This is a genomic window from Stenotrophomonas sp. YJH_SMC_138 (assembly GCF_059369855.1).
This window is the reverse complement of record NZ_JCAFTB010000007.1, coordinates 168308-224260: the sequence shown is the minus strand read 5'-3', so window position 1 is coordinate 224260 and position 55953 is coordinate 168308. Positions and strand designations below refer to the sequence as shown.

57 protein-coding genes and 1 pseudogene (2 of these 58 only partly in view) are annotated in these 55953 nt (G+C 65.4%); 41 read left to right on the top strand and 17 right to left on the bottom strand.

What is annotated here, in order from left to right:
• The 4 genes from AC5P7I_RS15980 to AC5P7I_RS15965 all read right to left on the bottom strand — a co-directional run.
• On the bottom strand, nt 1-189 hold the 5' portion of the coding sequence (locus AC5P7I_RS15980) for a hypothetical protein (RefSeq protein WP_032957423.1). The gene continues 57 nt to the left of window position 1, outside the view; only the first 189 of its 246 coding nucleotides appear in the window; the start codon lies at nt 187-189; its stop codon lies off the left edge, out of view.
• A gap of 125 nt (nt 190-314) precedes the next feature.
• Nucleotides 315-584 carry a hypothetical protein gene (locus tag AC5P7I_RS15975; protein ID WP_014647587.1) on the bottom strand — a complete coding sequence of 90 codons (270 nt, stop codon included), beginning with the start codon at nt 582-584 and terminating at the stop codon, nt 315-317.
• Between the two features lie 103 nt (nt 585-687).
• On the bottom strand, nt 688-1164 hold the full coding sequence (locus AC5P7I_RS15970; RefSeq protein ID WP_262087000.1) for a hypothetical protein: 477 nt from the start codon (nt 1162-1164) through the stop codon (nt 688-690).
• A 92-nt stretch (nt 1165-1256) separates the two neighbouring features.
• Entirely contained in the window at nt 1257-2495 is a 1239-nt protein-coding gene (locus tag AC5P7I_RS15965; protein WP_014647585.1) for an NADH:flavin oxidoreductase/NADH oxidase family protein, read from the bottom strand.
• 89 nt (nt 2496-2584) lie between these two features.
• On the opposite strand from AC5P7I_RS15965, the gene AC5P7I_RS15960 reads away from it, so the two are divergent.
• Nucleotides 2585-3064 carry a MerR family transcriptional regulator gene (locus tag AC5P7I_RS15960; RefSeq protein WP_014647584.1) on the top strand — a complete coding sequence of 160 codons (480 nt, stop codon included), beginning with the start codon at nt 2585-2587 and terminating at the stop codon, nt 3062-3064.
• Between the two features lie 16 nt (nt 3065-3080).
• On the opposite strand, the gene AC5P7I_RS15955 is transcribed toward AC5P7I_RS15960, so the two are convergent.
• Both AC5P7I_RS15955 and AC5P7I_RS15950 read right to left on the bottom strand, forming a co-directional pair.
• Nucleotides 3081-4292 carry an MFS transporter gene (locus tag AC5P7I_RS15955; protein ID WP_014647583.1) on the bottom strand — a complete coding sequence of 404 codons (1212 nt, stop codon included), beginning with the start codon at nt 4290-4292 and terminating at the stop codon, nt 3081-3083.
• A 127-nt stretch (nt 4293-4419) separates the two neighbouring features.
• Nucleotides 4420-4839: an HD domain-containing protein gene (locus tag AC5P7I_RS15950; RefSeq protein WP_014647582.1), complete on the bottom strand. Its 420-nt coding sequence runs from the start codon at nt 4837-4839 to the stop codon at nt 4420-4422.
• Between the two features lie 130 nt (nt 4840-4969).
• Here AC5P7I_RS15950 and AC5P7I_RS15945 point away from each other — a divergent pair, with 130 nt between their 5' ends.
• From AC5P7I_RS15945 to AC5P7I_RS15855, 19 genes and pseudogenes are all read left to right on the top strand, one after another.
• On the top strand, nt 4970-5227 hold the full coding sequence (locus AC5P7I_RS15945; RefSeq protein WP_014647581.1) for a hypothetical protein: 258 nt from the start codon (nt 4970-4972) through the stop codon (nt 5225-5227).
• 35 nt (nt 5228-5262) lie between these two features.
• A complete protein-coding gene (locus tag AC5P7I_RS15940) occupies nt 5263-6942 on the top strand; it encodes a type IV secretory system conjugative DNA transfer family protein (protein WP_014647580.1) in 1680 nt (559 codons plus the stop codon).
• Nucleotides 6943-7366: 424 nt separating this feature from the next.
• A complete protein-coding gene (locus AC5P7I_RS15935) occupies nt 7367-7813 on the top strand; it encodes a hypothetical protein (protein WP_032957008.1) in 447 nt (148 codons plus the stop codon).
• Nucleotides 7814-7902: 89 nt separating this feature from the next.
• Complete coding sequence (locus AC5P7I_RS15930) at nt 7903-8958, top strand: VirB8 family type IV secretion system protein (protein WP_049408147.1); 1056 nt, start codon at nt 7903-7905, stop codon at nt 8956-8958.
• On the top strand, nt 8955-9734 hold the full coding sequence (locus AC5P7I_RS15925; protein WP_014037652.1) for a TrbG/VirB9 family P-type conjugative transfer protein: 780 nt from the start codon (nt 8955-8957) through the stop codon (nt 9732-9734). The genes AC5P7I_RS15930 and AC5P7I_RS15925 overlap by 4 nt, the downstream gene beginning before the upstream one ends.
• Nucleotides 9731-11002, top strand: a complete 1272-nt coding sequence (locus AC5P7I_RS15920) for a TrbI/VirB10 family protein (RefSeq protein WP_049442499.1) — start codon at nt 9731-9733, stop codon at nt 11000-11002. Before AC5P7I_RS15925 ends, AC5P7I_RS15920 begins: the two co-directional genes overlap by 4 nt.
• Nucleotides 11003-11016: 14 nt before the next feature.
• Nucleotides 11017-12060 carry a P-type DNA transfer ATPase VirB11 gene (gene virB11, locus AC5P7I_RS15915; RefSeq protein WP_049408142.1) on the top strand — a complete coding sequence of 348 codons (1044 nt, stop codon included), beginning with the start codon at nt 11017-11019 and terminating at the stop codon, nt 12058-12060.
• Nucleotides 12061-12063: 3 nt separating this feature from the next.
• The gene (locus AC5P7I_RS15910) at nt 12064-13047 is read left to right on the top strand and encodes a lytic transglycosylase domain-containing protein (protein WP_262086994.1); all 984 of its coding nucleotides are present in this window, start codon (nt 12064-12066) and stop codon (nt 13045-13047) included.
• 73 nt (nt 13048-13120) lie between these two features.
• Nucleotides 13121-13528, top strand: a complete 408-nt coding sequence (locus AC5P7I_RS15905; RefSeq protein WP_046431329.1) for a TrbC/VirB2 family protein — start codon at nt 13121-13123, stop codon at nt 13526-13528.
• A complete protein-coding gene (locus tag AC5P7I_RS15900; protein ID WP_019660289.1) occupies nt 13521-13829 on the top strand; it encodes a VirB3 family type IV secretion system protein in 309 nt (102 codons plus the stop codon). Before AC5P7I_RS15905 ends, AC5P7I_RS15900 begins: the two co-directional genes overlap by 8 nt.
• Nucleotides 13830-13910: 81 nt before the next feature.
• Nucleotides 13911-16358, top strand: a complete 2448-nt coding sequence (locus tag AC5P7I_RS15895; RefSeq protein WP_262086992.1) for a VirB4 family type IV secretion/conjugal transfer ATPase — start codon at nt 13911-13913, stop codon at nt 16356-16358.
• Nucleotides 16288-17226: a hypothetical protein gene (locus AC5P7I_RS15890; protein ID WP_153643637.1), complete on the top strand. Its 939-nt coding sequence runs from the start codon at nt 16288-16290 to the stop codon at nt 17224-17226. Before AC5P7I_RS15895 ends, AC5P7I_RS15890 begins: the two co-directional genes overlap by 71 nt.
• Nucleotides 17227-17309: 83 nt before the next feature.
• Nucleotides 17310-18467, top strand: a complete 1158-nt coding sequence (locus AC5P7I_RS15885; RefSeq protein WP_164110958.1) for a TrbL/VirB6 family protein — start codon at nt 17310-17312, stop codon at nt 18465-18467.
• Nucleotides 18468-18506: 39 nt separating this feature from the next.
• Nucleotides 18507-19025: a DUF4189 domain-containing protein gene (locus AC5P7I_RS15880; RefSeq protein ID WP_425604938.1), complete on the top strand. Its 519-nt coding sequence runs from the start codon at nt 18507-18509 to the stop codon at nt 19023-19025.
• A gap of 189 nt (nt 19026-19214) precedes the next feature.
• Nucleotides 19215-20161: pseudogene (locus AC5P7I_RS15875) on the top strand (TrbL/VirB6 family protein); the annotation flags it as partial.
• Between the two features lie 76 nt (nt 20162-20237).
• Nucleotides 20238-20711: a DUF4189 domain-containing protein gene (locus AC5P7I_RS15870; RefSeq protein ID WP_080376402.1), complete on the top strand. Its 474-nt coding sequence runs from the start codon at nt 20238-20240 to the stop codon at nt 20709-20711.
• 778 nt (nt 20712-21489) lie between these two features.
• Entirely contained in the window at nt 21490-22026 is a 537-nt protein-coding gene (locus AC5P7I_RS15865; RefSeq protein ID WP_197556830.1) for a hypothetical protein, read from the top strand.
• Nucleotides 22027-22083: 57 nt separating this feature from the next.
• The gene (locus tag AC5P7I_RS15860; RefSeq protein WP_197556811.1) at nt 22084-23091 is read left to right on the top strand and encodes an XVIPCD domain-containing protein; all 1008 of its coding nucleotides are present in this window, start codon (nt 22084-22086) and stop codon (nt 23089-23091) included.
• A gap of 97 nt (nt 23092-23188) precedes the next feature.
• Nucleotides 23189-24457 (top strand): hypothetical protein, encoded by a 1269-nt coding sequence (locus tag AC5P7I_RS15855; RefSeq protein ID WP_425604937.1) that lies wholly within the window; start codon nt 23189-23191, stop codon nt 24455-24457.
• A gap of 53 nt (nt 24458-24510) precedes the next feature.
• Here AC5P7I_RS15855 and AC5P7I_RS15850 read toward each other — a convergent pair whose 3' ends face one another.
• The 3 genes from AC5P7I_RS15850 to AC5P7I_RS15840 are packed head-to-tail and all read right to left on the bottom strand — an operon-like array spanning nt 24511 to nt 27189.
• Nucleotides 24511-25839, bottom strand: a complete 1329-nt coding sequence (locus AC5P7I_RS15850; protein WP_262086983.1) for an XVIPCD domain-containing protein — start codon at nt 25837-25839, stop codon at nt 24511-24513.
• Complete coding sequence (locus tag AC5P7I_RS15845) at nt 25836-26489, bottom strand: hypothetical protein (protein ID WP_014647564.1); 654 nt, start codon at nt 26487-26489, stop codon at nt 25836-25838. Before AC5P7I_RS15845 ends, AC5P7I_RS15850 begins: the two co-directional genes overlap by 4 nt.
• 43 nt (nt 26490-26532) lie before the next feature.
• Nucleotides 26533-27189: a hypothetical protein gene (locus AC5P7I_RS15840; protein WP_262086981.1), complete on the bottom strand. Its 657-nt coding sequence runs from the start codon at nt 27187-27189 to the stop codon at nt 26533-26535.
• Between the two features lie 260 nt (nt 27190-27449).
• On the opposite strand from AC5P7I_RS15840, the gene AC5P7I_RS15835 reads away from it, so the two are divergent.
• Nucleotides 27450-27956 carry a GNAT family N-acetyltransferase gene (locus tag AC5P7I_RS15835; protein WP_262086979.1) on the top strand — a complete coding sequence of 169 codons (507 nt, stop codon included), beginning with the start codon at nt 27450-27452 and terminating at the stop codon, nt 27954-27956.
• A gap of 33 nt (nt 27957-27989) precedes the next feature.
• On the opposite strand, the gene AC5P7I_RS15830 is transcribed toward AC5P7I_RS15835, so the two are convergent.
• Together AC5P7I_RS15830 and AC5P7I_RS15825 are read right to left on the bottom strand one after the other, a co-directional pair.
• The gene (locus AC5P7I_RS15830; RefSeq protein WP_262086977.1) at nt 27990-28427 is read right to left on the bottom strand and encodes an acetyltransferase; all 438 of its coding nucleotides are present in this window, start codon (nt 28425-28427) and stop codon (nt 27990-27992) included.
• Nucleotides 28428-28495: 68 nt separating this feature from the next.
• Nucleotides 28496-29263 (bottom strand): NAD(P)H-dependent oxidoreductase, encoded by a 768-nt coding sequence (locus tag AC5P7I_RS15825; RefSeq protein ID WP_069118271.1) that lies wholly within the window; start codon nt 29261-29263, stop codon nt 28496-28498.
• Nucleotides 29264-29341: 78 nt separating this feature from the next.
• On the opposite strand from AC5P7I_RS15825, the gene AC5P7I_RS15820 reads away from it, so the two are divergent.
• The 5 genes from AC5P7I_RS15820 (at nt 29342) to AC5P7I_RS15800 (ending at nt 33317) form a co-directional block, all read left to right on the top strand.
• A complete protein-coding gene (locus AC5P7I_RS15820) occupies nt 29342-29701 on the top strand; it encodes a winged helix-turn-helix transcriptional regulator (protein WP_032961582.1) in 360 nt (119 codons plus the stop codon).
• 75 nt (nt 29702-29776) lie between these two features.
• Nucleotides 29777-30301, top strand: a complete 525-nt coding sequence (gene tadA / locus AC5P7I_RS15815; RefSeq protein ID WP_014647558.1) for a tRNA adenosine(34) deaminase TadA — start codon at nt 29777-29779, stop codon at nt 30299-30301.
• Nucleotides 30302-30376: 75 nt separating this feature from the next.
• A complete protein-coding gene (orn, locus tag AC5P7I_RS15810) occupies nt 30377-30949 on the top strand; it encodes an oligoribonuclease (RefSeq protein WP_014647557.1) in 573 nt (190 codons plus the stop codon).
• Nucleotides 30950-31119: 170 nt separating this feature from the next.
• Nucleotides 31120-31992: an EcsC family protein gene (locus tag AC5P7I_RS15805; protein WP_049441668.1), complete on the top strand. Its 873-nt coding sequence runs from the start codon at nt 31120-31122 to the stop codon at nt 31990-31992.
• Nucleotides 31993-32201: 209 nt separating this feature from the next.
• Nucleotides 32202-33317 carry an alkene reductase gene (locus AC5P7I_RS15800; protein ID WP_014647555.1) on the top strand — a complete coding sequence of 372 codons (1116 nt, stop codon included), beginning with the start codon at nt 32202-32204 and terminating at the stop codon, nt 33315-33317.
• A 129-nt stretch (nt 33318-33446) separates the two neighbouring features.
• Here the strand turns inward: AC5P7I_RS15800 and AC5P7I_RS15795 are convergent, their stop codons facing one another.
• Together AC5P7I_RS15795 and ppsA are read right to left on the bottom strand one after the other, a co-directional pair.
• Nucleotides 33447-34340 carry a mechanosensitive ion channel family protein gene (locus AC5P7I_RS15795; RefSeq protein ID WP_049408109.1) on the bottom strand — a complete coding sequence of 298 codons (894 nt, stop codon included), beginning with the start codon at nt 34338-34340 and terminating at the stop codon, nt 33447-33449.
• A gap of 148 nt (nt 34341-34488) precedes the next feature.
• Complete coding sequence (ppsA, locus tag AC5P7I_RS15790) at nt 34489-36867, bottom strand: phosphoenolpyruvate synthase (protein ID WP_262086974.1); 2379 nt, start codon at nt 36865-36867, stop codon at nt 34489-34491.
• Nucleotides 36868-37011: 144 nt separating this feature from the next.
• Between ppsA and ppsR the strand changes: the two genes are divergently transcribed.
• The 14 genes from ppsR (at nt 37012) to AC5P7I_RS15720 (ending at nt 51663) form a co-directional block, all read left to right on the top strand.
• Nucleotides 37012-37833 (top strand): posphoenolpyruvate synthetase regulatory kinase/phosphorylase PpsR, encoded by an 822-nt coding sequence (ppsR, locus tag AC5P7I_RS15785; RefSeq protein WP_014647552.1) that lies wholly within the window; start codon nt 37012-37014, stop codon nt 37831-37833.
• Nucleotides 37834-38011: 178 nt separating this feature from the next.
• Complete coding sequence (locus AC5P7I_RS15780) at nt 38012-38521, top strand: DUF1249 domain-containing protein (RefSeq protein WP_032956108.1); 510 nt, start codon at nt 38012-38014, stop codon at nt 38519-38521.
• A 41-nt stretch (nt 38522-38562) separates the two neighbouring features.
• Nucleotides 38563-39051 (top strand): NUDIX hydrolase, encoded by a 489-nt coding sequence (locus AC5P7I_RS15775; RefSeq protein ID WP_014647550.1) that lies wholly within the window; start codon nt 38563-38565, stop codon nt 39049-39051.
• Between the two features lie 124 nt (nt 39052-39175).
• Nucleotides 39176-39793 (top strand): DUF2239 family protein, encoded by a 618-nt coding sequence (locus AC5P7I_RS15770; RefSeq protein ID WP_014647549.1) that lies wholly within the window; start codon nt 39176-39178, stop codon nt 39791-39793.
• 118 nt (nt 39794-39911) lie between these two features.
• Complete coding sequence (locus AC5P7I_RS15765) at nt 39912-41273, top strand: MATE family efflux transporter (RefSeq protein ID WP_262086971.1); 1362 nt, start codon at nt 39912-39914, stop codon at nt 41271-41273.
• Nucleotides 41274-41725: 452 nt separating this feature from the next.
• Nucleotides 41726-42340: a CDP-alcohol phosphatidyltransferase family protein gene (locus tag AC5P7I_RS15760; protein ID WP_014647547.1), complete on the top strand. Its 615-nt coding sequence runs from the start codon at nt 41726-41728 to the stop codon at nt 42338-42340.
• A gap of 22 nt (nt 42341-42362) precedes the next feature.
• The gene (phaE, locus tag AC5P7I_RS15755) at nt 42363-43442 is read left to right on the top strand and encodes a class III poly(R)-hydroxyalkanoic acid synthase subunit PhaE (protein WP_014647546.1); all 1080 of its coding nucleotides are present in this window, start codon (nt 42363-42365) and stop codon (nt 43440-43442) included.
• Nucleotides 43439-44506 (top strand): class III poly(R)-hydroxyalkanoic acid synthase subunit PhaC, encoded by a 1068-nt coding sequence (phaC, locus tag AC5P7I_RS15750; RefSeq protein WP_262086968.1) that lies wholly within the window; start codon nt 43439-43441, stop codon nt 44504-44506. The genes phaE and phaC overlap by 4 nt, the downstream gene beginning before the upstream one ends.
• 33 nt (nt 44507-44539) lie before the next feature.
• On the top strand, nt 44540-44908 hold the full coding sequence (locus AC5P7I_RS15745) for a YfeK family protein (RefSeq protein WP_262086966.1): 369 nt from the start codon (nt 44540-44542) through the stop codon (nt 44906-44908).
• A 64-nt stretch (nt 44909-44972) separates the two neighbouring features.
• Nucleotides 44973-45176 (top strand): PspC domain-containing protein, encoded by a 204-nt coding sequence (locus AC5P7I_RS15740; RefSeq protein ID WP_014647543.1) that lies wholly within the window; start codon nt 44973-44975, stop codon nt 45174-45176.
• Nucleotides 45173-45625 carry a hypothetical protein gene (locus AC5P7I_RS15735; protein ID WP_049408098.1) on the top strand — a complete coding sequence of 151 codons (453 nt, stop codon included), beginning with the start codon at nt 45173-45175 and terminating at the stop codon, nt 45623-45625. The genes AC5P7I_RS15740 and AC5P7I_RS15735 overlap by 4 nt, the downstream gene beginning before the upstream one ends.
• An 830-nt stretch (nt 45626-46455) precedes the next feature.
• Complete coding sequence (locus tag AC5P7I_RS15730; RefSeq protein WP_005410085.1) at nt 46456-46671, top strand: hypothetical protein; 216 nt, start codon at nt 46456-46458, stop codon at nt 46669-46671.
• A 207-nt stretch (nt 46672-46878) separates the two neighbouring features.
• Nucleotides 46879-49266 carry a Tex-like N-terminal domain-containing protein gene (locus tag AC5P7I_RS15725; RefSeq protein WP_164077343.1) on the top strand — a complete coding sequence of 796 codons (2388 nt, stop codon included), beginning with the start codon at nt 46879-46881 and terminating at the stop codon, nt 49264-49266.
• Between the two features lie 207 nt (nt 49267-49473).
• Nucleotides 49474-51663 (top strand): PAS domain S-box protein, encoded by a 2190-nt coding sequence (locus AC5P7I_RS15720; RefSeq protein ID WP_262086962.1) that lies wholly within the window; start codon nt 49474-49476, stop codon nt 51661-51663.
• Nucleotides 51664-51803: 140 nt separating this feature from the next.
• Here AC5P7I_RS15720 and AC5P7I_RS15715 read toward each other — a convergent pair whose 3' ends face one another.
• The 3 genes from AC5P7I_RS15715 to AC5P7I_RS15705 all read right to left on the bottom strand — a co-directional run bounded on the left by AC5P7I_RS15715 (nt 51804) and on the right by AC5P7I_RS15705 (nt 53411).
• The gene (locus AC5P7I_RS15715) at nt 51804-51950 is read right to left on the bottom strand and encodes a hypothetical protein (RefSeq protein ID WP_154582529.1); all 147 of its coding nucleotides are present in this window, start codon (nt 51948-51950) and stop codon (nt 51804-51806) included.
• Nucleotides 51951-51969: 19 nt separating this feature from the next.
• A complete protein-coding gene (locus tag AC5P7I_RS15710; protein WP_014647538.1) occupies nt 51970-52260 on the bottom strand; it encodes a putative quinol monooxygenase in 291 nt (96 codons plus the stop codon).
• A gap of 62 nt (nt 52261-52322) precedes the next feature.
• Nucleotides 52323-53411, bottom strand: coding sequence for a DUF5694 domain-containing protein (locus AC5P7I_RS15705; protein ID WP_014647537.1), 1089 nt, complete (start codon nt 53409-53411; stop codon nt 52323-52325).
• A 579-nt stretch (nt 53412-53990) separates the two neighbouring features.
• Here AC5P7I_RS15705 and AC5P7I_RS15700 point away from each other — a divergent pair.
• A complete protein-coding gene (locus tag AC5P7I_RS15700) occupies nt 53991-55817 on the top strand; it encodes a methyl-accepting chemotaxis protein (protein WP_126412529.1) in 1827 nt (608 codons plus the stop codon).
• On the opposite strand, the gene AC5P7I_RS15695 is transcribed toward AC5P7I_RS15700, so the two are convergent.
• Nucleotides 55814-55953 carry the end of a GGDEF domain-containing protein gene (locus AC5P7I_RS15695; RefSeq protein WP_197621453.1) on the bottom strand. Its footprint extends 1300 nt past the window's final position, so the window shows 140 of its 1440 coding nt (coding positions 1301-1440); the start codon falls outside the window, past its right edge — the gene reads right to left on this strand; the stop codon is at nt 55814-55816. The genes AC5P7I_RS15700 and AC5P7I_RS15695 overlap by 4 nt on opposite strands.

Genomic DNA, 55953 nt, shown 5'->3' with positions numbered 1-55953 from the left:
GCTCGACCACACTTCCATGCCCTTGTTGCAGCGGCTCTCGCGGGCAGCGACCTCGGGCGGCAGGTCCTTCAGGTGCGGCGACTCCTGGCAGGCTTGATGCATGTTGCTGTCGTCATAGGTGGCGCAGGCGCTGAGCGATGCGAGGGCGATGGCAATGAGGGTCACGCGGAGCGGGGGCTGCAGGTTCATGGGGGGGCCTCGGGTGATGCCGGGATGGCCATGGAATTCAAATCCGTGACACCGGGCATGCACAATCGGACCAACCGCACTTGTTATCCTATAACAGATGCGCGATAGTCCGGCCCCTGCCGGCGTCAGGCGATGCAGATCACCAGTACCGTGCACAGCACCAGCATCAGCACGAACACGCGCCGGCTCAGTGCCAGGCAGGCCAGATAGGCTGCGAGCGCCCACGCTGCCAGCAGCGCGCAGGCCATCACCCATAGCCCGATACCCATCATCGAACCCGTCGCCAACGCAGACAGTGCGATGGCCTTGAACAGCGCCACGCCCAACACGCTGCCCAGCATGCCGGCCTGCAAGGCGATGGCATCATGGCGGGCAGGTGCGCGATGGGGGGGCATTGCGGGTCCGGTACGGGCCGAGAGCGCGGCGTCGGCTGCACTGTGCCCAAATGCACATCCACGAAATGTGTTCATCGCGCGCGAAGACCGCGATGAAGCCCGTTCAGTCGAACTCACCCTCGGCCGATTCCAGACGCTGCCGGTACGCCGCGCGATGCTGGTACAGCCGCTGGCACTCGGCCGACCTGTGGATGCGGCTGCCGGGTTCATTGGCCACCGAGTCGCACATCCGCGCGATGTGATTGTTGTCCGCCAGTTCGGTGACGAAGAACACGGCAGTGATGCCGGTGCCAAGCAGCCCGACATACAGCAGACGGCTGAGCCAGCGTGACAATTTCCGCTCGAAGTGCTGCTGGATGGTCAGGTCGAAGCGGATGATGCTGAGCACGATCCAGACGATGGCGACCAGGAAGCAGAGCGTGGGCAGCAGGTCGCGCCAGATGCCTGCTTCGTAGACCGACTCGCTGTAATGGACCGCAGCTCCGGCACCTGCGATGGCAATGGCCAGCGCCCAGTTGCGGCCCAGTGAGAGCAGGTCATCGAGCAGCTTTTCGTGGTTCCTGGTTGGTCCTGCTGCCACGAGGGTTCCTTCTGCGTGTTGCGACCGGCGACGGGCTGCCGCCGATCATGCAGATGGTGAAGCATCGATTCGGTGATGAGAAGCCTGCCCGCTCAGTATCCTCCTGCGCGTGCACCGATCCAGCGCCGGTAGCGGCGGGTCCGGCACTTTGCGGCCGCCTGTGCCAGCAGCAGTGCCCAGACGGGCGAAACACCCGGCGCCGTGGGCCGGAGCCTGCTCAGCCGCGCCAACTGGTACTTCACTGCGGCCATGTGTGCGCTGGCGGCCAACGGTTTGTTGCGCCAGTCGATGGTGCGCAGTGTCGGCACCGGGTCGCGGCCCTGCTGCCAGCGGTGGGGCAGATCCGGCTCGATCGCCAGCGCGGTGGCGATGCCGACCATGGCCACACCGCTGTCAAGTACCTGATCGGCCACGGCGCGACGGCGGATGCCACCGGTGACCATCAGCGGCATGGTTGCCACCGTGGCGATCTCACGCGCGAACTCAAGGAAGTAGGCCTCGCGGGCCAGGCTGCGCTGGTCGCGCGCGGCACCGGTCATGGCCGGTGCTTCGTAGCTGCCACCGGACAGTTCGACCAGGTCCACGCCGAGCGGCGCCAGCATTTCCACCACTGCGCGCGCATCCTCGGGCGAGAAGCCACCGCGCTGGAAATCGGCGGAATTGAGCTTCACGGCCACCGCGAACGTGGGCGACACGGTGGCGCGCACCCCCTGCACGATCTCCAGCAGCGGGCGCGCACGGTTGTGCAGGCTGCCGCCCCAGCGGTCGTCGCGGCGATTGGACAGCGGCGACAGGAACTGGCTGAGCAGGTAACCGTGCGCGGCATGGATCTGCACGCCACTGAACCCGGCGCGCTCGGCCAGCTCGGCGCTGCGGATGAAGCGGGCGATCACCTCTTCGATGTCCGCCTCGGTCATCGCCCGCGGCGGTGCGAACTGCCTGGACAGCGCGCCCATCTCCAGGGCGACGGCTGACGGCGCGAGTGCCGGTTGGCCGAGTGCGGCCGGCATCTGCCGCCCGGGATGGTTGATCTGCATCCACATCTGCGCGCCCCGTGAGCGTGCCGTTTCGGCCCAGGCGATGAAGCGGTCAAGGTGGCGGTCGTCTTCCAGCACCACGCCGCCGGGGCCGGTCATGGCGCGGCCATCGACCATCACGTTGCCGGTGATGATCAGTCCTGCGCCGCCATCGGCCCAACGCTGGTAGAGCTGCAGCAGTGCAGCGGACGGCGCGTGGTCGGCGTCGGCCATGTTTTCCTCCATCGCGGCCTTGGCAATGCGGTTGCGGATGATGGCACCGGAGGGTAGTGCCAGGGGCGAGAACAGCGACATCGGACAGCTCCAGGACAGGGGAATGGCGCTACGCTAACCTTCAAGTTTTATTGAAGGTCAACAGACTCCCATGGCGAGGATTCAGGCAGATGAAGATCGGTGAGCTGGCCCGCCTCACGGGCCTCGCGGCGTCGCGCATTCGCTTCTATGAAGACGCGGGGCTGCTGGTGGCGCAGCGCCAGGCCAATGGCTACCGCGACTATCCGGAACAGGCGGTGCTGTTGCTGGAGTTGATCACGGGCGCGCAGCGTGCAGGCTTCAGCCTGGAAGAGATCCGCGCCCTGCTGCCACCGGACATGGGCCAGTGGCAGCATGAGGCGTTGATCACGATGCTGCAGCAGAAGGTGGCTGACATCGAAGCGTTGCAGCTGCGGCTGGCAGAGAGCCGGGCGCATCTGCTGGCCCTGATCGAGGACATCCAGGCGCGGCCGGACGGCATCGACTGTGCAGCCAATTCGCGGCGGGTGCTGGACCGTGTGAAGCGCGGTGAGCTGGCGCGGCCGACCCTGGTGGCCGGCGATACAGCGTTGCTGCGACCGGATCGCCGTCGCCGCAGAGGCAGCAACTGACGATCCGGCGCAATGTTCAGTGGCTGCCGACGACGGCGGTGCTGCGCTTCTTGTCCAGCATCACCGCCACGCACCACAGCAGCAGGCCGCCGATCGCGGTAGCCGCGCCGACATAGCCGGTACTGGCCGGGCTGAAGCCGGCGCTGATTGCCATGCCGCCCAGCCACGGGCCGAGTGCGTTGGCAGTATTGAAAGCGGCGTGGTTGGAGGCCGCCGCCAGCGTCTGCGCCTCACCGGCCACGTCCATCAGGCGGGTCTGCAGCACCGCCGCCAGTGCGCCCATGGTGCCGACAGTGATGATCATCGGGCCGATGGTCCACACCGACTGTGCGGCCAGCGGATACAGCAGCAGCATCACGATCGACCACAGCAGCACCACGGCGGCGGCCTTGAAGTGGAACTTGTCCACCAGCCAGCCACCGGCGATGTTGCCGATGATCGCGCCGATGCCGAACACGCCCACCGCCAGTGGCATCCACGATTCGGCCACGCCGGTGACCTGCACCAGGGTCGGTGCCAGGTAGGTGAACACGCAGAACATGCCGGCGAAGCCGACCGCGCCGATCGCCAGCGCCAGCCACACCTGGGACGTGTTGAAGGCGCGCAGCTCGCGCATCGGCGAGGTGCGTACTTCATCCGGGTCCGGCAGCAGGAAGCGCGCGATCATCGCCACGGTGGCGATGGCCAGCACGCTGACCAGGGCAAAGGCGGTGCGCCAGCTCAGCTGCTGACCCAGCCAGGTCGTCAGCGGGTTGCCGACCAGGATCGCGATCGACAGGCCCAGCAGCACGCGTGACATCGCCTGGCCGCGCTGGCCTGCGGGACTGATCGCCGCGGCCACCAGCATCGCCACGCCGAAGTAGGCGCCATGCGGCAGGCCGGCAACGAAGCGCGCCACCAGCATCGTGCCGTAGTTCGGTGCCAGCGCGCTGGCCAGGTTGCCGACCGCGTAGAAGCCCATCAGTGCCAGCAGCAGCTTGCGGCGCGGGAAGCTGGCGCCGACGAAGGCGAGGATCGGGGCGCCGACCACCACGCCGATGGCATAGGCGCTGATCAGATGCCCGACCTGGGTTTCGGAAATCGACAGGCCGCGGCTGATCTCCAGCATCAGGCCCATGCTGGCGAACTCGCTGGTGCCGATGGCGAAGCCACCCAGTGAAAGGGCGAGGATGATCAGGGTGCGCTGGCGGGGCGTCAGCCGCGCAGCCAGGGAAGAGTTGGGGCTCATGCGGGGGCGCGATGGGGGGCGGGAGCCGCCCATTGTACTGCTGCACTGCAGCAGGAGCAGCAGCACTCAGGGTAAATCAGCGTTTGATCGGTGACACGCCGGCCCGCCGCGCCTCGTCGCGTCCGGCTCAGATGCCCAGCGCCGCCCGGGCATGAGCGTACTTTCCGTGCAGGCGCGCGGCCGTCGCCGCATCGAGCATTGCCAGCCGCTGCGGATCGGCGTTGTCATCCAGATCGGCGCGCTTCACTTTCAGTGCCAGCGGGTGGGCGGCAATGCGCGCGTAGTAGCTGTCCGCGTCGGGTGCTGCATCGCGGTTGAGCAGTTGCACCGCCTCGCGCAGCGGTGCGGGAAATACCTCGATCCGCGCGTCAAACGCCGGGCAGTCCTCGGCCACGTCATGCAGCCAGGCCACCACTTCGGCGTCATCGTCGCCGCACACCGCAGCCGCCACCCGCGCCACATGGCCGATGTAAGGCTGGCCGGCCTTGTCGATCTGCCCCGCGTGGGCCTCGGTGGCCAGCGTACGGGCAAGTGCTACCCAGTCCATTGCGGTCTCCTTGGATATCCGCGCACAGTTTCGCGCAGAAGCCGCAGCGGTTGTGGATGCGCCCATGACGCTGCCACCGGCATGATGGCGGGGCAGGGGGCGCAGTGTTGCCCCGACAAGGAGGAGTGCGATGCAGGAATTCAGGCATGTGCTGGAAACCCGTGGCCGCTACCAGCTGGTAGCGGTGTCCCACGAGCCGGTGTACGCTCCCGGCGATGTGGTCGGCCATGCGGTCGTCGCCGACGATGGGGATCGTCTGACCGACCTGATATCACTGGCCGAAGCGCGCCAACGCTTGCTGCAACTGGTGCGTGAAGAGGGCGAGGAGCCCGGGCTGGAAAACGAGAACCACCTGCGGAAGAAGGCGTCGCGCTGGCGCCACCGCTAGGCCGTCGCGCCGCGTGCGCATCATGGAGGATTCGGGTGTTGCCCAGTAAGAAGTATCTGCTCATCGCCATCATCACGCTGGCGACCCTGTTGCTTGGTTTCGTGTTCTCCGGCTACTTGACCTTGCTGTTCCTGGGGCTGGACACCCAGCTGTTCACCTGGAACACCTACTACCAGTACGTCCACGCCATCGGCCAACCGCAGGTCGCGCCTTTCGTGGGCAAGATCAAATGGGCGGGCTACGTAGGCTTCGGCCTGCCCCTGCTGGTGCTGCTGGTGGCCGGCCTGGTGCTGCTGCTGAAGAAGGACAAGCGCTCGCTGCACGGCGACGCGCGCTTCGCCACCGGTGCCGACCTGGCCAAGCACGGCATGTTCAAGAAGACCGGCCAGAGCATCGTGGTCGGCAGCCATGGCGGCAAGCTGGTGCGCCTGGATGGCCAGCAGTTCGTGATCCTGGCCGCGCCCACCCGCTCGGGCAAGGGCGTGGGCGTGGTCATCCCGAACCTGCTGGAGTACGGCGAATCGCTGGTGGTGCTGGACATCAAGCAGGAGAACTTCGACCTGACCAGCGGCTGGCGCGCCAGCCAGGGCCAGGAGATCTACCTGTTCAACCCCTTCGCCGAGGACCGGCGCACGCACCGCTGGAACCCGCTCAGCTACGTCTCCGACGATCCGGCCTTCCGGGTGTCGGACCTGATGAGCATCGCCGCGATGCTGTACCCAGACGGGGCCGAGGACCAGAAGTTCTGGGTCAGCCAGGCACGCAATGCGTTCATGGCCTTTACCCTGTACCTGTTCGAGAACTGGGACGACGAGCGCAGCAGCGGTTTCCCGGGCGGCGCCGGCACGCCCACGCTCGGTGCGGTGTACCGTCTGTCCTCCGGCGACGGCACCGACCTGAAGAAGTACCTCAAGACCCTGTCGGAGCGACCGTTCCTCAGTGCCAATGCCCGTTCGGCGTTCGCCAACATGCTGTCGCAGGCCGATGAGACCTTCGCCTCGATCCTGGGCACCTTCAAGGAGCCGCTCAATCCCTGGATCAACCCGGTGCTGGACAAGGCCACCAGCAGCAACGACTTCCTGCTGACCGACGTCCGCAAGAAGAAGATGACCATCTACATCGGCATCCAGCCGAACAAGCTGGCCGAGAGCCGGCTGATCATCAACCTGTTCTTCAGCCAGCTGATCAACCTCAACACCAAGGAACTGCCCAAGTCCAACCCGGACCTGAAGTACCAGTGCCTGCTGCTGATGGACGAATTCACCTCGATCGGCAAAGTGGAGATCATCGCCTCGGCGGTCTCCTACATGGCCGGCTACAACATCCGCCTGCTGCCGATCATCCAGAGCATGTCCCAACTCGACGCCACCTACGGCCGGGAAGTCTCTCGCACGATCATCACCAACCACGCGCTGCAGATCCTGTACGCGCCGCGCGAACAGCAGGATGCCAACGACTACTCGGACATGCTGGGCTACACCACGGTGCGCAGGAAGAACGTCACCCATGCCCGCGAGAAGACCCACAACTTCACCGAGGAACGGCGCGCGCTGATGCTGCCGCAGGAGCTGAAGGCGATGGGGCCGGACATGGAGGTGTTCCTGTACGAGGGGATACCTCACCCGGTGAAGTGCGACAAGATCCGGTACTACAAGGATCGCTACTTCACCTCGAGGTTGCTGCCGAAGGTGGACGTTCCGATGCTGAACGTCTAATTCACGTCGCTGAATTTGTGATCACCATTCGTAGTTAAGAATGTGAATTCGTGATTTCGGTCAAGAATTTGGCATTTGTTCATGGATTTTCAGACTTGTCTGACATGGAATTGACGCGTGGTTGTGCGACCCTGTGCATGTCGTTCAGAAATGTGTGATGGATGGCAGATGTTGTAGAGCAGGGTGGCCAGGAGTTTGTGCCATGAAACAAGGATGGTTTCGACGTTGGTGAGGTATGCGGGTGTGTCGTCGGCAGTGTCTGGCGGCCCCGCGACTTGGTTGGCAGCCGTTGGCTGCAGGGGAGCCGGAGCAGGTGTGCTGCCAGTCAGTGCGTCGCTCCGATTCCGGCGTGCGCGACGCAGCGCCGGACGACCAGGGGGCCAATGCTCGGGACTGCTTTTTCGTACGTCAAAGTGAAGCCCGTATGAATCAGGCGTTTATCGCGAAAATGTCCATCGCCGCAGTGGCGGCGTTGATGGTGGCCGGTTGCGCCACCAAGTCCGCTCCCGATTTCGGAGGCCGCTGGAAGCCGGTCAACCGCTTTGCTGCGGCACCCACCGAGATCCCGCTGTACTCCAGCTACGTCTACCAGGCCTCGCCGATGGATGGCACGCTCAAAGCCATGCTCGAGCGCTGGGCCAAGGATTCCGGACGCACGCTGGATTACCGCCTGAGCTCGGACTTCACCCTGTACGGCGCGGTCTCCAGCATCGACACCACCAACGCTCAGCAGGCCGTGATCGATCTGACGGCGGCCTATGCAGCGCAGGGCATCTCCGTCTCCATCGTTGGCAACCAGATCGTTGTGCAGAGCGCTGGCTCGACGCCGACCGCGTCGGCACAGGGCGCTGATTCCAACAGCGGCACCTGAGTCCACCTCGAAATCATCGAACGTGCCGCTCCCCGCGCCTGTCGCAGGGGCGCCACGCCCATTGATGTTTCAGCAGTACGGAAGAATCCATGTTCCGCAAGAAGGATCCCGGCAATAGTCCCAAGGTCGAGCAGTCGGTCGCCAAGGCGGTCAGCTACGAGATCACCGTGGCCGACATGGCGCGCCGCAGCGAGCGGCGTGCGTGGTGGGTCGCCACAGGCTCGTTGCTGATGTCGCTCGCACTGGCGGGCGGCTACTACTACATGCTGCCGCTGAAGGAAAAGGTGCCGTTCCTGGTCATGGCCGATGCCTACACGGGTACGGCGACCGTCGCGCGGTTGAGTGGCACGTTCCAGGGCGAGACGATCACCACCAACGAAGCGATCAATCGCAGCAACGTCGCCCAGTACGTGCTCGCGCGCGAATCGTATGACTCGGCGGTGATGGGCCTGCGTGACTGGGAACTGGTGTTCGTGATGTCCACCGATCCGGTGGCGCAGTCCATGCGTGTCCGCTATGCGGGCAACAATCCGCAGAACCCGTTCGTGATGTACGGTCGCGAGCGCGCCATCCGGGTCAAGATCCTCAGCATCACGCCACTGGGGGCCGAGCCGAACGGCAGCTTCCGCGGCGCTTCGGTGCGCATACAGCGCAGCCTGCTGGACAAGCGCACCGGCGTCTCTACCTACCTGGACAACCAGCTGGTGACGATGCGCTTCAGCTACAACCAGAACCTGGCGCTGTCCGAACAGGATCGCATCCTGAACCCACTGGCGTTCCAGGTCACCGAGTACCGCGTCGACAACGACTACTCGCGTGGCGTGCCGGTGCCGGATGACGGCGCCATGCAGGCACAGGCGCAGCAGGCCGCGCAGGCCGCGCAGCAGGCACAGGGTGTCTACGATCCCAATAATCCTGCGGCGGCCACGATGATCGATCCGGCCACCGGCCAGCCGGTCGCGGCTCCGGTCAACGGCCAGGTGCCGGGCCAGGCAATGCCGGGCCAGCCGGTACAGGGCCAACCCATGCCGGGTCAGCCGGTGCAGGGGCAAGCAATGCCGGGGCAGGCCATGCCCGGACAGCCGGCCATGAGGCCGGCGCAGAACAATTCCACCGGAACTGCTGATGGAGCAAGCAACCGATGAGTAGTCGAAATATCAGGGGAAGCGCGCTGGCGCTGCTGTCGATGTTGTCGTTGCTGTTCTCAGCAGCGGCGATGGCGCAGGCGGTTGACCACTACGAGTACGAGAAGGACCGTATCTATCCGGTTCGCACCGGCCTGGGCCTGACCACCCAGATCGAGTTGAGCCCGAACGAGAAGATCCTCGACTACAGCACCGGCTTCAGCAGCGGCTGGGAACTGACCCGTCGCGAGAATGTGTTCTACCTCAAGCCGAAGAACGTCGACGTCGACACCAACATGATGGTGCGCACCGAGACCCATTCCTACATCTTCGAGCTGAAGGTGGTGGCCACCGACTGGCGCCAGCTGGAACAGGCCCGTCGTGCCGGTGTGCAGTACAAGATCGCCTTCGTCTATCCGAACGACACCGTGTTCGGCGTCGCCCAGGAAGCGGTCGAGGAAGAGGCCAAGCCGTTGTTGAGCTCGGAACTGGCCAAGGACCGCCAGTACAACTTCAACTACTCCTATTCGACCAGCAAGGCGAAGAAGATGGGGTGGCTGATCCCGGTCAACGCCTATGACGATGGTCGTTTCACCTACCTGAAACTGCCGAATTCGCCGGAGTACAAGACCGGCATCTTCCCGGCGGTGTTTGGTCGTGAAACAGAATACGGTGAAGACTTCGTGGTCAACACCACGGTTGAAGGCAATACGCTGATCGTGCACGGGACACACCCGTACCTGGTCATCCGCCACGGCGACTTCGTCGTCGGCCTGCGAAGGAACGTGAAGAAATGAGCCAGCAGAACACTCCCGGAAACGACCCGAACAACGGACGCGACGAGAGCCAGAGCCCGTACGGCGCACAGGGTGCTTCGGACGCGCAGTCGAACCCGTACTTCGGCACGACCCAGGCCGAGCCTGCGCCGGATCTGGATGCGGCCGCGCCGCAGCTGCGCTCGGCCGAAGAGCAGCGGCTGAACCGCAAGGCGCTGCTGTTCCTGGGCGGCATCGTGGTGCTGCTGGTGGCCATGGGTTTCCTGCTGTTCCGCAAGGGCCAGGATGACAAGGACGCTGTGCAGAAGGTGCCGGACGTTGCGCGCGTGTCTACGCCGACTCTGCCGGACGCCGTGCAGACGAGTCCGGTGCCCTCCCAGGCCATGCAACCGGTTGATCCGATTCCGATGACGCCGCCGCTACCGCCGCCGCCGCTGGATTCCACCCCGCTGTTCGTTCCCCAGTCCGATTCGGCGCGCGAGATGGACCGTGGCCCGACTTTGCTGGACCGCCGCATCGGCTCCGGGAGCGGGGTGGGTGGTGGTGATGGACAGGATGGCAACGGGAGCAATGGCGGCCGCGGCATGGATGAGTACACCCGTGCCATGCTGGCCCAGCTGCCCAACAATCAGGCGGCGCCGGCAAAGGTTCGCCGCGGCCCGGACGTCGAGGATGTCTCCAGCGCCACCTACATCCAGAGCCCCGATGCGCTGCTGGTGCGTGGCACCTACCTGCGTTGCGTACTGGAAACCCGCATCATCACCGATCTCGCCGGCTATACCTCGTGCCTGCTGACCGAGCCTGTGTACTCGATCAATGGCCGTAATCTGCTGTTGCCGAAGGGCTCCAAGATCTATGGCGCCTACGGCGGCGGTCCGATGGGCAAGCGCGTGGAAGTGATCTGGGATCGCATCACCACTCCGAATGGCATCGACGTTGCGATGTCCAGCCCGGGCGTGGATCAGCTGGGTGGCGCCGGTCATCCGGGCCAGTACAGCGCGCACTGGGGCAGCCGTATCGCCTCGGCGCTGATGATCAGCCTGATTTCCGATGCCTTCAAGTACGCAGCCGCCGAACACGGTCCGGAGACCACCACCATCGCCAATAACGGCATGACGGTGCAGTCGCCCTATGAGAGTGCTACCGCACGCACGATGGAGCGCCTGGCCAACGAGGCACTCAGCAGCAACCGTCGTCCGCCGACCGTCACCATCAACCAGGGCACGATCGTGAACGTCTACGTCGCCAAGGACGTCGACTTCACCAACGTGCTGCACCCCCGCCGGTAACCCAACGAACGATCATGGACGCCGAAGTGTCACCCCTCGCCCTCGTCTCCAGCGATTTCCTGCGCTATCAGTACGAAGTGCTGGGCATCGCCGAGTACATGACGTCTCCGGAAGTGACGGAAATCTGCATCAACCGTCCCGGTGAGCTGTACCTGGAAACCCGGGCGGGGTGGCAGCGGGTGGACGTGCCGAGCCTGACCTTCGAGCGGGCCCGGCAGTTCTGCACGGCGGTGGTGAACGAGAGCAACACCGGCCAGCGCATCACCGATGCCGATCCGGTCGTGTCGCTCACGTTCCCCACTGGCCAGCGTGCGCAGTTCGTGATTCCGCCGGCATGTGATGCAGGCAAGGTGTCGATCACCATCCGTCTGCCGTCCAAGCACACCAAGTCGCTCAGCCAGTATCACGAAGACGGCTTCTTCAATCAGATCCTGGAAACCGATGGCAGCATCAGCGAGCAGGATCGTGAGCTGCTGGAGCTGCGCCATTCGCGCGAGTACGCCGAGTTCTTCCGGCGTGCGGTGATGTACCGCAAGAACATCGTGGTATCCGGTGCGACCGGTAGCGGCAAGACCACCTTCATGAAAGCGCTGGTCAATCATATCCCGGACAGCGAGCGCCTGGTCACGATCGAGGACGCGCGCGAACTGTTCCTGACCCAGCCCAACGTCGTGCACCTGCTGTATTCCAAGGGTGGACAAAGCACCAGCAATGTCAGCGCCAAGAGCTGCATGGAAGCCTGCCTGCGCATGAAGCCCGAACGCATCATCCTGGCCGAGCTGCGCGGTGACGAGGCGTTCTACTTCATCCGCAACTGCGCGTCCGGTCATCCGGGTTCGATCACCAGCTGCCATGCGGGCAGCCCGGAGCAGACCTGGGACCAGTTGGCGCTGATGGTGAAGGCCTCGACCGAAGGTTCGGGCCTGGAATTCAACGTGATCAAGCGACTGTTGATGATGACCATCGACATCGTCGTGCATATCAAGGCGCATGCCGGCTCGCGCTACATCACCGGCATCGACTTCAATCCTGGGCGTGCCCAGGGGCAGGGGGGCTGAAGGATGCTGCCAGGACTGGAAATGATGGCGTGCCCGGAGATGGCCGTGTCGATGGATGTGATGCAGCACGTCATCAACGTCGAATCGTCGCGCAATCCCTACGCGATCGGCGTGGTTGGCGGTGCACTGGTGCGCCAGCCCAAGGCCTTGGATGAAGCACTGGCGACGGTGCGCATGCTGGAAGAGAAGGGCTACAACTTCTCGATCGGGCTGGCCCAGGTCAATCGCTACAACCTGGGCAAGTACGGCCTGGATTCCTACGAGAAGGCCTTCCAGCAGTGCCCGAACCTGCAGGCCGGTTCGCGCATCCTCGCCGAGTGCTACAAGCGCTCCGGTGGTGACTGGGGCAAGTCGTTCAGCTGCTACTACTCGGGCAATTTCGAGACCGGCTTCCGTCATGGCTACGTGCAGAAGATCTACGACTCGATCCGCCGCGGGCAGCAGGTCGCCAGTAATGGTGTCGCACCGATCGACGTGGTCAGTCGGGGGGAGCGCCGCGCGGTGAAGGTCGAGCATCACCCGCAGCTGGCTTCGCCGGCGCAGGCGCGCATCGTTGCTCAATCCAATGGCCCCGTGTACGTGCCGTCGGAAGATCCCGCACGCGCCTATGTCGTGTACCCGTCCAGCGGGGCGATGGCGCGGGGCAGCCTCCTGAACATCGCCGACCAGGCACTGTCCAAGGTGGTACTGGGTTCGGTGGATCGGATGATGCAGCCGCAGGCGCAGCCGGCCCAGGCGGGCGCTTATCCGCAGCAGCAGGCCGGCGGCATGCCGCAGCAGCTGCCTCAGCAGGGTGCTGCACGGGCGATGGCCATGCCGCAGCAGTTGCCAGGCGCTGCCGGCGCCGGCAATGAGGGGCCAGTGATGCTGCGGCCCTGGAGCGAGCGCAACCAGCCTGTCGCCGGTGGCGACAATTCATTCAACGCACCGGTGCAGGCTGCGCCGGTGCAGCAGATTCCCGCAGGGGATGCGGCCTTCGTGTTCTGACGAAGTCGTGGTGCGGCCAGTCCCCCGGCTGGCCGATTCAGTTGTGTTAGTCCATCAACAAGGAAATCAATCCATGAAGCGATCCAATCTCGACCTCGTCCAGGCCCAGCGCACGCTGAAGACCCTGCTGATGGCCACGATCTTCGTTGGCGCACTGTTCGCCCCGCAGGTGTTCGCAACCGGCACCGACTTCGGCGGCACCGACAAGAAGGTCTGCGGTTTCTTCTCCAACATCAACGGCCTGCTGAACATGGCCTCGATCGCCGTCGTGACCATTGCGGTGATCTTCGCCGGCTACCAGATCGCCTTCGCGCACAAGCGCATCGGTGACGTCGCGCCGATCCTGATCGGTGGCGTGCTGATCGGTGCCGCCGGCCAGATTGCGCGCATGCTGCTGGGCGAGGGTAGCGACGGCAAGTGCGGTGGTGGCACCAGCACTTCCTACCTGATCAACCACGTGATCCAGTACTACAGTGCATAAGAACGTCGTGTTCCGCGGCTGCACGCGCCCAGCGATGTTCCTGGGCGTCCCCTACCTGCCATTTTTCATGGTGGCAGGTGGGTTGCTGCTGCTCAGCATGTACACGAACTTCTGGTTCCTGCTCACCATTCCGGTGGCGGTCTTCATCATGCGGCAGATGGCCAAGCGTGACGAAATGATCTTCCGCCTGTTGGGCCTGCGCCTGATGTTCAAGCTGAAAGTCCGCAACGTGCAGGAACACGATGGCATGTGGGTATTCAACCCCAACCATTACCGCGACAAGCCGGCCCGAATGGATTGAGGTCCGGATCCGGCCTGGCGGGCGTCTGCGCCCGCCGGGTCTTTTGTAACTCCTTGGCACTACCTCTTTGGAAGCAGTCGTATGTTCAGCCCTGACACCTCCATCAGTGAGTTCATTCCGTTGTCGTCGCATGTCGCTCCGAACGTGGTCAAGACCACGGGCGGCGATTACCTGCTGACCTGGCATCTGGAAGGGCTGCCGTTCGTCGGCCGCGAGGAGTGGGAGCTCGAACATCGCCACAACACGTTCAACCGCCTGCTGCAGACGCTGCGCGCGCCGGATTTCGTCAACGTCGCCTTCTGGGTGCACGACATCCGTCGTCGCCGCACCCTGAAGGGCAAGAGCAACTACAAGCAGCGCTTCAACCAGGATGTGTCCGATCAGTACATGGGCATGTTGTCCTCACAGCGCATCATGCAGAACGAGCTGTACCTGACCATGATCTACCGCCCCGTGGTGGCGGGTAAGCGCTTCGTAGAGAAGTCGGCGAACGTGGACAAGCTGCGCGCCGAGCAGGAGCAGGCGGTCGAAAAGCTGATGGAGCTGGCCGGCAACGTCGAGGCCGTCATCCGGGACTATGCGCCATACCGCTTGGGAATGTACGAGGCCAAGAACGGCGTGGTGTTCTCCGAAACGCTGGAGCTGTTCGGCTACCTGATCAATCGCATCGACGAGCCGGTGCCGGTGCTGTCGGCACCGATCAAGGACTACCTGCCTGTCAGCCGCCATATGTTCTCGGCCAAGACCGGCGATTTCGCGATCAATACCCCCAATGGTGCCAATCACTACGGCGCCATCCTGAACATCAAGGAGTATGCCGAGGGCACTTACCCGGGCATCCTCAACGGCCTGAAGTACCTCGACTACGAGTACGTCATCACCCATTCGTTCAGCCCGATGGGGCGGCAGGACGCGCTGAAGGTGCTTGATCGCACCAAGGGCATGATGATCTCCTCCGGCGACAAGGCGGTCAGCCAGATCGTCGAGCTCGACCAGGCCATGGATCAGCTGTCGTCCGGCAACTTCGTGCTGGGTGAATACCACTTCATCATGGCGGTCTACGGTGACACTCAGGCCAAGCTATCGCAGAACGTCGCATCGACCCGCGCCGAGCTGTCCAACGCCGGCTTCGTGTCGACCAAGGAAGACCTTGCGGTCACCTCGTCCTTCTATTCGCAGCTGCCGGGCAACTGGCGCTATCGTACCCGCCTGGCCAATGTCAGCTCGCTGAACTTCCTGGGCCTGTCGCCGCTGCACAACTTCGCGACCGGCAAGCAGCACAACAACCCGTGGGGCGACTGCGTCACCACGCTGCAGACCACCAACGGCCAGCCGTACTACTTCAATTTCCACGCGACCCATCCGTCGGAAAACTCGCTGGGCGAGAAGGCGATCGCCAATACCATGGTGATCGGCAAGTCCGGTACCGGTAAGACCGCGCTGATCAACTTCCTGCTCAGCCAGGTTCAGAAGTACGAGCCGTCACCGACCATCTTCTTCTTCGACAAGGATCGTGGTGCGGAGATCTTCGTGCGCGCCTGCGGTGGCAACTATCTGGCCCTGGAGAACGGCGCGCCGACCGGCTTCAACCCGTTCCAGTGCGAGAACAACGAAGCCAACGTGCAGTTCCTGGCCGACCTGATCAAGGTGCTGGCCGGCAAGCGTGAGTACAGCGCCCGCGAGGAAGAAGACATCTATCGCGCGGTGGAAAGCATGCTCGATACGCCGATGCATCTGCGCAGCATGACCAATTTCCAGAAGAGCCTGCCCAACATGGGTGACGATGGCCTCTACGCGCGCATGCGGCGCTGGACCTCGGGCAATTCGCTGGGCTGGGTCTTCGACAATCCGGTCGAGACCGTTGATCTGAGCAAGGCCAACATCATCGGCTTCGACTACACCGACATCATCGACAATCCCGAAGTGCGCGTGCCGGTCATCAATTACCTGCTGCACCGCCTGGAGTCGCTGATCGATGGTCGTCCGCTGATCTACGTGATGGACGAATTCTGGAAGATCCTGGATGGCGAAGGTGGCCTGAAGGAGTTCGCGAAGAACAAGCAGAAGACCATTCGTAAGCAGAATGGCCTGGGCATCTTCGCGACGCAGAGCCCGGAGGACGCGCTGAAGAGCGACATCTCGGCAGCGCTGATCGAGCAGACTGCCACGTTGATCCTGCTGCCGAACCCGAACGCCAGCAAGAGCGACTACATGGACGGCCTGAAGCTGACCGAGGCCGAGTTCAAGGTGGTCACTGCCCTGGACGAGCGCTCGCGCTGCTTCCTGGTCAAGCAGGGTCACGCGTCCAGCGTGTGCCAGCTCAACCTGCGCGGCATGGATGACATTCTGTCGGTGATCTCGGCGTCCACTGACAACATCGACATCATGCATCGGGTATTGCAGACAGCTGCGGTACGCGCACGGGTGACGGTGGATGAGCTGACGCCGGAACAGTGGCTTGAAGATTTCTACAAGAATCGAAAGGGCTCGGGCAAGGCGGCTGTCGCAGCGCGCGACACTGTTACCTGATCCGCGAGACGGCCTGCCCGAAGACTACGAGTTCCGATCAATGGAGACTGATATGAACAATACCAAGCAAGCTTCCTCGCCCCGCCGCCGCGCGCCCCGTCTTGCAGCGATGACCGTGGCAGCCATGATGGCGCTCGGCACCGGCAATGTCAGCGCCTGGATTCCCGTGCAGGAGACCGGTACCAGCCTCATCCAGCACCTGCTCAATCAGATCAACACCTACAAGACCGAGGCGACCGTCTACGCGGCCAAAGCGCAGGACGCGGCCGAGTACGTCGAGCAGAACACCCGCTGGATCCGCACGCTGGAGCAGTATCGCCAGGCGCTGATCCAGGTGCAGGCGGCGGTGAACAGCTTCGGCATGCCCGACAGCGCGCCGCTGGTGCCGGTGGCACCGAACTATCTGGTTGCCGAAACCTGCGGCAAGGCGCTGGACTTCAGCCTGGAGTCCGCCTTCAAGGTGTTCGTGTTCAATCCGCAGGCGGATGTGAAGGAGCAGCAGATGCAGATCTGCGTCAACATCCGGATGATGCAGAACCGCAAGTACAACGACGCGATCGATTTCCTGACCCAGACCGTTCCGCGCATCAACAACTCCTTGACCCGCATCCTCAAGATCCGCCTGACCAACAACGATCAGGGCACCGTGCAGGGTGCCGACAGCGAATCGCTCCGCACCGCCAATGACATTGCCGCACTTGCCCAGAGCTGGGAAGCACGGATGAAATCCTATGATGCCTATATCGAGGTCATGGAGGCCAACCAGAAGGTGGTGGCGCAGGCCGCATTGAAGGGGGACCCGACCAAGCAGCTGATCAGCGACATGGTCAAGACCACCGCACTGAAGGCCGCGCTCAGCGTCAAGTGATCGCAGGCCGCTAATACGTAGACATGCGCTGCAAAGCAATGCGGCATTTCATGCAGTAACGGAATTACCAAGGGATTGTGGAAATGACGATCAGGTGGCTGGCCAACTTTGATTTCTCAGGCGGATTGCAGGATCTGCTGGGCTACGCTGTGCGTGTCCAGTCGATCGGCGATTTCGTCTTCTTCAAGCTGATCATGGATTACCTGCGCGACAGGATCAGTGACTACGGCATCGACCTGATGGGGCGCATGATGTCCTGGGTCGGTGGCATTGCCCTGGTGCTGATGACGCTGTGGGTACTGATCCAGGGCTTCCGGATCGTCACCGGCCGCAGTCGCGACTCCATGATGGTGCTGGTGACCAACATGGCGCGCGCGGCGTTGATTGTGAGTGTTGCCACCAGCATGGCGATGTTCGGCAGCAACCTGCAGAAATTCCTCAACGAGGACGTCAAAGGCCTGATCACCCACGTGGTGACCGGCAAGGACCAGCAGCCGGAAGACCAGATCGACAAGAGCCTGGCGTGGATGCAGGTGGCGCTGTCGAGCATTGATGGCATCAAGATCCTGAATGATCCGGGGTTGCAGGCGGACAAGACACGGGCGCTTTGGTTCATCGGCATGGGCACGGGCGGTCCGGCCGTCACCGCTGGTGCGATGTTGCTGCTATACGAGGTCGCGCTGGCGCTGTTCATCGGCCTGGGTCCCTTGTTCATTCTGTGTCTGTTGTTCGACCAGACCAAGCAGCTGTTCCAGCGATGGCTGTTCTACGGCATCGGCACGATGTTCTCGATGGCGGTACTGGCAGCGATGGTATCGATCGCGCTGGACATGGTGATCCGTGTCTCGACCGCGTTCTGGTCCACCGCCCTGGTCAACAAGTTCCTGCTCGAAGGCGCCTCCAGCGACGGCATGACCAGCCAGGCGATGCAGCAGGGCGGCATGGGCCTGATTCTCACGACCCTGATCCTGACCGCTCCCCCAATGGCAGCGATGTTCTTCCAGGGCACCTTGGGTAGCTTCATGGCATATTCGCAGATAGGTGGCAGCCCGGTGGCACAGGCGCCGGGGCCCAGCGGGCAGCCGCCGGGTAGTTACTACACGCCAGCGACGCCAGAGAAGGGACGAACTGTCGACTCCGGTGACTACAGTAGTCAGTCAACGAGCCGCATGACATTGCCGCAGTCGGATGCGACAAAGATTGCGGAAACTGGCCAGCGAGCTGCTCATCCTGGTAGATAGTGATTCAGGCGTATTTGGAGAGTTAACGTGAAGCGCATTGTGATCTCCCTCTTTTGGATTTGCTCTGCTTTGTTCTTGCTTGTGACAGAAGATGCCCAAGCGGAGGGGCGCTGCCCGCCCGGACAATATCCGATTGGCGGACAGGGGGTTGGTGGATGTGCGCCAATACCGGGCTCTAATGGAGGCGATGCAGGGTCGAGTGGTCCGGTCGCGACTGGCCGCTGGATCAAAACCTGGGGAGCTATTGCAACCGCAGTAAGCACAGGTGATATGGGGGCTTCGGTTGGAAGGCGTTCAAAGCAGGAAGCTGCGTCCGAGGCGCTTTCCCGTTGCGCAAGCCATGGCGCTAGAGATTGCAAAGTCGGAACTACCTACAAGAACCAGTGTGTTGCATATGCTGATCCCGAGAAGGGGAGTAAGGGCCGTGTCTCCTATTCGGTTGCAGGCTCCAAGGAGGAGGCTGCAAATCGAGTCCTGTCCCATTGCGCGGACATCGGTGGCGGCCAGTGCAAAGTTCTTTATACAGATTGTTCTGAGCCGATCTTTGAGTCGTTCTAGTCTCATGACTGCCGTAACATCTTTGATGGTATGAGCGTACCTGAGCCAAGCTGCTCAAGAGCCTGGGGTAGAACGCGCGGCTGAAGAAGCCGCGCGGCGAGAAGTTGAGCGAGAACGACTTCATCAGGGTTGCATTGCGACTCGTGCACCTTGTTTAGTGGGCAAGTGTTCTTCTACTGTGCTGGGAAAGTGGTACAGGGCTATCGGATCGTCACCGGCCGCAGCCGGGACTCGATGATGATCCTGGTGACCAACATGGCGCGCGCCGCCCTTATCGTGGCGGTGGCGACAAGCATGGGCATGTTCGGTCGCGACCTCCATGAATTCCTGACGGAAGACGTGAAGGGCCTGATCACGCACGTTGTGACCGGCAAAGACGAGAAGCCCGAGGCGCAGATCGACAAGAGCTTTGCCTGGATGCAGGTGGCACTTTCGAGCATCGCTGGCATCAAGATTCTCAATGATCCCGAGCTGCAGGCTGACAAGACCCGCGCGATGTGGTTCATCGGCTTGGGCACGGGTGGACCAGCGGTGACGGCAGGTTCAATGTTGCTGCTGTATGAGGTCGCCATGGCCTTGTTCATTGGCTTGGGACCACTGTTCATTCTGTGTCTGCTGTTCGATCAGACCAAGCAGTTGTTCCAACGATGGCTGTTCTACGGCATTGGAACCATGTTCTCCATGGCGGTGCTGGCGGCGATGGTCTCGATCGCGCTGGACATGGTGATCCGCGTGTCGGCTTCGTTCTGGATGACGGCGCTTGTGAACAAGTTCCCGCTTATGGGCGCGTCCAGTGACGGTATGACCAGTCAGGCGATGCAGCAGGGCGGCATGGGATTGATCCTGACGACCTTGATTCTGACTGCGCCCCAATGGCGGCCATGTTCTTCCAGGGCACCTTGGGTAGCTTCATGGCATATTCGCAGATAGGTGGCAGCCCGGTGGCTCAGGCACCGGGTCCGAGCGGGCAGCCGCCGGGTAGCTACTACACGCCGGCCGCTCCGGAGAAGGGGCAGTCCGGCCAAGACAGTGGTGCGCATGATCGTCATGCGACTGCGCGTTCAACTCTTCCGTCGTCAGATTCCACCAGGGTTGTCGAAACCGGCCTCAGAGCTGCACATCCCGGCAATCAATAGCCTCAATACGTAACGGAGTAAAAGTGTGAAATACACATTGCCCTTCATTCCTGCTGGCTTGCTCCTATGTTTGTTTATGACGGGTGAGGCGAAAGCGGAAGGGCGTTGTCCGCCAGGGCAGTACCCGGTTGGCGGTCAAGGCGTAGGTGGATGCGCACCTATTCCGGGCTCCGGTGCTGAAGGCGCGCAGAGCGGTCCTATTGCTACTGGACGTTGGATCAAGACTTGGGGGGCAATTGCGGGGGCGGCAAGCACGGGCGATATGGGGGCTTCCGTTGGAAGGCGCTCAAAGCGAGAAGCTGTCTCAGAAGCGCTTGCTCGGTGCGCGACACACGGGGCGAAAGACTGCAAGATCGATACAACGTACAAGAACCAGTGCGTCGCATATGCAGATCCTGAGCCGGGTAGTAGGGGAATAGTTTCAATTTCCGTCGCCGGCTCAAGAGAGGAGGCGACCAGTCGGGTTCTGTCCTACTGCGCGAAGAACGGTGGAGGGCAATGCAAGGTGTTGTACACGGATTGTGCTGAGCCAATATTTGAATCTCTCTGAGCTATGCCAGTCGAATCATGGGCGGGATCCTTGAATCGGCCGTTGCATGATGGGAATGGCCTGCTGAAAGGCAGGCCATCTCATTTATGGGGAGCTGGAACAGCCGATCTAGGTGGTAATGTTGGGTGTCGTCACTAGCCACCTGGATGCACTTGTATGGGGTGCCCTCGCCTGGGACATAGTGATTTGGCATCGGCTTCGCTCTGGACAACGGCAATGGTGAAGAAGCACCTCCTGACCGCTGCCTTCAACAAACGCATGCCCGCATAGGTGGTACAGCTGGGCGGCATGGGCCTGATCCTCACGACACTGTTACTGATGCGCCTCGCATTGGCAGCCGGGTTCTTCCAGACAACGCGGAGGGCCCCCATGGCAAGTTCGCAGGCATGTGGCGGTGCAGCTTCTGCCGTAAAAACCCGGGCACACTTCAGCGCCGTGCGTGACGTCAGGGGCGAGTAGGCATCCATTCACGTTAACCGCGCTTTTTCTGTGATCAAGTGCGCTTTTCATCCCAAGCCCCCTTCGACGAGCCCCGCCTCCTCGAAGTAAGCTGCGTGCGCGTCAAAATCCCGACGCATCGGTGCCATCGAACGCAGGAGCTTTTCCGTCCATGAGGACTCTGATCACCCGCGTTGCGGATGACGCATGCCACCGTCGCGGTCGCCGTGGGCTCAGGGCTATCATCCGGCATGGCGGACGCTGGTCGCGCATGGTGCATTGCACCGGTTCCAGCTTCCGCTCGGATACTGGCAGGACGGGATTGAAGGAGTTGCAGGGGATGGAGAAGGGGAGTGGCACGCACATGGACAATGCCCTGGCGTTCGTTCCGTCTGGCGCGAACCTGCTGGAAGCCGTACGCGGCGATCTCACCGGCAATGGCGTCGACGACCAGTTGCTGGTGATCGATCAACCGGCGCCCGACGGCCTGGTGCCCGGCGAGCACGGTCCCAACCGGGTGCTGTTGCTGCTGCTCGGCGACGCCGCAGGCCGATGGCAGCTGGCCGCGCGCAACGACAAGCTGGTGCCGTGCTCCACCCGTGGTGGCATCGCCGGCGATCCCTTCGCGTACGTGACGATCGAGGACGGCGCGTTCAGCGTGATTACCAATGGTGGTAGCCGCGAGCGCTGGAGCAGTGTCTACACCTTCCGCTATGCACCCGCCGAGCAGGCCTGCTGGGTGCATGGCGTGCAGCGCAGGGTGGTCGACACCGAGACCGAGGCCACCCATACGCGCGATTTCTCGGTGGCCGAACTTGGCCGGGTGCGGTTCGAGGATTTCGATCCGTCCGTCGTCGCCGACGTGAGCTTGCCCTGAGTGCCATGCCTGTGAGGAGGCGGGAGTACCCAACGATGATCGAGCAGGAGTTTCACCGTGTCGCAGGATAGAGAGTCGCAGCTATTGCGGCAGGCCACGGAGGCCGGCATGACCTCGTCCCGGGAACTGGCCAACTTCATGGCGCAGGCCGGGCACGAGTCCCGTGGCTTGAGCCGGCTCAATGAGAGTTTCAACTTCACCCGGGGTATCTCGCAGATCCCGGTGGAAGCGGCGTGGCGCAATGGCAATGGCGCGCTTGAGAGCGCCCGCCAGGAGGCGCTGCGTGGGCGCCCGGAGAACCTGGCCGAATTGATGTATGGCGGGCGCATGGGCAATGACGCGCCTGGTGATGCACTGAAGTATCACGGACGTGGCTATCTGCCGCTGGTCGGCAAGGAGAATTACGAGCGTGCCGGCAAGGCGCTGGATCTGGATCTGGTGAATCAGCCGGAACTGGCTGCGCAGCCCGAGCACGCCGGCCGTATTGCGGTCTGGCAGTGGCAGACGCGGGTACCGGAGGCGGCGCGCGAGGATGTGCGCGAAGCGACGCGCGCGATCAATGGTGGGCTGAACGGCATCGAGGCCCGCCAGCAGCGATTCGATGTGTGGCAGCAGAAGCTGACGCCTGATGTGATGGCGCGGCTGGAGCGGGGCGAAGTCGGGGCGCCGGCCCAGCAGGCCACCCTGCGCGACATGTCGCAGCCGGGTGAGCCGGGACACGGCCTGTTCCAGGGGGCGCGCCAGCACCTGCAGCAGATGGGGCCGCAGAGCGGGCTGCGCACTGGGCAGGAGCTGGACAATGCCGCCGGCGCACTGGCGTTGAGCGCGCAGAAGGCCGGAATGTCGCGTATCGATCATCTGCTGGCCGGCAATGATAGCCGCACGTTGTTTGCGGTGCAGGGTGCGCTGGGCGATCCGGCCATGCTGCGCGCATCGGTCGATCGCGAGCAGGCGGCGCAGCAGCCGCTGGCGCAGAGCAGCCAGCAGTTGGCCGCCAGCGTCGGCCAGCAGGACCCGGCGGCTGCGCTCGCCCGCGAGCAGGAGCAGCGTTCTCGATCCCTGTAACACCTGATGCCGGCGGGCAGGGTGCCCGCAGGCGCTTTACGTACGACGCGTGGCGCCCTGTGGCGCCGACATGGAAACCCACTCGTAAGGACACCACATGCGAATCGTTCCCTCGAATGCCCGGCACGCCGCTGCCCGCTGCAATGCATCCGTGCGCCGCCTGCCGCCGCTTTGGCTGCTGTCACTTGGCCTTGCCGCAGCGTCGGCACAGGCTCAGGAAGCAGCGGCACCCGCCGTGGAGACGCCCCCCGCTGCCGAGGCAACCATTGACGCGCCTGCAGGGACGGCGCCCGTTGCAGCACCCATGGCGGCCGAAGCTGTGGTCGTGGCACCGGCTCCTGAAGTACCGGTTGCCGTGACACCTCCTGCGACACCTGTGGTGGACGCGCAACCGGCGCCGACTGCGGAACCGGCGCCTGCGCCCGTTCCGCCCGTAGCGGCGGCGCCTGTGGCCGCACCGCCTGCCGTCGTCGAGCCAACGGTCCCGGCGGTAGCGCCGGCACCGCCCGCGTTGGCCATCGTGCCGTTGCCGTCCGAGCAGGCGACCGAGCGTGCGCTCGGTGCCCGCTGCCCGGTGGATCTGGCCGGGCGGCTGGCGACCCAGGGCGAGCTGCTGATCGGCGCCTGCCAGGGCACGATGCCGGCGCATCTGGCCTCGCTGCTGGTCGCACTGCCCCAACAGGACATCCACCTGCCGCGCAGCTGGCGCGAGCGTGAGGTGCAGCAGAAGGCGTGGTTCAAGGCGGTACCGGGCTACGGCCAGCGCCCGGACTTCATCGTGCGGATGGGCGACATCTGGGTGCGTTCGCTGGAAGGACGCGACGCCGACAGCACGTTCTATCTGGTGTCGGCGCCGTTCACCTGCGGTGACCGGGTCGCCAACCGCGAGGAGTACGGCGCGGAGCCCGTGCGCGTGCCAGCGGGCGACTGCCGCGAGGCCTATGTAGCCCAGCGTGTGTACCAGGTCCGCGGGGATGCGGCGCCGAGGGATGTGACCGCCGATGCCATGCCGGCCATGCCGCAGCAGGTGGAAGCTGATCGTGCGCGCCAGCTCTCGCGTGAGGGCCGGATCAGCCTGGACCACAGCAAGCTGCAGTACGGCCCGGCGATGCGCTGGTTCGTGCAGTACCCGGAGTCGGCGCAGAAGGGCGGTCCGCGCGCCTACGGTGACTGGAACCGCGAGCACATCGCGTTCGTGGTCTGGACCGGTGATCGCTTCGAGCTGCGCGAGAAGGTTGCGCGGGCGCAGTGGCCCTGTGATCCGGTGGCACCCGGCGATCGGGCCTGTGGTGGATTCCCGGATTCCGGGCCGGATTTGTTCGTGACGGCCGGAGCATCACTGCCGGTGGCAGCCTCCAGCCCCTGAACCAGAGTCCCAATGTACAGCGGGAGCCGGGATAGCCGGCTCCCGCGCGGGCATCAGGCCTGCAGGCTGCGGGTCTGATTCTGCTGCTGTTCCAGCTGTTGGTCGCGCTCCAGCGCAAGGCGCTGACCAGCGGCCTGCTGGTCGATGCGCTGGCTGCTCTGCTCCAGCGGTGTGTTCATCGCCACCGCCGTATCCACCGACACGCGAAGGTGGGCGGGGTCACCGCCCTGGCCCTGCACGGCGAAACTGCGCGAGGCATCGGCATTCATCATCACCTCGTCGATGCGCTTGCCGCCTGCCGCGTGCATTTCGGCGGCCAGGCTGCCTGCCAGCTGCGTGCTCATCACGTCCGGCACGCGGCCGACTCGCACGTCCTGCGCATGCACGCCACGGATCGCGTCGTTGAACAGCGGGTTGCCTAGGTGATTGGCATCGTCCATGCGCAGCATGCTGGTGTGATGGCCGTTCTTCTCCGCTTCGCGGCGTGCCGGCTCACCGGGCTGCAGCGGGCCGCGGATGTGGTCGTACAGATCGACGGCGCCGCCCGGAATGCCCCGCGCCGCGCGGGTGACACCACGGCGCAGTGATTCAACGTCGTCGCGGTACTCCTCGATCATCCTGGCGTTGTCTTTTGCCAGCTTCTGCGTTTCCGGGTGTTTCAGCACCGAGCCGTCGCCGAGGAAGTTGCCCAGCTTGTGCGCACCGAACGAGCTGCCTGCGGCGATGATCGGCCGGTCAGGGATCAGGGCGCGCAACGAGTGATTGCTGAAGCCGTTCGCGGCAAGCGTGCTGATTTCATTTGGCCGGGCGTAGATGCGCACCTGGCCGAAGTGCGGCGACGCCGCGCTGACCGGATCGGACGCCATGACATGGTTGATCATGGTGTTGCCGCCTTCCGGGATGCGGTAGCTGAGGCTGACCGCGCCATAGGCGTTGAAGGTCTCGCCCTTGACATTGAAATGGTGCGAGGTGATCTGGGCCAGCGCGCCACCGAGAGAGTGGCCGGTGACGGTGACTTCGGGTGGGCGCTGTCCGAGATCCTGCCCCTCCTTCTTGGCGTAGGCCAGGGCGCGTTGGGTCAGCGCGATGGCGTCCGGTGCCTGGACGTTGGTGCGGGCGACAACCATGCCACCATCGGTCAGGATCGCATCGCGGGCGATCTGTTCGGTGCCGCGATGTGCGACGACAATTTCATTGGTGTCGACTCGCTGGTAGATCGTTCCCTGATAACCGTTCAATCGATTATCAACGTGCTCGAGGATCTTGTACTCATGCCCGTTGATCGCTACGAGCTCTTCCTTGCCGGGAGCGCGTCGACCGACCGCACGGTCCTTGTACACGTCGTCGGAAATACCCGCATAGTCTTGGCTGCTGAGGCTCATTGGCGGACCTCATTGGCTTCAAGTGAAGCCGAGAACAGCGAATTCTGCAGCTCAGGGCGGAACTTGGTGGGGTCTTCTTGGCCGCTTGCGCCGTAGTCAGGAATCTCGTTCACGCGCGGATAGTCCGAACGAGGATAGTGGCGAGTCTCGGTCTCGCCTTTCACGAATGGCGCTGCTTCAATAAATGAAAGGAAACGCGTCTCGCCCTCGGCCCCCGTCGCCTTCAGCATCGCGCCTGCACCGGTGAACTCCCACTTGCAGACACCGCGACCGTAGTAATCCTCATCCAGCATGCGGTCGATGTATACAGTGCCCCGGTACTCGCCATCAGCGACCTTGCGCAGTTCCACCGGTTCCTGGCTGGTAATCCGTGCAGCCGTGCCGGTGGCCGGCTCGATATAGCCACACTGGTCTTCGTTGGTGACGTCGTACTGCGCGACACCTTCGACCACCGCGAAATCGCCTGGGGCGTCCTTCAGGCGCAGCACCAGTTCATAGGCCTTGCGCGGGCTGGGGTTGAGCTTGGCGAGGCCGCGCCCACCCTGGGCGACATCGGCTTCAGCAGCGGCACGTTCCTGGTTCATGGCGGTCTCCGGATGGCAGGCGGTCAACAGAAGCAGAGCAAGGCACGGAATCATCTTGTGGCGCAATGTCGGCCTCCTGGTGTGTAGGGGGAAATGTGGCACTGGCAGCTCATGGCGCGAGCGTCCGCACAGTGGTTGTGGTCGAGAACAGCGCGTCGCGCAGTTCCTCCTTGTAGGCCGACGGATCTTCTTTGCCGCTGGCAGGGAAGTTGGCAGCGAGCTCGGCGCGGGGATAAGCAGTCTTCGGATAGTAGAGAGTCAACGGCGATCCCGCGTCCATGCGCTTCTTGTCGATGAACGTCAGGAATCGCGTATCAGCTTCGCCGGTCGTGGCACGCAACATCGCGCCAACGCCGGTCAGCGTCCAGTGGCACGTACCGCGATCGTAATAGTCCTGGTCCTGCATGCGGTCGAGGTAGAACGTACCGCGGTATTCGTTCTCGCCCGTCCTGCCCAGTTCCACCGGTTCCTGGCTGGTGATGCGGCTGGCCGTGCCGGTGGACCAGATGACCCTCCCGCAGTCTCCGTAGTTGCTCACGTCATACTGGGCCACGCCCTCAACAACCGCGAACGGGCCTGGCGCGCCCTTCAGTGTCAGCACCAGCTCATAGGCCTGCTTCGGCGCCGGGTTGAGTTTGGCCAGGCCGCGTCCACCCGCGGCGACGTCGCGCTCGGCATCGGCGTAGGGCGAGCATGCCGCCAGCAGGACGAGGGCGAGCACTGCCAGCAGCGGCCGTCCCCTGTGTGCGAGGTGCGCTACACCCATGGCCCGATCCTGCATCGTGCGTCCATGTCCATCTATCCTTCCTGGGTGGCAGGTTTCTCGATTATGGAACGTGCCGGGAGCCCTGTGCCACCCCTTGGAGACGAATTTTTGACGCTCCCGGGGCGCGCCGCCGGCAGATCGCTTGCCGCACAGGGCATCCGATCGTCGCGTTGGCTCTGACGCCGGACGCAGGTTCGCAGCTGAATCCGTGACCGGAATCGATCATTCACATGTCCATCACTTCATCAAAGGTGTTGTCCTTGAACTGCACGATCCGCCCTGAAACCCGCGAAGACCACGCGGTCATCCACGCACTCACCGAGGCGGCCTTCCGCGAAGCCCCGCACAGCAGCCACACCGAGCATTTCATTGTGGATGCACTGCGTTCGCGTGGAGCGCTGAGTCTTTCGCTGGTCGCCGAGAAGGACGGGGAGGTCGTCGGACATGTTGCCTTGTCGCCGGTGACGATCAGCGATGGCAGCACCGGCTGGTTTGGCCTGGGGCCAATCTCGGTACTGCCCGGATGGCAGGGGCAGGGCATCGGTGGGGCGCTGATGCACGCGGCGCTCGGCGCATTGCGTGAGCAGGGGGCACAGGGCTGCGTATTGCTGGGAGAACCCGCGTATTACGGTCGATTCGGATTCCGCGCCGAGCCGGGCCTGGTGCTGCCGGGTGTGCCGCCAGAGTACTTCCAGGCGCTGTGCCTGCGGCCACCGATGGCGCAGGGAGAGGTGCAGTACTCGCCGGCATTCGAGGCCACGGCCTGATGATCGGGGCGGGCCTCGAACATCCGTCGAATGTCAGCCGTTGTACCGGAGATGGATCAGGGGATACGGGCGGCCCTGCGAATCCAGCGGTGAACGTCCGGTTTCGACGAAGCCCATGCGCTGGTAGAAGCCGACGGCCTGCGCGTTCTGCTCGTTGACGTCGGTACTGAGCTGCGGATGCAGGGCCAGCGCGTGCTGCAGCAGCTGCCGGCCGATACCGGTGCCGCGCACGTCCGGATCGATGAACAGCGCTTCCATGTGCGTGCCGTCGATCAGCATGAAGCCAAGGGGATGGTCCTGCGCGTCGACGGCCACGGTCATCGCAGCCTGCGGCAGGAAACCGGCGACTTCGGCATCGATGGCCTGGCGGTCCTCGGCGCTGAGGAAGTCGTGGGTGGCGTCGACGGCGCGGCGCCAGAGGTCGACGAGGGCGGCGCCGTCGTCGGCGCGCGAGGGACGGAGGGTGGTCATGGGTTCACCAAGGTGCTTGCAAAGAGCGCGTAGTATGGCGCGTCCCGACCCAGCGCGCAGGCGTGGATTCATCCGGTGTTGCGATGGCGGATGAAGGGGCTGTAGGCAGTGGCCTCCGCGCGCAGCACCACGCCATCCTCGAAATCGCCGCTGTCATTGAAGGGCACGGTGGGCCACCGCGGCCATTGCGCCAGGCGTTCGCGGTAGTAGTGGGTTGCTGCAGCCAGTGCCTCGTCGTGTGCCTGCACGCGCTCCGCTGCCAGCCCGGAACGCACGCCATGCACCAGATGCGGCTCCAGCACGTCGAAGCCGACGTAGCGCAGGCTGTACATCAAGGGCCACAGCAACAACCGGGTATCTCCCTCGCGGCCGTCGACAGCGCAGGCCCGTGCCGATGAGCCGGTGGTGACGCTCAGCAACGCACGCTTGCCGCGCATCGCGCCGTGCTCGTGGCGCAGGCGGCTGTTGTACATCGGCCCGTAGACCAGCACGCGATCCAGCCAGCCCTTGAGGATTGCCGGCGGCGCGAACCACCACAGCGGGAACTGCAGGATGACCAGATCCGCGGCCTGCAGCAGCTGCAGATGGCGCTGCACATCGGCGGGCAGCCGGCCCTGTTCGGCGCCGTGGCGTTGTTCGCGCTGGGCATCGAAACGGCCGGGCTGCAGGCGACTTGAATGATGGCGGGCCGCTTCCAGCGGATCGAAGCCCTCTGCATACAGGTCGACCACGTCCACCTGCAGCGCGTCATGCCGCAGCTGTTCGGCGGCCTGTGCGGCCAGGTGGGCGTTGAACGAGCGGGGTTCGGGATGGGCAAGCAGGATCAGGGCGCGCATGGGGCGAGGTGTTCGAGGAGTGTGCGACCATCCTCGCGGCGCCGGTATGCCCCGGCAATTACGCACCTTGAGGTAACCATGGCCTATCCGGGCGATGTCTATGCCGCCGATTGCTCGGCACGCGATGCGCTGGCGCTGATCTCCGGCAAGTGGGTGATGCTGCTGTTGCCGGCGCTGGCGCAGGGCCCGCAACGCAATGGCGCGCTGCTGAGGAAGATCGAAGGGATCTCGCAGAAGGTGTTGACCCAGACCCTGCGGCAGCTGGAGCGCAACGGCCTGGTCGAGCGGTGTGAGCGGGGCAGCAAGCCACTGCATGTGGAATACCGGCTGACCGAGGTCGCACGTGGACTGGTTGACACGCTGTCCGCCCTGGACCGTTGGGCCGAGCACAATTTCCCGGCGCTGGACGCCGCCCGCGAGCGCTTCGACGCGCGTTAGCGGCGCCTGCACGGCCGCGGGCGTACAATGCGGCCCCGGCGGCCATCCTGGCCCTGCAGACACGCGAGAACCGCCATGACCGACGCCCTGGGTGTACCGGTGCACGACGCCGATGAACACTGGATGCGCCATGCGCTGGCGCTGGCCGAGCGTGCGCAGCGCGAGTACGACGAGATCCCCGTTGGTGCGGTACTGGTGGGCGCCGATGGCCAGCTGCTGGGCGAGGGCTGGAACCTCAACATCGCTTCGCACGATCCCAGTGCGCATGCCGAGATCGTGGCCATGCGGGCCGGTGGCACGCGGCTGGCCAATCATCGGCTGCTCGGCAGCACCCTGTACGTGACCCTGGAACCGTGCGCGATGTGCGCGATGGCCATCGTGCATGCACGCGTTGCCCGCCTGGTCTACGGCGCCAGCGACCCCAAGACCGGCGCCTGCGGCAGCGTGTTCGACCTGCTGGGCGATGCCCGCCACAACCACCGGGTGGAGATCCACGGTGGGGTGCTGGCCAAGGAGGCCAGCATGCGCCTGACCAATTATTTCCGTGCCAAGCGTGGCAAGCCGCCGCTGCTGCTGGAAGACCATGCCGGCGAGGCCTGAGGGGGCGAACCGGTATGATGGGCGCCTCTTTCCATCACCGGCAGGCCGCGCGCCTGCCCAGCAACGAGGCGACACATGGCGGACAACGGCGCGGCCAACGAGCGACTGATCTGGATCGACCTGGAAATGACCGGGTTGGATACCGACAACGATTCGATCATCGAGATCGCCACCGTGGTTACCGATGCCCAGCTCAACGTGCTGGCCGAAGGGCCGGAATTCGCCATCCACCACCCGCTGGAAACGCTGGAAGCGATGGACGAGTGGAACCGCAACCAGCACCGCCGCTCTGGCCTGTGGCAGCGCGTGGTGGACAGCACCACCACCCTGGGCCAGGCCGAGGCGCAGACGGTGAACTTCCTGGCGCAGTGGATCCCGGCCGGCCTGTCGCCGATGTGCGGCAACTCGATCTGCCAGGATCGCCGCTTCCTGCACCGCCAGATGCCGCGACTGGAGAAGTACTTCCACTACCGCAACCTGGACGTGTCCACGGTGAAGGAACTGGCCAAGCGTTGGGCGCCGAGCGTGGCCGCCGGCGTCGGCAAGAACAGCAACCACACTGCGCTGAGCGACGTGCACGATTCGATCGCTGAGCTGCGCCACTACCGCCAGTTCATGGGCGCGCTGTCGGGGCTGCCGGTTGCCTGAACAACGACGCCGGGCATGGCCCGGCGCTATCGGATGACACGCCAACGGGTAGTGCCGGCCGCTGGCCGGCAAGGCGCCGGGGTCGGATCCCTTTCCTGCGGAAAGGGCTCTGCCCCCTCTGTCGTACCCCGCGACGAACCGTTCAACTTCCTGGCGCTAAGATCGGCGCCATGAACGAGCCGATCCTGCTCCCCCGCGACATCGCCCATGACGCCCGCGACTGGTCCGACCTGCAGCGCGCGGTGGCCCTGCTGGAAGCGCCGACCCTGACCGCGCGCATGGCCAACCTGGTCGGCACGCCGCTGGAGTTCGCGGTGAAGGCGCTGCCCAGCTCGGTCTCCAACCGCATCCACGGTGCTGTGCAGGCGGCGCTGAGCAAATCGGCGCAGGCCGCGCTGTGGAGCATGGACAACACCCCCGGCAAGGGGGCGTCCACCCGCTGGCACAAACTGGCGGCGGCCACCTCGGGCGCGGTCGGTGGGGCCTTCGGCTTCGCGGCCTTGTTCATCGAGCTGCCGGTGTCGACCACCATCATGATGCGTGCGGTGGCCGACGTGGCCCGCAGCGAGGGCTTCGACCTGTCCGAGTTCAGCACCCGCCAGGCGTGCCTGGAGGTGTTCGCGTTGGGCGGCAACTCGCCGCGCGATGATGCCAGCGAGACCGGCTACTACCTGGCCCGCGGCTTCACCACGGATGTGATGCGCCACCTGTCGGCCGAGCTGGCCGGGCGCGTGGTGACCGGCCGCGACCTGACCCTGGGCGTGGCGCCAAAGGAAGCTGGCAAGCTGCTGGCGAAGATGGTGGAAAAGGTGGCGGCGCGCTTCGGCGTGGTGGTTACCGAGAAATTCGCTGCGCAGGCGGTGCCGATCGTCGGTGCCGCCGCCGGTGCAACACTGAATACCATGTTCACCGACTACTACCAGGACATGGCGCGCGGCCACTTCATCGTGCGTCGGCTGGAGCTGAAGTACGGGGAAGACGTGGTGCGCGCCTGCTATGACCGCGTGGCGCATGGCGGCGTGCTGATCGAGCCCACGCTGTAACCGGCTTCGGGGTCGGAGCCCTTTGCGTTGCAAAGGGATCCGACCCCGGTTGCGCGCGGGGTCGGATCCCGTTCCGCAGGAAGGGGCTCTGCCCCCCGGCCGGTCATCCTTGCCTTGGGGGAACAATTGTTTTGCCAGTACATGCCTGTTGCCTGGCAGCTGGCATCCCCATCCTTTGCGGCAGTCCCCCCCCGCAAGAGATCGCCGCCATGTTGTTCACTCCCCACCGCCTGGGCGCCTTGACCCTGCCCAACCGCATCGTGATGCCGCCGATGACCCGCTCGCGTGCCGCCGACGGCAACGTCGCCACCGCGGACATGGCCGCCTACTACGCCCAACGTGCCAGTGCTGGCCTGATCGTCAGCGAAGGCACCCAGATCAGCCCGCAGGGCCAGGGCTATGCCTGGACCCCGGGCATCCACAGCCCGGAACAGGTGCAGGGCTGGCGCCGGGTGACCGATGCCGTGCATGCCGCTGGCGGCCGCATCTACGCCCAGCTGTGGCATGTGGGCCGGGTCTCGCACGTGGCCCTGCAGCCGGGTGGTGCCGCACCGGTGTCGTCGTCGGCGCTGCTGGCCGAAGGCGTGAAGGTGTTTGTCGACCCTGCAGGCGCTGGCCCGGAAGCGGGCGTGGGCGAGATGATCCAGCACTCGATGCCGCGCGCGCTGCGCGAAGACGAGATTCCGGGCATCGTCGCCGACTATGCACAGGCCACCCGCAATGCACTGGCCGCCGGCTTCGATGGCGTGGAGCTGCACGGGGCCAATGGCTACCTGATCAACCAGTTCATCGACTCGCAGGCCAACCGGCGCACCGACGGCTATGGCGGCGCGTTGCAGAACCGGCTGCGGTTCCTGCGCGAGGTCGTGCAGGCGGTGACGGCCGTAGCCGGTGGTGACCGCGTCGGTGTCCGTCTGGCGCCGCTGACGACGTTGCAGGGCGCGGTGGACGATACGCCACAGGCGACCTATCTGGCCGCGGCGCACCTGCTGGGTGAGCTGGGCGTGGGCTACCTGCACATCGCCGAAGCCGACTGGGACGATGCACCGTTGATGCCGGTGGCGTTCAAGCAGGCGCTGCGCATGGTCTACCCGGGCACGCTGATCTACGCCGGCAAGTACACCGCCGAACGCGCCGAGCAGGCACTGGCTGAAGGCTGGGCTGACCTGATCGGCTTCGGTCGCCCGTTCATCGCCAACCCGGACCTGCCGGAGCGACTGCGTACCGGTGCGGCGCTGAATCCGCCGGATCGTGCGACATTCTTTGGCGGTGGCGCGGCGGGCTTCACCGATTATCCGACGCTGGAAGAGAGCGTCGCGGCCTGATCCTGGACGCTGCCGGCCAGCGGCCGGCACTACCAGTGGGCGAGGGGTAGTGCCGGCCGCTGGCCGGCATTCCAATGTCGTATCGCCGATGGGTGGGTGCCGACCGTTGGTCGGCACTACCGGCATGGATCAGGGCTTGTCGCGCACCAGCGCGTCAGCTTCTATCACCCCGCCATCCTTGCCGTGCAGGTACAGGTGCATGTCCTGCTGCGGGTACGGGATGTTGATGCCCGCCTTGTCAAAGCCCAGCTTCAGCTGCTCCAGCAGCGTGACCTTGGTACCGAACCAGTCGGCCGACTTCACGTAGCAGCGGATGCCGAGGTTGATGGCGTGCGCGCCCAGCTCATACACCACCACGTCCGGTGCCGGTGTCTGCAGCACGCGTGGGTCGGCCTTCATCAACGCCAGCGCGGTATCGCGCGCCAGCTGGATGTTGTCTTCATAGCCGATGCCGATCACCAGTTCGACGCGGCGCGTCGGTTCGGCGGTGAGGTTGATGATCGGTGCGGCAGTGATCAGCGTGTTCGGAATGGTGGTGTGCTGGTTGTCGGCACCGGTGATGACGGTCTGGAAGATGCGCACTTCGCGCACCGTGCCGGTCTGTCCGGCCACGGTGACCACATCGCCCACACGGAACGGTCGCAGCGTCACCAGCATCACGCCCGAGGCGATGTTGGACAGCGAATCCTTCAATGCCAGGCCGACGGCCAGGCCAGCGGTACCGAGCACGGCCAGCAACGGGGTGATCTGCACGCCCAGCGTGCCGATCGCCAGCACCACCACGATCACAAGCGATGCGGCATACACCACGTTGCGCAGGAAGCTGCCCAGCATCGGGTCCACACCCATGCGCGCGGTCGCCCGTGGCATTGCATTGGATAGACGTCGTGCCACCCACAGGCCCACCAGCAGCACCACGATCGCGGCCAGCAACGGTACGCCGTAGGTTTCCAGCAGGCGCTCCCAGTTGAGCGAGTGGAACCAGGGCGTTGCGGCGGGGGCGGGTCGGGCGGCGGCGATCATGCGGGAGTTCCTTTGCTGCTGAGGGACAGGCGCGAGGTGCGCGTGGCGTGCACGGACGCCAGAAACAGCAAGCCCCGCAGAGGCGGGGCTTGCGTGCGGCAGCAGTATGTGCGGACGTCGATGAAAGCGACGTCAGCCCATTACGGCATCAGCCGTTGGCCTTCAGCTTGGCCAGGCGCAGCCAGGTATCGACCACGGTGTCCGGGTTCAGCGACACCGACTCGATGCCTTCCTGCATCAGCCATTCGGCCAGATCCGGGTGATCGGACGGGCCCTGGCCGCAGATGCCGACGTACTTGCCCTTGGCGCGTGCGGCCTTGATCGCCATCGACAGCAGCTTCTTCACTGCCGGGTTCCGTTCGTCGAACAGGTGCGCGACGATCGACGAGTCGCGGTCCAGGCCCAGGCTGAGCTGGGTCAGGTCGTTGGAGCCGATCGAGAAGCCGTCGAAGATCTCCAGGAACTCGTCGGCGAGCAGTGCGTTGGACGGCACTTCGCACATCATGATGATCTTCAGGCCGTTCTCGCCCTGCTTCAGGCCGTTCTGTTCCAGCACCTCGACGACCTTGCGGCCTTCCTCCAGGGTGCGCACGAACGGAATCATGACCCACAGGTTGTCCAGGCCCATTTCGTTGCGCACGCGCAGCACGGCCTTGCACTCCAGCGCAAAGGCGGCCGAGAAGCTCGGGTCGACGTAACGGCTGGCGCCGCGGAAGCCGATCATCGGGTTTTCTTCGTGCGGCTCGTAGTTGCTGCCGCCGATCAGGTTGGCGTACTCGTTGGACTTGAAGTCCGACAGGCGCACGATCACCGGGTTCGGTGCAACCGAGGCGGTGAGCGTGGCGATGCCTTCGGCCAGGCGGTCCACGTAGAAGCTGACAGGATCACCGTAGCCGGCGATCTTCTGGTCGATCTTCTTCTTGGTCGCCGCATCCTGGCGGTCGTATTCCAGCAGCGCGTTCGGGTGGATGCCGATGTGGCTGGCGATGATCATTTCCAGGCGGGCCAGGCCGATGCCGGCGTTCGGCAGCTGGCCGAAGTCGAAGGCACGTTCCGGGTTGGCCACGTTCATCATGATCTTCAGCGGTGCCGGCGGCATGTTGCCCAGATCGGTGGTGGTGCGCTCGAAGCCGAGCTTTCCTTCGTAGATGAAGCCGGTATCACCTTCAGCGCAGCTGACGGTGACCAGCTGGCCATCTTCGATCACCTTGGTGGCGTTGCCCGAACCGACCACGGCCGGCACGCCCAGCTCGCGCGCGATGATCGCGGCGTGGCAGGTACGGCCGCCACGGTTGGTGACGATGGCCGAAGCGCGCTTCATCACCGGTTCCCAATCGGGATCGGTCATGTCGGCGATCAGTACGTCGCCCGGCTGCACGCGGTTCATGTCGTCCAGCGTCTTCACCACGCGGGCCACGCCCGAGCCGATCTTGGCGCCGACGGCGCGGCCTTCGGCCAGCACGTTGCCGCCCTTCTCGGTCAGCGCGAAGCGCTCGATCTGGGTGGCGTGGCTGCGCGACTTCACCGTTTCCGGGCGCGCCTGCACGATGAACAGCTTGCCGCTGACACCGTCCTTGGCCCACTCGATGTCCATCGGGCGGCCGTAGTGCTTTTCGATGACCAGCGCCTGCTTGGACAGTTCCTGCACGTCCTCGTCGCTGATCGAGAAGGTGTTGCGCAGCTCGGCCGGGGTGTCCTCGATCCTGACGCGCTCACCCGGAACATCGGAATACACCATGCGGATCGCCTTGCTGCCGAGCGAGCGGCGCAGGATCGCCGGCTTGCCGGCCTGCAGGGTGGGCTTGTAGACGTAGTACTCGTCGGGATTGACCGCGCCCTGCACGACCATTTCGCCCAGGCCGAACGAAGAGGTGACGAACACCACGTCGCGGAAGCCGGACTCGGTGTCCAGGGTGAACAGCACGCCGGACGAACCGACGCCCGAACGCACCATCAGCTGCACGCCGGCGGACAGGAACACGTCCTCATGCTTGAAGCCGTGGTGCACGCGGTAGGCGATGGCGCGGTCGTTGTACAGCGAGGCGAACACTTCCTTGACCTTGTGCACGACGTCGTCGGCACCGGTGACGTTGAGGAAGGTTTCCTGCTGGCCGGCGAAGGACGCATCCGGCAGATCCTCGGCGGTGGCCGAGGAACGCACGGCCACGGCCACGTCGCCGCCGCCGTTGTCGGCGCTCAGCTTGGCGTAGGCGGTGCGGATGTCCTGGTCCAGCTGCGGCTGCAGCGGCGCATCGATCACCCAGCTGCGGATTTCCTTGCCGGCGGCGGTCAGCGCGTTGACGTCCTCGACGTCCAGCGTGGCCAGCCTGTCGAAGATGCGCTTGGACAGATCGTTGTGCGCAATGAAGTCCTTGAAGGCTTCAGCGGTGGTGGCATAACCGCCCGGCACCGAAACGCCCAGACCGGCCAGGTTGCCGATCATCTCGCCCAGCGACGAATTCTTGCCGCCTACGCGGGCCAGATCGGCCAGACGCAGTTCGTGCAACCACAGGATGTTCTCGTTCAAGCGCGATGCTCCGTTTGGCCATCGCCCGAGGCGGGCTGAGTGGCCGCGTCCGTAGGAAGAAGCCGATATGATGCCGGGCAGAGCACCGTCGGCACAAGCTTGTGCTGGCGGCCTTTTTAAGCTTCGTAGGGGGTAAAAGCGCGCATGTCGACCATCCGTCCGGTGTTCTACGTTTCCGATGGAACCGGTATCACCGCTGAAACCATTGGGCATAGCCTGCTGACCCAGTTCTCCGGGTTCAGCTTCATTACCGACCGCATGTCGTTTGTCGACGACCCCGAAAAAGCGCGTGAAGCCTGTGCCCGGATCCAGGCGGCAGGGGAGCGCTACCAGGTCCGGCCGATCGTGGTGAACTCCTGCGTGGACCAGAGCCTGAGCCTGATCCTGGCCGACAGCGGGGCGCTGATGCTGGATGTGTTCGCGCCGTTCATCGAGCCGCTGGAGCGTGAACTGGCCAGCCCGCGCCTGGCCCGGGTCGGCCAGGCCCACGGCATGGTCGATTTCGATACCTACCACCGTCGCATCAACGCGATGAACTTCGCCCTGACGCATGACGACGGCATCGCGGTGAACTACGACGATGCCGACGTGATCCTGGTGGCGGTGTCGCGCGCGGGCAAGACGCCGACCTGCATCTACCTGGCCCTGCATTACGGGGTACGCGCGGCCAACTACCCGCTGACCGACGAAGACCTGGAAAGCGATCGCCTGCCGCCGCGACTGCGCAATTACCGGCGCAAGCTGTTCGGCCTGACCATCGATCCGGACCGGCTGCAGCAGATCCGCCAGGAGCGCCGTCCGAACTCGCGCTACGCCAACCTGGAGACCTGCAAGCGCGAGGTGGCTGCGGCCGAGACCATGTTCCGCATGGAGCGGATCCCGACCCTGAGCACCACGCATACCTCGATCGAGGAGATTTCCAGCAAGGTGCTGGCCACGCTGGGGCTGCAGCGCGAGCTGTATTGAGCCTTTCCGGCGCGCCGCACTTCGCCCTGTAGAGCCGAGCCCACGCTCGGCTGGGCCGCCGGGTTCTTCCCGAACAGCAGCCGAGCATGGGCTCGGCTCTACACGGGGATCGTCGTTGTCGGGTTGGCTGTGGCTTGAGGCGCCCCCACGTTGAAGCACCAACGTGTAGGATCGACCCATGGCCCAAGCCTCGCCCCGCACCGAACGTATTCCCCGCCTGAGCCGGTTGAGCTGGCTCATGGGCCTGTACGCGGAGAACTACCGCCATCTGGTGCGCCTGTTCGAACCGGCCGGATTGGTGGCGGGCAGCTACATTTCCTCGATCGGCGACGGCCTGGACGTACGCCTGGACGTGATCGAGTGCCACCGCTACACGGTGGAGCTGCGCCTGACCTACGACCTGGCCGACCCGGTCACCGGTGAGCCGGATCCCTCGGCGTATGTGCGCCTTTACCGTGACGCACGCCAGGCCGAGACCACCCATTGCTACGTCGGCCGCCGCTGGCAGGACACGATGGGCCTGTACCCGCCGCCGGCCGAGCTGATCAGCCACCGCATGCGGATGAACACCTTCCTCGGCAAGTGGCTGGAATACCTGGCTGAGCGCGGTCACGGCGTGGCCACCCTGCGCCGCGATCCCGATGGCGCAGGCACACCCGCCGAGCGCCGCCTGTCGCTGGTGCGCTGATCGGCCATAATCCACGGCTGACCTGCCGCTGGATGCCGCCCATGCCGTACACCCCGATCGTCGCCACCCTGGGCTACGTGCTGTCGCCTGATCGTCGCCAGGTGCTGATGATCCACCGCAACACCCGTCCGGGTGACCACCACCTGGGCAAGTACAACGGGCTGGGCGGCAAGATCGAAGCGGACGAGGACGTGGCAGCCAGCATGCGTCGCGAGATCGCCGAGGAAGCCGGCATCGACTGCACCGGCATGCGCCTGCGCGGCACCCTCAGCTGGCCGGGCTTCGGCAAGCACGGTGAAGACTGGCTGGGCTTCGTGTTCGTCATCGATACCTTCGAAGGCACCCCGCACGGCGGCAACCATGAAGGCACGCTGGAGTGGGTGGACCTGGACAAGCTGGACACGCTGCCGATGTGGGAGGGCGACCGCAACTTCCTGCCGCTGGTGTTCGACGCCGACCCGCGCCCGTTCCACGGCGTGATGCCGTACAAGGACGGCCGCATGGTCAGCTGGTCCTACAGCCGGCTGTGAGGTGACGAATCGGGTGGGTGCCAACCTTGGTTGGCACGCTCTTCTGGCAAATTAATACCCGGATAATATTGACTCGGTGAAATTACCCGGGCAATATTCGCGCATCGCCTCTGATGCCATTGCCATGCCTGTGTCCCGACTTCCTCCCTTCAGCTGTTTCGACGGCCATCGCCTGGTCGCTTCCGGTACCCCGGAAGTGGCAGCGCTGGCGTTGAAACAGCTGCGTGCCGACAACGCAGCCGGTCCGCTGCTGGTGTTCGACAACGCCAGCGGGCGAACCCGCGATTTCGACACGCGCGGCAGCGACACAGAGCTGCTGGCGCGGGTGACCGAAGCGTTTCCCTCCGCCGTGGAGGCGGGTGCCGACGTCACTGCCGGAGAGGCGCCCGCAACCCCGCGTGGCCGTGGCCGCCCCAGGCTGGGCGTGGTCGCCCGCGAAGTGACGCTGCTGCCGCGGCATTGGGCGTGGTTGGCCGAACAGCCGGGTGGGGCCTCGGTGGTGCTGCGCAGGCTGGTGGAAGCGGCCAGCCGTGCCGGTGCCGACGAGGATCGGCAGCGCCGCCACAGCGAGCGTACCTATCACTTCCTGCAGGCCATCGCCGGTGACCTGCCGGGCTTCGAGGAGGCCATTCGGGTGCTGTTCGCGCATGACCGCGCGGGCCTGGAAGCGGCGCTGCATTCCTGGCCCAGGGATGTGCGCGACCACGCCCTGCGGCTGGCGTTCGAAGACGCTGACGGCTGAGCCATCGCGCCGTTGCTGAGCGACGGCGTCATCTGATCGCGGGCCGCGGCCCGCTTCCCCTGTGCTTGCTTTGCTGGCGGAAACGCCGGGCAGGGCGGCGCCTTGCCCAGAGAATCCCATGAGCCCCCCTGTACATCCGACACCTCCGGCAGCACCCCCGCTGTGGCGCACCTACCTGACGCTGCTGCTGCCGATGCTGCTGACCAATGCGTTGCAGCTGGCCGCAGGCACGCTGGACAACATCTATCTCGGCCACCTGCTTGGCACACAGGCGGTGGCTGCGGCCGCGGCGTTCTTCCCGGTCTTTTTCCTGCTGCTGGCCCTGGTGATGGGCCTGGCCACGGGCGCGATGGTGCTGATCGGCCAGGCCTGGGGCGCGGGCCGCCCGCAACAGGTGCGCGCGGTGGCCGGCAGCGCGGTGGCGCTGATCCTGCTGTTGTCGGTGCCGGTGATGGCCCTGGGCGGCGGTTTCGCGCCACAGCTGCTGGCGGCACTGGGCACGCCGGCAGCGATCCTCGGCGAGTCCATCGTGTACGCGCGCGTGCTGTTGCTGGCGGCTCCGGTGTTCTTCCTGCTGTGGCTGGCCACTGCCGTGAGCCGCGCAGTGGGCGATGCAAAGACGCCGCTGCAGGCGCTGCTGCTGGCCACGGTGGTCGGCCTGCTGTGCACGCCGCTGCTGATCCTGGGCTGGACCGGCCTGCCGCGGCTGGGGTCGGCCAGTGCGGCTGTATCGGCGGCGTTTGCCTCATTGTTGGCCCTGGGCTGGTTGCTGTGGCGCTGGCATCGGGTAGGACATCCCCTGGCGCCACGGCGCGAGCAGTTGCGTGCCATCCGTTTCGATGGCGCGCTCATCCGCGCGATGCTGCGCATCGGCGTACCGTCTTCGCTGCAGATGCTCAGCCTGGCCATTGCCGAGATCGTATTGCTGGGCTGGATCAACCGCTACGGCTACACGGCCACGGCCGCCTACGGTGCGGTCAACCAGTTGATGAGCTGGGTGCAGCTGCCGGCGATGTCGCTGGGCATTACCGCCACCATCCTCGCGGCGCATGCGATGGGTGCAGGGCGTAAGGCACGGCTGCCGGCCATCGCCCGCACCGGCGTGCTGCTTGGACTGGCGATGCTGAGTGCAGTGGTGCTGCTGGTGATGGCGCTTGCGCCCTGGCTGACCGGCCTGATCCTGGTGGCTGCCGAAGCGCGTGAACTGGCGACGCTGCAGTTGCGCACGGTGGCATGGGGCGTGCTGGCGATGGGCGGCAGCACCGTGCTGGTAGGAGTGATGCGCGGCAGTGGCACGGTATGGCGGCCAGCGCTGCTGGGCATGGCGGCGGTATTGCTGCTGGAGCTGCCGCTGGCGATGTGGATGCAGGCGCAGCACGGGCTGGCCGGCGTGTGGTGGGCGTGGCCGCTGGGGTTGCTGGCGATGCTGGTGATGCAGGTGTTCTGTTTCGAGCGCTGGCGGCGGGTGCAGGCTGGGTAGTGCCGGCCGCTGGCCGGCAACGCGGAACGGTCGGGGCAGCCGGCCAGCGGCCGGCTCTACCACTTCAGGGCCGCTGCGCCAGCGGCAGGTGGAAGCATCCGGCATCATCGCCGCCCGTCACCAGGAATCGGACGCGGCGGCGGGCCCGCCGGTGACCATAGCGCCGACTCTGCGGCTTGGGAAGTAGGGAAACCCCGCGGAAGAGTGATGAGGAAATGTCCACCGTCGCAGTCGGTGAGATCTGGTTGTCCACAGGGGGTGTGGATTACGCGTGGGCAACTTTGTGGATAAGCCCCGACAGGCGCCACCCCCCTAGGCTGTCAAGATGGGTGGCGAAAAATTCACCGCCGGTGACGACGGGTGAGGGGGCGGTGAAGGATCGGCTGAGCCAGCGCTGTCGCCAGCGGCGGCGCTCGCGGTAACCTGTGGGCCTTGATGCTCCGTGAGACCCCATGAAACGTCACTTCTCGATGCTGCGCGAATTCCAGCTGGCCGACTGGTTCACCCTGGCCAATGCTTTCTGCGGCACCGGTGCGGTCTTTGCCGCGATGCGCTTCCTGCAGGACGGCGAGCGCGGCTATCTGCTGTTCGGCATGGCGCTGATCCCGCTGGCCTTCATCTTCGACGCCCTCGACGGGCGCATCGCGCGCTGGCGCAAGTCCAGCTCCACCCTGGGCCGCGAGCTGGACTCGCTGTCCGACGTGATCTCCTTCGGCGTGGCGCCGGCGGCGCTGGCCTATGCCTGCGGCATGCAGGGCGGATGGGACTGGCTGGTGCTGAGCTACTTCGTCTGCTGCGGCGTCAGCCGCCTGGCACGCTACAACGTCACTGCCGAGGCGCTCGCCGGCGACGAGGGCAAGGTCACGTATTTCGAGGGCACCCCGATCCCGACCAGCCTGGTGCTGGTGATCGTACTGGCGATTGCCGCCGGCACCGATGCCATCGGCCAGAATATCTGGTTCGGCCAGTGGCAGATCGGCCCGTGGCAGCTGCACCCGATGGTGCTGTTGTTCGCCCTGTCCGGGTCGCTGATGATCAGCAAGACCCTGCGTATTCCCAAGCCATGAGCCAGCCCTGCGGAGGCCTGCGATGACCAGCTCGGCCCACGACACCGGCAGCAGCGATTTCGAAACCCTGGCCCGGCAGTATTTCGGCGCCTGGGGCGATGCCCTGCGCCATGCGAGCACGCCCGGCGCACCCGCCGGTGACGATCCCGGCAGTTGGCAGCGGTTGTTCGACTGGTGGGGCCAGCTGTTGCCCGAGCAGGCGCAGGGCGCGCCGGAAGATGCCGTGCGCCGGTTCCGCGAACAGGCGGGCAGCTGGTACGGCACCATGCAGGAGGTCGCCGCACGGTTTGCGGGCCGCGACGCCAGCAGTGCCGATGTTGCCCAGGCCTGGCGCGAGGCGGTGCAGGGGCAGGGCGACGGCATGCTCCAGTGGATGCTGCAGGGCGCCCGTGGCAGCACGCACGCCGGCGCCGCGATACCCGAATTCGCCGCCTGGCTGCAGCAGTTCCAGCTGCAGGCGGGCCCGTGGCTGCAGAGCCCGGCATTCGGCCCCGGCCGCGAGCACCAGGCGCGCTGGCAGGCCCTGCTGCGTGCGCAGGAGGAATACCAGCAGCATTCGCGCGCCTATGTCGATCAGATCAAGCAGGCACTGGACGAAGCCTTTGCGCTGTTCGAGCAGCGCCTGGCCGAGCACGAACAGCCCGGCAGCCAGCTGACCAGCGCCCGCGCGATGTTCGACCTGTGGATCGAAGTTGCCGAGGAGGCCTACGCCAAGGTCGCCATGTCCGAACCGTTCCAGCAGGTGTACGCCTCGCTGGGCAACGCGCAGATGCGCCTGCGCGCCGGCCTGCAGCGGGAGGTGGAACAGATGAGTGAACGGATCGGCCTGCCGACCCGGAGCGAGATGGATGCCGCACACCGCCGCATCGCCGAGCTGGAGCGCAGCCTGCGCCGCCTGCAGGCGCAGGTGGCTGTGCTGGCCGGAACCGCTGAGGTCGATCCGGTGGCGCAGCCGGCGCCGGCGAAGGTGAAGCCAACTGCGCGCAAGGCCGCGAAGAAGGCCGCGCCGGCAAAGAAGGCGCCTGCGAAGAAGACATCTGCAAAGAAGACATCTGCGAAGAAGGCCGCACCTCGCGCTTCCGCTCGGGCGCGTGACCGATGAAGGGACCATTGGGCTTCAACGCCGATGACCTGATGCAGGAGAGCCTGGCCATGCAGCGCAAGCTGATGGAAGGGCTGAAGCTGCTGCCGCAGGTGGAAGACGTGCACTATGGCGTGACCGCGCGCGAGGAAGTCTGGCGCGACGGCAAGGTGGTGCTGTATCGCTTCGTCGGTGAGCAGGCGCCGACCCGGCGCACGCCGCTGCTGATCGTCTACGCGCTGGTCAACCGGCCGTACATGGTCGACCTGCAGGCCGACCGTTCGCTGGTGCAGAAGCTGCTGGCGCTGGGCCAGGACGTGTACGTGCTGGACTGGGGCTACCCGGACCGGTCCGAACGCTTCCAGACCCTGGAGGACTACCTGCTGCGCTACATCGACGGAGCGGTCGATGCGCTGCGCGTGCGCAGTGGTGGCCCGGTCGACCTGCTCGGCATCTGCCAGGGCGGCGTGTTCGCACTCTGCTACGCAGCGTTGCGCCAACAGAAGCTGGGCAAGCTGATCACCATGGTCACCCCGGTCGATTTCCAGACCGCCGACAACATGCTCTCGCACTGGGCGCGGCAGGTGGACGTGGACCTGCTGGTCGATACGCTGGGCAACATCCCGGCCGACCTGATGAACGCCAGCTACCTGATGCTCAAGCCGTTCCGCCTGAACGTGCAGAAGTACGTCGGCCTGCTCGACATCCTCGATGACAAGGCGGCGCTGGAGGACTTCCTGCGCATGGAGAAGTGGATCTTCGATTCGCCGGACCTGGCGGGCGAGGCGTTCCGCGATTTCATCAAGCAGTTCTACCAGGCCAATGGCCTGATGAAGGGCACGGTAAGGATCGGCGAGGAAGCAGTGGACCTGTCGCAGGTGACGCTGCCGGTGCTGAACATCTACGCCGAGCAGGATCATCTGGTGCCGCCGGACGCCTCGCGCGCGATGCGCGGGCGCCTGGGCACGGACGACTACACCGAGTCCAGCTTCCGCGGTGGCCATATCGGCATCTACGTGTCCGGGCGCGCGCAGCGCGAAGTGCCGGCCACGATCGATGGTTGGCTGAAGACGCGCGACCTGTAGAGTCGAGCCCTGCTCGACTGACTTGGAGGGATGATGACGTACCGGGTTTTGTTGATTCTTGCGGTACTGCTGGCAGCGCCCCTTGCCCAGGCCGCACCCAGTGCGGATGCACGGCGGGAGATCGCCCAGTTGATCGCCAGCCTGGACGGCTCCCAGTGCCGGTTCCAGCGCAATGGCAGCTGGTACGACGGCGGCGATGCGCGCGCGCATCTGCAGCGCAAGTACGACTATCTGCTGAAGAAGGACATGGTGGACAGCGCCGAGCAGTTCATCGAGCGCGCCGCCAGCCAGAGCAGCATGAGCGGCAAACCCTATCGCATCCAGTGCCCGGGGCAGTCTGAACAGACCGCAGCCACCTGGTTCGGTGCGCGCCTGCAGGCGCTGCGTCACCGCACGCCGTAGACATGGGCAGGGTGTAGAGTCGAGCCACGCTCGACTGCCCTGTCCGTTGCCCGGAGCCGCCGCCATGAACACCACGCCCAAGACACTGTCGCGTTCATTGAACGACCGCATGATCGCCGGCGTGATGGGTGGCATTGCCCATCGCTTCGGCTGGAATGCCACCCTTCTGCGGGTGGTCTACGTGCTGCTGTCGCTGGCCTCGGCGGCTTTCCCCGGCATCCTGGTCTACCTGATCCTGTGGCTGCTGATGCCGAACGAGGCCGATTGAACACCGCCTCCCGGCCTTGGCCGATCTGGCTGCGCGCGCTGCAGGTGCTGGGCGCGGTGTGGACCCTGCCCAACACCCTGATCGGCCTGATGGGTGGGCTGGCCGGCATGCTCGGCGGCGCGACATTGCGCTGGAGCCGGCGTGACTGCGCGCTGGTGTTCGACCGTTGGCCGTGGGGGCCGGGTGGGGCGATCACCTTGGGCAATGTGATCCTGCACACGGGCCACGATCTTGGCATTTCCTGCCGGACCTACGCGCATCAGGCGGGGTGGGGCGTGGAGCCGCTGATCCGGCTCGACGACCATGAGCGTGCGCATGTCTACCAGTACATGGTGCTGGGGCCGCTGTACCTGCCGGTGTACCTGCTGTGTGGCGGGGTGAGTGCGCGCAATCCGTTCGAGCGGGCGGCCGATCATTTCGCCCGGTTCGGGCACGGCTGGTGGCCGTAGTTTCCAGCCAACGACGCAGCCCCTCGTGGCTTGGTCGCGGAATGCCTGCTTCCTGGGGGCTGGCCGGGTGGGTGGGGCCAGCGGGGACGCCGTGAACCCATCCATGGGGGGCTTGGCCGCGGCTTGCACGTGTGCGCTGTCCTGCGCACACGGCAAGACCGGGGTTGGGCGTCCTGCCCAACTCGTTGGGCGCATGCGCCCGACCCATGCCGCGGATACCCCGCCACCCCCACCCACCCGGCCGCTGACAGATTCCGTGCGCGTCCAGCCACGGAAGAGATAAAGAACAGCAGAAGCGGGTCGCGCGCTGCGCTTGCTCGTGTAGAGCCGAGCCTGCGCTCGGCTTCGCGGACTGGCCGGAAAGCAGCCGAGCGTGGGCTCGGCTCTACAAGAAGCGAGCCGGCCATTCCGCTTTTGCTTTTGGTCTTCTTTTTTCTTTTCCGTGGCTGGACGTGCCCGAAAACTGTCGGGGGTCGGGCGGGGTGGGTGCGCGGGACCGTTGGCGCCATGGATGGCGCCATCGAGCCCCCAGGGACGGGTTCACGGCGTGTCCCGCGCACCCACCTCGCCCGGCCCAATCACATCAAACGCGTTACACGACCACCCACGAGGGGCTGCGCCGTTGGCGGGAATCCCCAACGGATTCGTTAGCCGGAAGTTAAGGATCCGTAAGCATTCTGCTGCGATCCCGCAGTCATCTGCATGCAACCGATCGTCATTAGCCTTCGTGACGTTCCAGTCAGGTTCGACGCGGTAAGCTCTCCCCCGATGAGCTCGCAGCATCGCTCATCGAGTGCAGTACGCAGTAGCAATTTGGAGGAATACATCACATGGCAATCGTTCTTTATGTCGGTGGTAGCAAGGATGGCGAGAAGGGCGTGGTGCCCTACGGCTTCAGCAAATCCCGCGCCGACACCGCGCTGGGGCCGGAGTTCTACACGGAGCGGTTCATGGAACTGCAGGGTGTCGGCAAGGTCCGCCTGATGGCCCTGGAAGGCATGCGTGACGAGATCGTCATGCAGCGCGCTGCCCGCCACTACCGCTGACCTTCGCAACACGCGGCAGGGCGCGCCCACCATCGCGCGCCCGCGCCGGCATCCCAGCCCCGGGCCAGTCCGGGCCCGCTCTTTGCCAGGATGCCGGCGTCCACTCCGGCTACGGCGCTGAACCCCGTCCCCTGTCAATGCCTTGTCCGGCTCCGTCGTCGGTTGCCAGAATGGGGTCTTCCCGTAACGCGGCTCAGACCTGAAGCAATGCACGACGCCAAGAACGCCCAGAGCGCGCTCGCCCAGCAGATCGCCCAGACCATCGCCGACGAGATCGGTGCCCAGTCCGCCCAGGTACGCGCCGCCGTCGGCCTGCTCGACGAGGGCGCCAGCGTTCCGTTCATCGCGCGCTACCGCAAGGAAGTGACCGGTGGCCTGGACGACACCCAGCTGCGCAACCTGGAAACCCGGCTGACCTACCTGCGCGAGCTGGAGGACCGCCGTGCGGCGGTGCTGGCCAGCATCGGCGAGCAGGGCAAGCTCAGCGACGAGCTGCGCAATGACATCCTGGCCGCCGATACCAAGAGCCGGCTGGAAGACCTGTACCTGCCTTACAAGCCCAAGCGACGTACCCGCGCCCAGATCGCCCGCGAGGCCGGTCTGGAGCCGCTGGCCGATGGCCTGCTGGCCGATCCGACGCAGGACCCGCAGACGTTCGCGGCCACCTTCGTCGATACCGACAAGGGTGTGGCCGACACCAAGGCCGCGCTGGAAGGCGCCCGCGCGATCCTGATGGAGCGCTGGGGCGAAGATGCCGCGTTGGTTGGCGAGCTGCGCACCTGGCTGGGCGAGACCGGCGTGATCCGTGCCCGCGTGGCCGAGGGCAAGGAAACCGAAGGCGCCAAGTACCGCGACTATTTCGAACATGCCGAATCTCTGGCGAAGATTCCCTCGCACCGGTTGCTGGCGCTGTTCCGCGCGCGCCGCGAAGAGATCCTGTTCCTGGAACTGGACCCGGGCAGCGATGCCGAAGCGGGCCACCAGTACGCCGAGGGTCGGGTGGCACGCAAGGCCGGCATCGCCGACCGGGGGCGTGCCGCCGACCGCTGGCTGCTGGATGCCTGCCGCCTGACCTGGCGCGCCAAGCTGCACACCCATCTTCTGCTGGACCTGTTCAACCAGGCCCGCGAAAAGGCCGAAGCCGAAGCCATCGCGGTGTTCGGCGACAACCTGAAGGACTTGCTGCTGGCCGCACCGGCCGGCCCGAAGACTGTGCTGGGCCTGGACCCTGGCATCCGTACCGGCTGCAAGATCGCCGTGGTCGATGCCACCGGCAAGCTGGTCGCCACCGACACCATCTACCCGCATGAGCCACGTCGCCAGTGGGACCAGTCGGTGCAGACGATCAAGCAGCTGTGCGCCAAGCACAACGTGGAGCTGATCGCGATCGGCAATGGCACCGCCAGCCGCGAAACCGACAAGCTGGCCGGCGAAGCGATCAAGGCTGCCGCCAACCCGAAGCTGCAGAAGGTCGTGGTCAGCGAGGCGGGCGCCTCGGTGTACTCGGCCTCCGAGTTCGCGGCCAAGGAGTTCCCGGGGCTGGACGTGTCGCTGCGTGGCGCGGTATCGATCGCTCGTCGCCTGCAGGACCCGCTGGCCGAACTGGTCAAGATCGAACCCAAGGCGATCGGTGTCGGCCAGTACCAGCACGACGTGGACCAGTACCGCCTGGCGCGGGCGCTGGACGCGCGCGTGGAGGACTGCGTGAACGCGGTCGGCGTGTATGTCAACACCGCCTCGGCCGCGCTGCTGTCCCGGGTGTCCGGCCTGTCGGCCACGGTGGCCGAGAACATCGTGCGCCATCGCGACGACAACGGCCCGTTCAAGCGCCGCAAGGACCTGCTGAAGGTCGCGCGCCTGGGCGAGAAGACCTTCGAGCAGTGCGCCGGCTTCCTGCGCATCGCCGATGGCGACCAGCCGCTGGACGCCTCGGCGGTACACCCCGAAGCCTATCCGGTGGTTGAGCGCATCGTGGCCAGCACCGCGCGCCCGATCAAGGCGCTGATCGGTGACGGCAGCTTCCTGCGTGGCCTGAAGGCAGAACAGTTCACCGACGACACCTTTGGCGTCCCGACCGTGCGCGACATCCTGAAGGAACTGGAAAAGCCGGGCCGCGACCCGCGCCCGGAGTTCAAGGCGGCGCGCTTCGCCGAGGGCGTCGAGGACATCAAGGACCTGCGCGAGGGCATGGTGCTGGAGGGCGTGGTCAGCAACGTGGCCGCCTTCGGGGCCTTTGTCGATATCGGCGTGCACCAGGACGGCCTGATCCACATCTCGGCGCTCGCCGATACCTTCGTGAAGGACCCGCGCGACGTGGTCAAGGCCGGTGACATCGTCAAGGTGAAGGTGCTGGAGGTGGACGTGGCGCGCAAGCGCATCGCCCTGACCCGGCGCCTGGACGATACCCCGGGCCAGGCCACCAGCCGCCCGGGCCAGCGCGATGAGCGGGGCCAGGGCCAAGGGCCGCGCCGTGACGCTGGCGGCCAGAACCGTGGACCGAACCGCGGCCAGGGCGCTGGCGGCCGTCCGGCCCAGTCTGCGCCGCCGGCCAACAATGCCCTGGCCGAGGCCTTTGCCCGGGCCAAGCGCAGCTGAGGATCGTGCCCCCCGTCACGGTTGATCCGGGGTGGGGGACTTGTCGGTTTTCCCCGTGATTGCGCACACTTGCGCCTGAGGGGGGCGTTTGGCCTCCCCGCTGTCGCTGGGGAGGACCATGACGCCAGCACGACCCGCCGTCTTCGTTGCAGGCCGCAGTGCTTCGCTGCGGTCGGCGCCTGCCCGTGCCGGCAGGGGACCGGAGTGATGCCGGGCCAGGGCACCCACGGCAATGGACTGCTGGAGCGCCGCCTGCAGGCGTTGGCTGAAGAGCGTCGCCGGCTGGCGATGATCATCGACGGTACCGCTGCGGGTACCTGGGAATGGAACGTGCAGACCGGCGAGATGCGGGTCAATGCGCGCTGGGCCGAGATTGTCGGTTATCGCCTGGATGAGCTGGAACCGATCTGCCAGAAGACGTTCCTGAAGCTGGTCCATCCCGATGACATTGCGCTGTCCGATGCAGCGCTGGACGACCATTTCGAAGGGCGCAGCGACAACTACGCCTGCCTGCTGCGCATGCGCCACAGGAACGGCCAGTGGATCTGGATCCAGGACCGTGGCCGGGTCTTTGAATGGGACGGGCAGGGCAAGCCGCTGTGGATGGCCGGTGCCCATGCCGATGTCACCGAACTGCAGCAGGCAAGGCAGGACGCGGCCGAGACCCGGCAGCGCCTGCAGGCCGTGGTCGATGCGTCCGATGAGGTGGCGGTGATCGCCACCGATACCGATGGGACCATCACCCTGTTCAACACGGGGGCGGAGCGCCTGCTGGGCTACAGCGCGGCGGAGGTGGTCGGCCAGCGCCGGCTCGACGCCTTCCACGATCCAGCCGAACTGAAAGCGTGGTTGCAGCCGCTGGCTGATGCTGATGGCAATCTTCCCGGCGTGTTCGAGGCGCTGAGCGCGCGTGCCGACGGGCAGACCTACTCGCGGCAGTGGACGCTGCTGCGCAAGGATGGCCAGTCACGCCAGGTACGCCTGTCGATCAGCCGCATGGAGAGTGCCGATGGAACGCGCATCGGCTACGTCGGCATGGCCATCGACATTACCGAGATCCTGCAGGCACGCGCCGAAGCACGACTTTCGGCAGAGAAGTTCGCTGGCGCGTTCACCTCCGCCGCACTGGGCATGGCACTGGTGTCGCTGGAAGGACGCTGGCTGGATGTCAACGACGCGCTGTGCCGGATACTGGGCTACCCCCGAGAAGAGCTGCTGCAGGTCGATTTCCAGCGCCTGACCCATCCCGATGACCTGCAGACCGACCTGGCTCTGGTACAGGACCTGTTGGCCGGGCGACGCAGCCACTATCACCTGGAAAAGCGCTACCTCGACCGCGACGGCCGCATCATCTGGGCGCGGCTGTCGGTGTCGCTGGTGCGCAACGAGCATGGCGAACCGCTGCATTTCGTGTCGCAGATCCAGGACATCACCGCCCAACGCAGCAGCGAGCAGCGCCTGTTCGAGAGTGAACAACGCAGCCGAATCACGCTGGATGCGGTGGCCGACCTGGTGCTCAGCGTCAGCCTTGATGGCCGCATCGACTACGCCAACGCGGCTGCGGTGCGCATCCTGGCCGGTGATGGCGCCTTGTCGCTGGCCGGGCACAAGGTGCAGGACGTGCTGGCGCTGACCACCGAGTACGCGCCCGGCTCGGTACTGGATGTGACGGTGCTGCTGGACCCGGAGAGCAACGCGGTGGACCTGCACGCCGACCTGCTGCTGCGCCTGGGCACGGCAACGGTGCCGGTGGACCTGACCCGCGCCTGGCTGCGCGATGACGAAGGCCACGTGCGCGGCGCGGTGTGGGTGCTGCGCGACGACACCCAGCAGCGGGCACGCCAGCGCGAAGCCCGCCACCTGGCCGAGATCGATCCGCTCACCGAACTGAGCAACCGCCGCGGTTTCGAGGTACACCTGCAGCAGGCGATCACCCGCGTGGAGCGCACCGGCCAGGCTGCCTCGCTGATGTACATCGATCTGGACCGCTTCAAGCCGGTCAACGACACCTGGGGCCATCTGGCCGGCGATGCCGTGCTGTGGGCGGTGGCCAGCGTGCTGCGCCATGGCGTGCGCGATTCGGACGTGGTGGCGCGGTTGGGCGGTGACGAATTCGCGGTCATCCTGTCCGGTTGTACGCCGCGGCGTGCGGCCCGCATCGGGGGCGAGCTGCTGCACACCCTGGCCGCGCTGTCCATTCCGTGGGACCAGGACCGGCTGCGGATCGGTGCCAGCATCGGTATCGCGCCGCTGGCCGGCGGCATGAGCGTGGACCAGGCGGTGGCTGCGGCCGATGCCCAGTGCTACCGGGCCAAGGCGATGGGGCGCAACAACGTGCAGGTGCAGGGCGAGTTGTCCCAGCTTCCGGGTGACGATCCCGACGCCGCGGAGGACTGATCTCAGCCTGTGAGAGGACGCGCGCGAATACTGCGCGCACTCCACTCACGCAGGTAACCTCCATGAATGCCTGGAACCCGGTTGCGGTACGCAAGTTCATTCCGGCCCTGATCGGCTGGTGCCTGGCGCTGGCCGCCTGTCTACGCGCCGAACAGCTGCGCGGCGACCTGCACGCACGGGCGTTGTTGCCCGTGTTGCAGCAAGGTGCGGTCGCGCTGCTGGTCCTGAGCCTGTCCTGCACGGTTGCGGCCTGCCTGTTGCTGTGGCGGCATGGCCGCAGCGATCATGTGCATCCCGCTGCAGGCACTACACCCGCACGGCATCCATCAGCAGGAACCGGCACGGCGCACACTGGAAGGCATTGATCTGTGGCACCAGGCGCTGGAAGTGTTCGCTGGCACAGTGCAGGTCGAGCGCGGCGCGGTCGGGCCACAGCTCGATGAAGATGAAGTGGCCCGGATCCTTCTGGTCGACGAACAGTTCATAGCCGAGGCAGAGCGGCTCGCGCAGCGTGCACGCGACCAGCTCCCGGTACAGGGGAAGCACGGTGTCCACCGCATCGGGATGGATGAAATCCTCGGCGATCACTTTCAGCATGTCGGCACCTGCGAATCGGGCCTTGCAGGATAGCGCCGGCGCATGGCCGGCACCTGTTCCCGTCAACGCAATACCGTGTCCGCACTGACCAGCCGCACGTCATGCATCTGATTGAGGTAGGCCTCGTAGTAGCCCTTGTGCGAGGCACCCACGATGGCCAGCATGCGTCTGCCAGGATGCTGGCTCAGCACGTCGCGGATGTTGGCGACCATGCGCAGGTTGCGGGTTTCCCAGTAACCGACGTACATCCGGCCGAACGCCTTGGAGGACGGCTCGACGAGCGTCGCGCCGAAGTCGCTCTGGTAGGCGGCCATCGCCGCCGCCGGGCTGTTGTAGTCCCGATACAGCGCCATGACGCCGCCGGGCTTGTCCAGATCGGCCACGAGGCGTTCATCGGCCTCCCGCCGCGCGCGCGAGTGCGTATTGTTCCAGGCACCGGTGATGGCCGCGCTGGCCGCCGCTTCATCCTCGGCGGGCGTGGGCGAATCGGCCGTGTGGTCGTCCACGGCCCACAGGCGTTCCTGCCCGAGGCGGGCGGCGACCTCGGCGGCGATCAGGTGGGTTTCATTGCGGCGAACCAGGCCTTTTTCGAGGATCTCGACCAGGGCAGGTGTCAGTCCATCACCGCCTTTGCGCTCGGACGCAGGCAGGCGCAGCCACTGCACCTGCGCCGAGCCGCGTTCACCCGCTGCCAGGAACAATGCTGCGAGCCGACGACGCTGGGCGGGCGTCGGCTCGTCCGGCCAGGTCGCAAGCAGGTGCTCGGCCTGGGTGTTCGCCGTAGGCACGTCCAGTCCGGTCGCAGCCTGCGCAGCGGTGGTGTCGAAGCAGTAGGTGGCCACGCTCTCCGCATAGCGTGCCGGGTAGCGACGCATGAAATCGCACTGCAGGCCTGACAGGTCTTCGGTGGCGATCAGCTCGGGCTTCCAGGCGACCAGTCGCTGCAGCAACGGTTCAAGCAAGGCGGGCTGGAAGGACTTGGGCAGGCCGGACAAGTGGGGGGTGCCCAGTACCAGCACTTCGTTCGGGCGCCCGGCAGGCGGGCCCTTCAGCTGGTCGGGATGGAAGCTGGGGCGGTAGGTGGCGTCGGCAGCGAAGGCGCCGCTGCTGCACAGGCCCAGGATGAGGAAACTGGCCAGGCGTGGGAACATGCGATCTCCGTGTCAGTGAGCGTCCTGCGGTTCGCTGCATGCTGGCCAGTTTCATCTGCCATCGGATCTCCCGTTGGTCATGCAAACCTTTTCCGCTTGAACTGCATCCGCGTGCCGGGCAAGGCTATGCCCAGTGACGGCGACAACGCGCGACATATGCCCTGACGACACCCGGTGCCGAGCAGAACCTGCCCAGCCGGCACCTGGCGAAACCGCTCGGCGGTGCCCCTGTCGCGCGTGAGCAGAATGTGAAGTGCATCGCGATTGTCTACCGCATCCCTGCAGCAGCATCTGAAGATGCGACGGACGTCGCGGAATCCGGCTAAAGCCACCGATCGCATCGCCGATATTCCCTCTGGATCCCGCTCAAGTCGCCCGCTGCAGGACCCCAGGCTGCCCCGACGGGCGGCCCGCGCTGTGTGTTCCGCCGCTCCCTATGCCGATCGCACCCGCACCAGACGTTCTTGCCAGCCGCTCGAGGGGTGCCTGCCGGTACCTGTAGTCCCAAGCAACTGAAGTTGCCGCCGGGCATCCCGCCCGTCGGGTCGCAACCGCTTACCGGACACCGAGGATCAGACAATGCTCATTCCAGGCTTTACGGCGGGCGCGCAGGCGCCGGCCGAGCTGCATACCCGTTGGTCGCCGTGGCGCGCCCTGCTGGGCGCGCTGGCACCGCAGCACCGCAGCGGCGTCGAGGCGGCGGCCGATGGCCGTGCCGAGCTGGAGGCGCAGGTCGCGGCGCTGCACCGGGTCCAGGCGGTCATCGAGTTCGCCCTCGATGGCACCATCCTGCAGGCCAACGAGAACTTCCTGCAGGCGATGGGTTACCGGCTGGAAGAGATCCAGGGCAAGCATCATTCCCTGTTCGTCGACCCCGAGCAGGCGCGCAGCGCCGGATACCGTGACTTCTGGGCGCGGCTGGGTCGTGGCGAATATGACGCGGGCCAGTACCGGCGTTTTGGCAAGAACCAGCGCGAGATCTGGATCCAGGCCTCGTACAACCCGGTGCTGGACCGGCAGGGGCGTCCGTACAAGGTGGTCAAGTTCGCCACTGACATCACTGCGCAGAAGCTGCAGGCGGCCGACTCGGCCGGCCAGCTGGCGGCGATCGACAAGTCGCAGGCGGTGATCGAGTTCAGCATGGATGGCCGCATCCTGTCGGCCAACGACAACTTCCTGGCTGCCACCGGTTACAGCCTGGATGATGTGCGTGGCCAGCACCACTCGCTGTTCGTCGAACCTGAGTATCGCAGCAGTGCCGAGTATCGGCAGTTCTGGGAAAAGCTCGGCCGTGGCGAATATGATGCCGGCCAGTACCGGCGCCTCGGCAAGGGCGGACGCGAGGTCTGGATCCAGGCGTCCTACAACCCGATCCTGGACCTCAACGGGAAGCCGTTCAAGGTGGTCAAGTACGCCACCGACATCACCGCGCAGGTGCATGAGAACCAGGCCATGCAGCGTGCCGTGGCGCAGACCCGTGAAGTGGTGGCGGCCGCCAAGGAGGGCGACCTGACCCGGCGCGTGGCCACCGCCGACAAGAACGGGCCGATCGCCGAGCTGTGCGAAGGGGTGAATTCGCTGGTCGAGGCGATGGCCGCGATCATCGGCCAGATCAAGTTCGCCGCTGACACCATCGCCGTCGGTGCCACCGAGATCGCGCAGGGCAACAGCGATCTGTCGCAGCGCACCGAGCAGCAGGCAGCGTCGCTGGAGGAGACCGCGGTGTCGATGAAGGGCCTGGCCGAGACCGTGCAGCGCACCGCGACCAACGCACGGCAGGCCAGTCAGCTGGCTGGTGGTGCCGCCGATGTCGCCGCGCGCGGCGGTAACGTAGTGCACGAAGTGGTGGAAACCATGGCGGTGATCAACGCGTCCTCGCGCCGCATCGTCGACATCATCGGCGTGATCGACGGCATCGCCTTCCAGACCAACATCCTTGCCCTGAACGCCGCGGTGGAAGCCGCGCGTGCGGGCGAACACGGGCGTGGCTTCGCCGTGGTCGCCACCGAGATCCGGGAACTGTCGCAGCGCTCGGCCAGTGCCGCCAAGGAGATCAAGCAGCTGATCGATGCGTCGGTGGCCAATGTCGGTGCCGGTACCGCGCAGGTTGAGAGCGCCGGCCGCACCATGGACGAGATCGTGGTCAACGTGCGCCGGGTCAGCGACCTGATGTCCGAGATCAGCACGGCCGCGCAGCAGCAGAGCGACGACATCCAGCAGATGAACCATGCCGTCGATCTGATCGACCAGGGCACCCAGCAGAACGCCGCGCTGGTCGAGGAAGCTTCGGCCGCGGCGCGCAGCATGGAAGAACAGTCGGCGCAGCTGCTGCAGACGGTGGCCAGCTTCCGCGTGCAGGGTGGGGCGGGGCACCTGCATGGTGCGGCGGTGCTGCGCGCGGTCTAGGCGCGGCGGTCGGCGTGTTGTTCCCCGGCCTCGACGGCCGGGGCGGCGTGCACGCAGTTGCGGCCGGCATGCTTGGCCCGGTACAGGGCCTGGTCGGCACGCTCGACCAGGCTGCGCGGGTCACCCTCATCATGCG

Coding starts and splice junctions, on each gene's coding strand:
- AC5P7I_RS15740 (WP_014647543.1), top strand. CDS start 44,973: ATGAACACCACGCCCAAGACACTGTCGCGTTCATTGAACGACCGCATG.
- AC5P7I_RS15895 (WP_262086992.1), top strand. CDS start 13,911: ATGTTCAGCCCTGACACCTCCATCAGTGAGTTCATTCCGTTGTCGTCG.
- AC5P7I_RS15830 (WP_262086977.1), bottom strand. CDS start 28,427: ATGACCACCCTCCGTCCCTCGCGCGCCGACGACGGCGCCGCCCTCGTC.
- AC5P7I_RS15905 (WP_046431329.1), top strand. CDS start 13,121: ATGAAGCGATCCAATCTCGACCTCGTCCAGGCCCAGCGCACGCTGAAG.
- AC5P7I_RS15705 (WP_014647537.1), bottom strand. CDS start 53,411: ATGTTCCCACGCCTGGCCAGTTTCCTCATCCTGGGCCTGTGCAGCAGC.
- AC5P7I_RS15710 (WP_014647538.1), bottom strand. CDS start 52,260: ATGCTGAAAGTGATCGCCGAGGATTTCATCCATCCCGATGCGGTGGAC.
- AC5P7I_RS15780 (WP_032956108.1), top strand. CDS start 38,012: ATGGCCCAAGCCTCGCCCCGCACCGAACGTATTCCCCGCCTGAGCCGG.
- virB11 (WP_049408142.1), top strand. CDS start 11,017: ATGGACGCCGAAGTGTCACCCCTCGCCCTCGTCTCCAGCGATTTCCTG.
- AC5P7I_RS15725 (WP_164077343.1), top strand. CDS start 46,879: ATGCACGACGCCAAGAACGCCCAGAGCGCGCTCGCCCAGCAGATCGCC.
- AC5P7I_RS15775 (WP_014647550.1), top strand. CDS start 38,563: ATGCCGTACACCCCGATCGTCGCCACCCTGGGCTACGTGCTGTCGCCT.
- AC5P7I_RS15840 (WP_262086981.1), bottom strand. CDS start 27,189: ATGGGTGTAGCGCACCTCGCACACAGGGGACGGCCGCTGCTGGCAGTG.
- AC5P7I_RS15965 (WP_014647585.1), bottom strand. CDS start 2,495: ATGTCGCTGTTCTCGCCCCTGGCACTACCCTCCGGTGCCATCATCCGC.
- tadA (WP_014647558.1), top strand. CDS start 29,777: ATGACCGACGCCCTGGGTGTACCGGTGCACGACGCCGATGAACACTGG.
- AC5P7I_RS15760 (WP_014647547.1), top strand. CDS start 41,726: ATGAAACGTCACTTCTCGATGCTGCGCGAATTCCAGCTGGCCGACTGG.
- AC5P7I_RS15800 (WP_014647555.1), top strand. CDS start 32,202: ATGTTGTTCACTCCCCACCGCCTGGGCGCCTTGACCCTGCCCAACCGC.
- AC5P7I_RS15850 (WP_262086983.1), bottom strand. CDS start 25,839: ATGAGCCTCAGCAGCCAAGACTATGCGGGTATTTCCGACGACGTGTAC.
- AC5P7I_RS15865 (WP_197556830.1), top strand. CDS start 21,490: ATGGAGAAGGGGAGTGGCACGCACATGGACAATGCCCTGGCGTTCGTT.
- AC5P7I_RS15920 (WP_049442499.1), top strand. CDS start 9,731: ATGAGCCAGCAGAACACTCCCGGAAACGACCCGAACAACGGACGCGAC.
- AC5P7I_RS15700 (WP_126412529.1), top strand. CDS start 53,991: ATGCTCATTCCAGGCTTTACGGCGGGCGCGCAGGCGCCGGCCGAGCTG.
- AC5P7I_RS15855 (WP_425604937.1), top strand. CDS start 23,189: ATGCGAATCGTTCCCTCGAATGCCCGGCACGCCGCTGCCCGCTGCAAT.
- AC5P7I_RS15825 (WP_069118271.1), bottom strand. CDS start 29,263: ATGCGCGCCCTGATCCTGCTTGCCCATCCCGAACCCCGCTCGTTCAAC.
- AC5P7I_RS15820 (WP_032961582.1), top strand. CDS start 29,342: ATGGCCTATCCGGGCGATGTCTATGCCGCCGATTGCTCGGCACGCGAT.
- AC5P7I_RS15720 (WP_262086962.1), top strand. CDS start 49,474: ATGCCGGGCCAGGGCACCCACGGCAATGGACTGCTGGAGCGCCGCCTG.
- AC5P7I_RS15730 (WP_005410085.1), top strand. CDS start 46,456: ATGGCAATCGTTCTTTATGTCGGTGGTAGCAAGGATGGCGAGAAGGGC.
- orn (WP_014647557.1), top strand. CDS start 30,377: ATGGCGGACAACGGCGCGGCCAACGAGCGACTGATCTGGATCGACCTG.
- AC5P7I_RS15870 (WP_080376402.1), top strand. CDS start 20,238: ATGACGGGTGAGGCGAAAGCGGAAGGGCGTTGTCCGCCAGGGCAGTAC.
- AC5P7I_RS15945 (WP_014647581.1), top strand. CDS start 4,970: ATGCAGGAATTCAGGCATGTGCTGGAAACCCGTGGCCGCTACCAGCTG.
- AC5P7I_RS15795 (WP_049408109.1), bottom strand. CDS start 34,340: ATGATCGCCGCCGCCCGACCCGCCCCCGCCGCAACGCCCTGGTTCCAC.
- AC5P7I_RS15765 (WP_262086971.1), top strand. CDS start 39,912: ATGAGCCCCCCTGTACATCCGACACCTCCGGCAGCACCCCCGCTGTGG.
- phaE (WP_014647546.1), top strand. CDS start 42,363: ATGACCAGCTCGGCCCACGACACCGGCAGCAGCGATTTCGAAACCCTG.
- AC5P7I_RS15960 (WP_014647584.1), top strand. CDS start 2,585: ATGAAGATCGGTGAGCTGGCCCGCCTCACGGGCCTCGCGGCGTCGCGC.
- AC5P7I_RS15715 (WP_154582529.1), bottom strand. CDS start 51,950: ATGATCGCTGCGGCCATGCCGCCACAGCAACAGGCAGGCCGCAACCGT.
- AC5P7I_RS15805 (WP_049441668.1), top strand. CDS start 31,120: ATGAACGAGCCGATCCTGCTCCCCCGCGACATCGCCCATGACGCCCGC.
- AC5P7I_RS15770 (WP_014647549.1), top strand. CDS start 39,176: ATGCCTGTGTCCCGACTTCCTCCCTTCAGCTGTTTCGACGGCCATCGC.
- AC5P7I_RS15910 (WP_262086994.1), top strand. CDS start 12,064: ATGCTGCCAGGACTGGAAATGATGGCGTGCCCGGAGATGGCCGTGTCG.
- ppsR (WP_014647552.1), top strand. CDS start 37,012: ATGTCGACCATCCGTCCGGTGTTCTACGTTTCCGATGGAACCGGTATC.
- AC5P7I_RS15935 (WP_032957008.1), top strand. CDS start 7,367: ATGAATCAGGCGTTTATCGCGAAAATGTCCATCGCCGCAGTGGCGGCG.
- AC5P7I_RS15950 (WP_014647582.1), bottom strand. CDS start 4,839: ATGGACTGGGTAGCACTTGCCCGTACGCTGGCCACCGAGGCCCACGCG.
- phaC (WP_262086968.1), top strand. CDS start 43,439: ATGAAGGGACCATTGGGCTTCAACGCCGATGACCTGATGCAGGAGAGC.
- AC5P7I_RS15930 (WP_049408147.1), top strand. CDS start 7,903: ATGTTCCGCAAGAAGGATCCCGGCAATAGTCCCAAGGTCGAGCAGTCG.
- AC5P7I_RS15955 (WP_014647583.1), bottom strand. CDS start 4,292: ATGAGCCCCAACTCTTCCCTGGCTGCGCGGCTGACGCCCCGCCAGCGC.
- AC5P7I_RS15925 (WP_014037652.1), top strand. CDS start 8,955: ATGAGTAGTCGAAATATCAGGGGAAGCGCGCTGGCGCTGCTGTCGATG.
- AC5P7I_RS15975 (WP_014647587.1), bottom strand. CDS start 584: ATGCCCCCCCATCGCGCACCTGCCCGCCATGATGCCATCGCCTTGCAG.
- AC5P7I_RS15885 (WP_164110958.1), top strand. CDS start 17,310: ATGACGATCAGGTGGCTGGCCAACTTTGATTTCTCAGGCGGATTGCAG.
- AC5P7I_RS15745 (WP_262086966.1), top strand. CDS start 44,540: ATGACGTACCGGGTTTTGTTGATTCTTGCGGTACTGCTGGCAGCGCCC.